We start from the raw sequence: 57,371 nt of genomic DNA on the forward strand, positions 1-57,371 counted from the left end.
GCGCAGGGCGCCCTCCATGCGCTGGGGGTTTTCCGTGGTGACGGCGGTGAGCTTGGTGGCCACCAGGCCTGGCGCCAGGCCATTGACCCGGATGCCTTCCCGGGCCCAGGCCTCGCCCAGGGTCTTGGTCAGGCTGACGGCTCCGGCTTTGGAAGCAGCATAGGCCGGATTGCCGCGGTTCGACTGAAAGCCCGAGACCGAACTGACAATGATGATCGAGCCCTGCGCCTGCGCCAGCCGGTCGTGGAAGGTGCGGGCGCAGTCCATCAGGCTGTCCAGATTAACCGCCATGACCCGGTCCCAGCCTTCGGGCTCGAACTCGCCCCGGCGATATACGACGGTCCCCTGGCAGAGGATCAGGACGTCCAGCCGGGGAATTTTCCCAGCGCATGCGGTGATCTGACCTCGATCGGCGACGTCTGCGCTGTCATAGATCAAACCCGAGAGGTCAGATCCCTCAAGACCCTCATAATCGCTGGCGAGCGGCCTTGTGCCCCAGACATGGACCTCTGCGCCCCGCTCCCGGAAGCTGTGGGCCACGCCATTGCCGATCCCGCTGGACCCGCCCACGACGAGAACCACCTTGCCGGTGAAATCCAGCACATCCATCGCGTTTTCTCCCCGATTTTCTTGTTTCGAGACCTTGGCAGCAGCCCCCCGCCGGGTTCAAGTCGGAACTTGGGGATCGGGCGGGGCTGCGCCGGATCATGGTCTGGGAGTGAGCTATGCGTCGATCCGTCCTGTGCCTGCTGGCCAGCGCCAGCCTTCTGGCCCCGTCGGCCGTCGCCATGGCCCAGGCCGCGCCGGAGACCCGGAAGGCCGAAGTCTCCGAGAAGACCGCCGGCAAGATTGCAGATGCCGATTTCGCCAGGGCGCCTGTGGCCGAGATCGCCAAGACCAGCCGCCATACGGTGAGCATAGATGGCCGGTCCATCGCCTACACCGCCACGGCCGGAACCCTGACCCTGAGGGATGATGAGGGCAAGCCGATCGCCAGCATGTTCTACACCGGCTATGTGGCCGACCGGGGCAAGGGCGAGGCCGAGCGGCCGGTCACCTTCATCTACAATGGCGGGCCAGGATCCTCGAGCTTCTGGCTGCACATGGGGTCATTCGGTCCGGTCCGGGTTCTCACCAATGCGCCCAACCCCGCCAGTCCGGCCCCCTTCAAGTGGATCAACAACAACGAGAGCCTGCTGGACAAGAGCGACCTGGTCTTCCTTGACGCCATAGGCGCGGGCTATTCGCGGCCCTTGGGCGATACGCCGGGCAAGACCTTCTGGGGCGTCGATCAGGACATTGACGCCTTCGCCAAGGCCATTGTCCGCTACATCACGGTCAATCACCGCTGGAACTCGCCCAAGTTCATCTTCGGGGAAAGCTATGGCACCACCCGGTCCGGCGGGCTGGCCTATGCCCTGCAGGATCAGGGTGTCGCCCTGAACGGGGTGCTCCTGCTCTCGTCGATCCTGAATTACGGGGTCCGCGACAGCGGCTTTGACCGCATCTACCAGACCTACATTCCCAGCTATGCCGCGACGGCCGCCTACCACAACAAGCTGGCCCAGAAGCCGGCCGACCTGGATGCCTTCCTGAAGGAAGCGCGGGCCTTCGCCAATGGTCCCTATGGCGCAGCCCTGGCCAAGGGCAGTGACATTCCTGAGGCCGAAAAGCAGGCCATTGCCCAGCAGATGGCGAAGTTCACGGGACTTTCCGTGGACTACATCCTTCGCGCCGACCTGCGGGTGGATCTGTCCCGGTTCCGCAAGGAGTTGCTGCGGGATCAGCGCCGGACGGTCGGCCGGTTTGACAGCCGCTTCACCGCCATCGACCTGGACGCGGCAGGGGAGGATCCGGAGTATGATGCGTCGGATGTCCAGGTCGGCGGGCCCTATACGGCCTCGATCCACGACTATCTTGAGCGTGACCTGGGGTTCACCTCGGACCTGACCTATTTCCGGTCAGGGCCCGGCATCAATCAGGCGTGGGACTGGCGGCACAAGGCGCCGGGATCGAACCGCGCGGCGCCAGTTGCGAACACCGCCCAGGATCTGGCTGCGGCCATGCGGCAGAATCCGAAGCTGAAGCTCTATTCACTGAACGGCATTTACGAAATGGCCACGCCGTTTTTCGGGACCGAGTATGATGTCTCACACATGCAGCTGGATCCCAGCCTGAAGGGCAATGTGCGGTTCGCCTATTATCCGGCCGGCCACATGGTCTATCTGAATGTCGACGCCCTCAAGCAGATGAAGGCTGATGTGGCGAAGTTCTACGACGACGCCAGATAGGCATCAGGTGCCAGGAGAATAGACCACATAGCCCCGCTCGATCATGCGGCGCAGGGCTTCGTAGGCGGCGGAAAGCTCGTCGAAGGTCGAGCGAAGTTCGCCAAGCTTTTCAGCCTGTTGCGGGGTGATGGTCCCGCCGCCTTCCGTCATGGTGATGGCGGCCTTCACCCAGATGCCGCGGGCGTGGGCGGCGGCGACGGCAAGATGCTGCATCTTGGAAAGTTCAGCCGGGCTGAGCAGGGACGCCAGGATCTCGCGATTTGAGGCATAGGCCGTGTAATCGATCTGCTCGAGGTGACCCCTCAGACGCCGCTGGGCGGTCGGGTCCAGATCATTTCCGGGCTCGAAGTGGTCGGAACTGTTTCGTGCGTAACCTGCGACACGGGTCATGGCGCTCTCCCGATCCGATGCGTTCATGCGCATCCGAAGAGCCGGATTTTAAGTTGCGGACGTTAAAGACCTATTTAGGCAGGCCTGCGCCACCAGGGGCCCGAGATCAGGGCCAAATTCCGGGAACAGATGGGGCTCGATGGCTTCCAGCTCCATGAGCAGGAGCTGACCGCGATGGGGCACCAGATCGACCCGGCAGGCCAGGGCCGGCGCGGGCAGGGCGTCGACGAACTTCTTCGCCGCTGCGATTTCGTCCGGTGTCGGGTGATGGACCTCGCTGCGGCCGCCATGGAGGACCTGGATCCGGTACTCGCCCTTGGCGGGGGACTTGCGAAGGGCGTGCGAGAAGGCGCCATCCACAAAGATCATCGAGATTTCGCCCGCGGTCACGATGTCGGGGATCAGGGGTTGGGCGAAGAGGGCGGCCGGCATCACGGCGCCCTCTGAAACATCTTCCCGCCGCAACTTTGATTGCCCGAAACCGCCGGCCCCCACCACGGGCTTGAGGACAAGTTCATCGGTTTCGAGGGTGTCAAAAATCCCGAGGACCGGCGTTGGCTTTTCGACGAAGACCGAAGGAATGACAGGCAGGCCCTTGCCGATCAGCTCCAGCAGGTACCGCTTGGACAGGTTCCAGGAGATGACATCCAGGGGGTTTTCGAGCGGTGTCACCGTCCGGGCCTTCTGCAGGAAGTCCAGGAATTCCGCCTGGTGCTTCACATAGTCCCAGGTGGTCCGCACCAGCAGGAGATCATAGGCCGCAGGATCGCAAAGGCGCCAGTCTACCTCGATCAGCTGTGCGCCCCTGTCTTCCAGTGCAGGGCGGAAGGCGGCGATCTCCTGGTCATGCTCGAAGGCGTCGGGGCGACGGTCGACCGCCCCCGGCAGGACTTCAGCGCAGGCGAGATAGGCGACGCGCAAACTCAGCTGGCCGGTTTGTCTGGCGACCACCGGCCCGAGGTGGCGGTCATCAGGTCAATCAGGTTCGCCGCCCGGCGGCTTTCGACTTCCAGCGTACTGCGTCGGGCGCGGTTGACCTCCTTGCGGGCATTGGCCACGTCAATCCGGGGGCCGCCGCCAAGACGGTATGCAGCCTCGGCGTCCTTCAGGTTTTCCTGGGCGACCAGTTCGAAAAGGTGGGCCGCTTCCAGGGACAGGTCGTCCTGCCCCAGGGCGCTCATGGAGTCCGCCACCTGGAGCAGGGCGCGCAGGACCGTACTCCGGTAGCGGGCCTCCGCCGCCCTGGCGTTGGCTACTGCAGCCGTCTTGGCGGCCTTGAGGCGGCCGCCATTGAGCACAGGCGCGGTCAGACCGGCGATCAGCTCCCAGCCCGTCGAGTCATAGCTGAAGAGGCTCTCCGGCTCGACAGACCCCTGGGTCAGCCTGGCGGTCAGCTTGATGTCGGGAAACAGGTCCGCCGTCGCCACGCCGATCTGGGCCGTCGCCGCATGCAGTTCAGCATCCGCCGCCAGTATGTCGGGTCTCTGACGCACAAGACTGGAGGGCAGGGCGACAGGCACGGCCTTGGGCAGGGTGAAGTCGCTGACCTTGAAGTCTGGCGGCGACCATTCCGCCGGTGACTTGCCGACCAGATAGGCCAGCTGATGCCGGGCGGCGTCGATTTCCCGGGTCAGGGCCGGTCTCATGCCCTGGTCCCGGGCCAGCAATCCATAGCCGCTGGCCGTAGCCGCCGAACCGGATCCGCCAGCCGCCTCTGATTTCTGAAGCATGTCGATCGTCTGGTGATCGTCCCGGATAACGGCGTCCAGAGCGTCGCGCTGGGCGTGGAGATAGGCGATCTTCAGGGCCTGTACGGCGATATTGCCCGTCAGGGCCAGGTAGGCGGCCTCTGCACGATAGGCTTCGGCCTCAGCCCTTGCCCTTGCCCCTTCAAGGGCCCTGCGACGGCCGCCAAACAGGTCAAGGTCGTAGGAGACCGTCCCGCCGATGGAGTAGAGATTGAGGGTCGGGCTGGGAAATCCCACAAAGCCAAAGGACTGGGTGTTGATCCGTTCGCGCTTGGGCGAAGCCTCCAGGCTGGCCTGGGGCGAAAGCGCGCCCTGTGCCGCCGCCGTCTGCGCCTGGGCCCTGGCAAGGACGGCGTTGGCCTCCTCGATCGTCGGGTTGTCCTTGAGGGCGAGGCGCATGACCTCGTCCAGGGCGGGAGAGCCCAGGGGTGTCCACCAGGCGCCTGCCTGGCGGGCGTTGGGCGAAAGGGTCAGGGATGTGGCCCTGGCGTCGCCCTGCATGGGGTAGGTGGTGGCCACAGGCGCCGCCGGCGGGGCATGGTCCGGCCCGACCGTCGCACAGCCTCCAAGGCTCAGGACAAGCGCTGTCGTCAGAAGGCGCGCACGCAGGACCATGGGCCTACCGGGCGTCCGCAGGGTCGCGCAGGTCGACCTTGACCTGGGCTGAAAGTCCGCCGCGACCAGCCATGGCGGGAGGCGGAGAGTCAAATTCGATCCGGACAGGCAGGCGCTGGATGACCTTGACCCAGTTGCCCGTCGCATTCTGGGCCGGGATGGGAGAGAAGGCCTGTCCCGTCGCCGGGCTGAAACTGGCCACGTGACCTTTCAGCTTTCCGCCGTCATAGGCGTCCACCTTGATTTCCACAGGCTGGCCGACCTTCATCTTCGCCAGCTGGCTTTCCTTGAAGTTGGCGTCGATCCAGGCCTGTCCTGACACCAGCCAGAAGACTGTCTGCGCCGGATTCACATAGGCGCCGGGCTGAAGCTGCTCGACCCGCGTGACGATGCCGGCGACTGGCGCAATCACCACATTATAGGACTGGATGAGCCGGGCGCGGTCCAGCTGGGCGCGCGCAGCCATGGCGGCGGGCTGGCTCTCGGCCGGCAGGTCAGGATTGCCGTTGAGATTGGCCCGGGCCGCAGCGGCCGCCTGCTCGGCAGCCTGTAATGTGTCCGCGGCGAGCCGCGCAGCATGGGCGGCCTCGGCAGCCTGGGCCTGGGAGGAAACGCCGGCGGCGGCCAGGTCTTTCTGACGAATGGCCTCCCGCGCGGTGAAGGCGACCGTCGATCTGGCGGCCTCGAGATTGGCGAGTTCCTTGCCGTAGGCGGCCTTCAGGTTCCGGACCTGCAGGACGGCCTGGGCATACTGGGCCTGGGCCTGGGCGGCGCCGACCTCGGAATCCCGGCTGTCCAGCTTGAACAGGGGCTGTCCGGCTTTGACGGTCTGGTTCTCGCGGACATAGACCTCGACCACCCGACCGGCGACGCTGGCCGCAACCGGCGCCTTGGCGATGTCCACATAGGCGTCGTCCGTCGTCTCGAACCTTCCCCCGGTCAGGAAGAGGTAGAGGCCGATCAGGACAATCACGATCGGACCGCCCAGGATGAGCGGCCATCTGTACCGGCGCGCCCATCCGTCTTCTGCCTCCAGACCCTTTGCTGGCTGGCCTGCCGTGTCGCTCAATGGAGCCGTCCTTCTCTAAAATCGCATTCGGCCACCCCTGATCCTGGACGGGATCCGGCCGGTCGCCGGGTCCAGTAAGGGGGAGCCTTCTGATGAGGGCAATCTACAAATTCAACGGGGCTAGCTGACCATTTCCTCCCGGATTGTCTTGCGCGCCTGCCAGAACAGGTAGGCGGCGACCAGGGTTCCGGTGGATGAAGCAATCAGCGCCCAGCGCACGCCATCGGCTGTCCCCATGTGCATGGGGCCCGCCAGGATGTCTGACAGGGCGCCAACCGCGACAGGGCCAAGTCCAAGTCCGATGATGTTGATGATGAAAATCAGGAGGGAGGCCGCCGTAGCGCGCATGTGCGGCGGGACCAGGCCCTGCGCCGAGGCATAGACCGGACCATACCAGAGTGAGCCCAGCAGCCCCGGAATGATCATGGTCGCCAGGGCGCCAATCGCCGTTGGGTTGAGGTAGACCCCCCAGGCGAAGATCGGCGAGATCACTGCGGCAATGGCCGGGACGGTCATATAGGCGCGCAGGTCACGCTTGGCGGCGCGGTCAGCCAGCCAGCCGCCGGCCCAGCTGGACGCGATCCCGGCAATGCCGCCGAGCAGGCCCAGGGCGAGGCCCAGAAAGCCTGCGGACTTCAGCCCGAAGTCAGCGGCAAGGCCGGCTACCTCAGCCCCATGGTTGCGGAAGTAGAAGGAGGCCACGAAGGGACCGTTTCCGTAGCCGATAAAGGCCTGGGTGGCCGCCGCGAAGGAAACGAACCAGAAGGTGCGCTTGGCCGAGAGGTATTTGAGCGTCGCGCCGAAATGCCCCTTGCCAGGCACGTGGCGGACAGCGTCCGCGGCGATCTGCTTGCGGGGTTCCTTGAGGGTTGCCAGCACGACAAGGGTCAGGATCAGACCCGGCAGGCCTGCCAGAAGGAAGGCTGTGCGCCATCCGAAGGTGTCGGACATGATGCCGCCCAGTGAGGTTCCCAGCAGACCCCCAAGCGGGGTGCCGATCGAGAAGAACGCCAGGGCCGAGGCGCGCTTGTCCTTGGGCACATAGTCGGTGATCAGGGAGTGGGATGTCGGCGTGCAGCCGGCCTCGCCGACGCCCACGCCGACCCGCGCCAGGATCAGCTGAAAGAAATTGGCGGCGCTGCCGCAGGCGATGGTGAAGCCGCTCCAGACCGTCAGGGAGGCGGCTATGATCCAGACCCGGTTGAAGGATTCTGCAAGCCGGGCGATGGGAAGCCCCAGGACCGTATAGAATACGGCGAAGGCAAAACCGGTCATCAAGCCGATCTGCCAGTCCAGAATGTGCAGATCGTTCTTGATCGGCTCAGCCAGGATGGTGACGACCTGGCGATCCAGGAAATTGACCGTATAGACAGCCAGAAGCACGACGAGGGCGTAGCTGCGATAGGCAGGGGAAACCAGGGGCACGACGGGGTTGTCGTCGGAATGCCCCGGATCGCCAGACGTGCTGGCGCCATTCAGGGCCGGGGCTGAAGCCTCGGACATTCGCGGTTTCCTCTCTGTGCTTATACTCTTGCGTCTAATAGACGGTGGTTTTGTCCCTGCGCCAATAGGCTCAAGTGATCAAGGATAATGAATCTATGAATGACGCGATTGAACTGGTGATTGGAACCAAGGCCTGGTCCACCTGGTCCCTGAGGCCCTGGCTGGTTCTGGCGCGAACCGGAGCCGCATTCACGGAAACCCTCATCCCCCTCCGGCAGGAAGACAACATGACCCGGCAGGCCATCCTGCCTCACTCACCGTCAGGTCTTGTGCCGGCGCTGAAGACCGACGGCCTGGTGATCGTCGACTCCCTGGCGATCTGCGAGTTCCTTCACGAGCGGTTTCCAGCGGCCGATCTCTGGCCCCGGGACCCTGCCTTGCGGGCATTGGGGCGTTCCGCCGCTGCTGAAATGCATTCCGGCTTTGGGGCGCTTCGGTCCGAGTGCCCGATGGACCTCTGCGCTGCGCCGCACGCGAAGGAACTGTCTGAAGCCTGCCAGACCAATGTCAGCCGGATCGTGGAAATCTGGCGCGAATTGCTGGACCGTAGTGGCGGGCCCTTCCTGCTGGGGCAATGGAGCATTGCCGACGCCTTCTTCACACCGGTCGCCACGCGATTTCGCACCTATCAGATTGACCTGACCGCCGCCGGAGACACTGACAGCAGGGCCGCCCGATATGTGCAGTCTGTCCTGCAGGTTCCGGAGTTCCTGGCCTGGGAGTCTGCAGCCCGGGCCTAGTCCGGCCTTCCGCAAGGGCATGATTCAGATCAAGGCGCCTGCGGGCCAATGCCCCAGTCTGGCCGGGTCACAGTGTGGTCCGGTCACTTGCAAAATCTGTCTGATACAGCGCATCAAAAAGATATCGTTGCCCAGCATCAAGCCATGCAGATGGCGGCCGACCTGTTCCTGCGTATGACCTCGGGGCTGCTGGATGTCTTTGGCGGCGACGTCCTCAACGGCGTGGTTTTCCTGGCCATAGCCAGGGCCAATGTGCATCACCTGCCGTCGTGGGCAAAGATGGACGGCACGTCGGACGACGGCGTGTTCCAGGACTCCGAACGGCGCCCGATCAGCGTCCTGCGGATCGCCGACTCCCTCGGGCTCTCCTACGAAACCGTGCGCCGCCGGGTGAACCAGCTGGTCGCAGATGGGTATTGTCATCGGGTCGGACGCAATGGCGTCGTTGTGTCGGCCGACATCGTCCGGCGATCAGAGTTCAAACCCCTGGCGGCTGAAAGCCGGACCGCCGTCCGCGCCCTTGTGCGCGACGCTCACAGGTCCTCCGTGCTGGATGACGCCGCCTAGAGCACTACCCGCTCAGGGTGGTTCATCCTGAGTGGACAAGGATGGCCCTTACTCCAGATCGACGACCCTGTTGATCCCTGTCGGCTTGATTCGAACCGATCGGGACAGGGGCTGGGGGCCTCAGCGGGTCAGCAGGACAGCCGCCAGAACAAAGGCGCAGATCCAGACCGTCTCGGCGACCATCATGGCGACCGGCCTCCAGCCGACTGCCGCGACATCCTTGAACGAGGTCTTCATCCCAAGGGCTGCGATAGCCGTGACGAGGCACCAGCTTGAGAAGTCCTTGGCGAAGGTCCCGACCGGCTTGGGGATGAAGCCCAGGCTGTTGACCACCACCAGGGCGGCGAACCCGATCAGGAAGAGGGGCGGCATGGGAATCTTGCCGCCGCCTGCGCCGCCGGCGGCCCGGGCCGCAACAATGGAGATCCCGAAGACCACCGGGGCCAGCATGGCCACCCGGAGCAGCTTCACATAGGTGGCCACATCGCCTGCAGCGGGGGAAAAGGACACACCCGCCCCGACCACCTGGGCGACGTCATGGATGGTGCCGCCCAGGAAGACCCCGGCCTGACTGTCGGTCAATCCCAGTCTGTGAGCCAGGAGCGGATAGACGATCATGGCGACGGTTGAGAGGGCCGTTACCGTCACGACTGTCAGAATGGTGTCGCGCTCGCTGTCCTTGGTGCGGGGCAGGACCGAGGCTATGGCCAGGGCTGCAGAGGCGCCGCAGATGGCGACAGCCCCGCCGGACAGGACGCCAAAGGACCTGGATCGCCCCAGGCGCGGCGCCAGGAGCAGGCCAAGGCCGACAGTCGAAATCACGCCGCCAATGACCATGAGGATCGGAGCCGGGCCCAGGCTGATGATCTGCTCAGCGGTAACCCGCGCCCCCAGCAGGGCCACCCCCAGCCGCAGTATGGCCTTGGAAGAGAACTCGATCCCGGCGACGCAGCGGCCTTCCTCGTGCAGGAAGTGGAAGGTCATGCCGATCAGCAGGGAAAACAGCATGACCGGCGCGCCATAGTGCTGGGAGAGCCAGGTCGCCGCCGTGCCAATGGTCAGGGCGACGACGCAGCCTGGATAGACCGCCTGGAACGTCTCCACGAGGGAACGCTTTCTTGCCGCAGGCGCCGCGACCTCCGGCACGCCCTCCATGCCGTCAAAGGACCGGAACATGGCGTGGGCCTGGGCGGCGTCGGTATCCAGGTCGCTTGCCATCGGTCAGGGAGCTCCGAATCTGAACAGATCGGAATTCCTATCAGAAAAAGTCCGGGCCTTGTCAGTTCAGCTATTCGCCCTTTAGCCCCGCATAGGCCGCCAGGGCCCGCTTGCGGGCAATGTCATGGTCGACGACGGGTCTGGGGTAGTTGAAGCCCAGCCGGACATTGGCCCGGGACAGGATCTCTGGCGGCGCCAGCCAGGGTGTATGGATCAGCTTGGGCGGCAGGAACCGCAGTTCCGGAACCCACTTCTGGACATAGCGACCGGCGGGGTCGAATTTGGCGCCCTGGGCCATGGGGCTGAAAATGCGGAAATAGGGGGCGGCGTCAGCGCCTGATCCTGCAACCCACTGCCAGTTACCCGGATTGGAGGCTGGATCGGCGTCCACCAGGGTGTCCCAGAACCACTGTTCCCCCCGCCGCCAGTCCACCATCAGGTGCTTGGTCAGGAACGAGGCTACGACCATGCGTACCCGATTGTGCATCCATCCGGTGGTCCACAGCTGGCGCATGCCGGCGTCGACAATGGGATAGCCGGTCTCGCCCCGGGTCCAGGCCTGGAAACCCGCCTCGTCATCCCGCCAGGGGAAGGGGTCAAAGGCCGGATTGAAGTTGCGGCTCGCCAGGTCTTCGTGGCGGTTGGCGATCTGGGTGTTGAATTCCCGCCAGCCCAGCTCGGCCATGAATTTCTCGGCCTGGGCTTCGGGCGCCGCGCCGCGATGGATCGCCCCCAGTGCCGCCCGCCAGCAGGCCTTTGGACTGATTTCGCCAAAGTGCAGGTGCGGGGAGAGCAGCGAGGTGCCCCTGACCGCCGGAATGTCCCGATCCTGGCCATAGGCGCCAAGGGCCTGATCGACAAAATCGGTCAGGCGGCGGGCGGCTGCGCCTTCGCCCGGCGACCAGTCGGAAAATCCGGCGGACCAGTCGGGCCTGGTCGGGTGCAGCCCCCAGCTTTCCAGCGCCTCCGACCTTGGCCAGTCCTGCGGCGCAGGCAGGGCGTCCGGAGCGGGAACATGCAGTCCGGCGTCGATCTGGCTGCGGGCGGCCCGCCAGTAGGGGGTGAAGACGCTGAAGGCGCCGCCAGCCTTGGTCAGGGCGCTGTCCGGCGCGAGGAGGTGGCTGCCATTGAAGCGCCTGGCTTCGCAGTCCAGGTCCTTCAGCCGGTCGGCCAGTTCGCGGTCGCGATGCTCGACTCTTGGATCAAAGACGGCGTTGAACAGGACTTCGGACGCGTCGGTTTCCCCGGCGAGGTCCAAAAGGATGTCGGCGGCGATCCCCCGGCGAAGAATCAGTCCTGAGCCCCTGGCGCGAAGGTCGGCGGCCAGGGATGTGAGGGATTTGTCCAGCCACCAAAGGGCTGCTGCGCCCATGGGCCTGATGCCGGGCGTTTCATCCAGGACATAGACAGGCAGGATCGGGCGCTGGGTCTTGAGGGCCGCCGCGATGGCGGGATTGTCAGAAAGCCGCAGGTCGCGGCGAAACCACAGGATGACAGGACGCATGTCTGATCCATGTGGGAAGGCGGGGGTTTAATCTAGCCCCATTCCTCGCGGGCGCCGGATCTGCGCACGGCTCCGGCGCTTGAAGCGCTGGGCTCCCAGATGGGCTCGGGCAGAGCCTTGGCGTAGACCCAGCCCTGACCCAGATTGACCCCCAGGGACTTGACCAGATCTGCGGTCTCCCGGGTTTCGATCATTTCGGCGATGGTGGACATGCCAAGCTCGGCGCACAGCTGGACCACATGCTTGACGATGACCGCGTCCCGGGACCCGGCCGCCATGGTCTGAATGTAGCGGCCATCGATCTTGACGAAATCGACCTCGAGCTTGCGCAGATAGTCCAGGGACGCCGCGCCGGCGCCGAAGTCATCCAGGCAGACCACGTGACCCAGGGCTCGCAACTGGGTGATCAGCTGGTTGGCCCGGTCCAGGTCATCGATCAGCCGGGTTTCGGTGATTTCCAGCAGCATGCGCGGTCGCATGCTGGGGGTCAGGGCGGTGACTCCCACCAGATCATCGAAGAAGCGCGGCAGCATCAGCGAATGGGCGCTGATATTGGCGGCGATCTTGGTGCCCTTGGGCGCCGTCATCAGAGCCTTCTGGACACCCTTGACCACGGCCATGTCGAATTCGGAGATCAGCTCCAGCTCTTCCGCCAGCCGGATGGTGTCGGCCGGGCTGGCGTTGGCCTCGAAGCGGGCCAGGGCTTCGAAGTGGTGCAGCTTGGTGTCGGACAGGGAGACCACAGGCTGGTAGGCCAGCTGGAAGGCGCTGTCGGCCAGAATGCTCTTGAACCGGGTGGTTTCGCGGACGGTCTGCTCGACAGCAGCGCCAAAGCCCTTGGCGGCGGCCTCGGGGCCGTCCTCGAGATAGCGGTCCAGGGCGTAGCGCATGGCCCGCATGTTCTGCGAGACCGAGCCAGCAGTCAGGGGCAGCTGGGCGGTCTGCGGCTTTACCGCTCCACCTGTGGCCTGACCCAGGCGCTCTTCGAGGCGCTGGTTGGATGAGGTGGCCGGGCGGACCAGGGCGAAGCGGTCCTGGGCGATTTCGGCGGCGCCCAGGCCGGCATAGGATTCGGCCCTGAGGGTCGCGGCCATGCGCTTGCGGGCCTGTTCGGCGGCCTCGGGCGAAAGGCTCGACAGGGAGTCGGCAAGGCCATTCATTTCCACCAGGTCCAGCCGCAGGGCCAGACCCGCGCGATCGGCCTCGGCCAGCATCTGTGTCGCGGCGGTGGTGAAATTCTCGGGCGCCATCAGGGCGCCGGTCTGGGGCGCCACCTGGTCCATGCCGCCAGGTGCGCCAAGGCTGAGGGCGCAGGACACCCGGTCACCCAGCTGGGGCAGGCGGAAGACCGACAGGGATCCATAACGGGTCAGGCGGCCGGCCTTGGGCGACTTCAGGGTCACCCGCAGGGGACCCTGGCGTTCGCCAGGCTGCAGTCCGGCGAGCAGGGCGCTCAGCAGATCGGCGTCATCATCGCCGACCAGGCTTTCCCAGCGCTTGCCGATCAGGGCAGTGTCACTGAGGCCGGTGAGGCGCTCGGCGGCGCCCAGGGCGAAGGTGATCTCGCCCTGGTTGGTCACTTCGAAAACCAGATCAGCACCCGCGAAAGCCAGGCCCAGAAGGCGGACTGTCGGGTTCGGATCATGGATGTCTTGCGCGGGCGGCATGAGCACACCCTAGGCGCCGAAGGTTAAGGTCCCACAACCAAGAATGACTTTTAACCGAGGTGATTGGCGCCAGGCGCTATCGACGGCGCAGCGGGGTTTGGGTAAGTCTCAGGCGCCCTGGGGACATGGCGGAACTGGTAGACGCAAGCGACTTAAAATCGCTCGGAGTAATCCGTCCGGGTTCGACCCCCGGTGTCCCTACGGGCGCCCGCCCGTGGCCGGCGCGGGTTTTGGCGGGGCCTTGAACAGCCGTCCCTTTTTCAGGGCCTCGACAATGTCGGACAGGGCCACAGGGATCAGGAACCAGGGCTCGATGCAGTAGCGCTCGAACAGGCGCTTCGGGTCATGAAACAGGCGGTAGAGCCATTCCAGGCCGGCCCGACCCATCCAGCGCGGCGCGGCCGACTGGACGCCCGCCTCATAGTCAAAGGCCGCTCCCACATTGAAAGTCACGCAGTTGGGCAGGTGTTCGGTATTGGCCAGGAGCCAGGCTTCCTGCCGCGGCATGCCCATGCCGACGAACAGGATCTGGGGGGCGAAGTCAGCAATGTCGGCGAGGATTGCGGCATTGTCCGCAGAGCCCGGCGTCGCATCAAAATAGCCGTCCCGGGTGCGCAGGGTCACCCTGGGATAGGCCTCCTTCAGGCGTTGGGCGGCCTGATCGGCCACGCCCGGGGCGCCGCCAAGATAATAGACCTTCCAGCCCTCCCTCTGGGCCAGGCTCCAGAAGTGCTCGCGCCAGTCCAGATAGGTGCAGCGGTGGAAGGGGCGGGCGTGCAGGCCCAGGATCCGGGTGAAAAGGATCATCGGGGTGGAGTCGACCTCGATCAGGTCGGCCATCTCGCAGAATTTGGCGAAGTCGGGATTCTTCCGGGCCAGATAGACCCCATGCAGATTGTAGTTGGCCACGCAGAAGGACTCGCCGGCCTCGATGGCCGACTGGACCTGAAGCATGACTTCCTCTGGCCGGACCAGATCCATGTCGACGCCCAGGGCGCGGACCCGCTCACGCAGGCGCCGGCTCTTGCGGAAAGGCGTACGCTCGGCCTTGCGACGACTGCGGTCGGCCCGACGCTGACTGGTCCTGCGGTCAATCACCGCCATCCAAGGAAATCCCATGCACCAAAAAGGTAAGATGATGCCTTGGTAGGGGCGGGGGCTTTAAATATTCACTAGCGTTACCGCTCACATCAATCCCAGGGCCTTGAAACTGGCCACCCCCTGCCGGCCGACCACCAGATGGTCGTGGACGGCGATGCGCAGGGCCTTGGCAGCGTCGAGAATCTCCCGCGTCATGCTGATGTCGGCGCCTGAGGGGGACGGATCGCCCGAGGGGTGATTGTGCACCAGGATGACGGCGCTGGCCGCCAGCTCCAGGGCCCGGCGCAGGATTTCCCGGGGATAGGCCGGGGCGTGGTCCACCGTGCCCTGATGCATGACCTCATCGGCGATCAGCTGGTTCTTCTTGTCCAGGAACAGGACCCGGAACTGCTCGCGGCTCTCGTGAGCCATGGCCAGGCGGACATAGGCGTGAAGCTGGGAGGATGAGGTAATGACCGTGCGCCGGGCCACTTCCTCGCGACCCATGCGGACGGCGGCCTCGTGGGCGAGCTTGAGGTCCAGGGCCACGGTCTGGCCGACCCCGGCCACCGATTTCAGCTCGGACAGGCTGGCGGCCATGACCCCGGTCATCGATCCGAACCTGGTCAGAAGGGCCTTGGCCAGGGGTTTGACGTCGCCGCGGGGCAGGCTGCGGAAGAGGTATAGCTCCAGCAGTTCATAGTCGGGAATGGCGGCGAAGCCTCCCTCGGCGGCGCGGTCCCGCAGCCGGTCGCGATGGCCCAGATAGTGAGGTTTCTCCGGCGCGACGAAACCCCAGGGGCCACCAAGATCTGCAAATTCAACGTCCATGCGCTTGCCTTGCGTAAGGTTGATCGCCTATGTGTTCACCATGTGTTCTTTCTTGGCAAGGGGGCGATTTTGATGGTGGCGCAGATTGCTCTGTTTCGCGCCCTGAATGTCGGCGCCGCCAACCGCATCGCCATGAAGGACCTGGCTGGTGTGTTTGAGGAGATTGGCCTTGGTCCTGCCAGGAGCCTGCAGGCGGCGGGCAGCTTTGTGTTCGCTGGCCACGGCGCAGCTGCCGAGATTGAGGTGGCTCTTGAGACCCAGTTGCTGGTCAGCTTTGGCATTCGGACCACAGCCTTTGTCAGAAGCCAAGCCGACTGGCTTTTGGGTTTAGCAGGCAATCCCTTCGCTGAAGCTGCGCAGGTCGCTCCTGACAGGCTGATGCTGCTGACCTTGAAATCTGGGCCAGCGACCGCAGCAAACGACGCCCTGTCTGCCGCCGCCCGTGACGGGGAACTCTGCCATGTGGGCGCCAGCTTCGCCTATGTTTTCTACCCTCTGGGGGCAGGCAGGTCTCGGCTGACGCCAAAAACCATCGACCGGTGTCTTGGGGCTCCATCAACGGCGCGCAACTGGAACTCAGCGCGGAAGCTCGCAGAGATGGCAGAGGTCAGCTAGCGCAGCAGGTCCACCTTCACGGCATTGTCGTCCGAATTGCGGTCGATGCGCTTGTTGTAGGGATCCAGGCCCGCGAACTTCGGCAGCTTGTCGACGATCACCGTAACGGTCTGGGCACCAGAGCGCAGGGGCCGACGGTGGAAGTAGAGGACGTCCTTGTCCACAAAGGCCTTGTCGCCGGGTTTTGCGTTGAAGGCGCCAATGTCGAAGACCTCATAGGTCAGGGGGGCCGGGGTCTCCTTGCCCTTGCCATCGGCATAGGCCTTCCTGGCGTCCACGGTCAGGGTCAGGTCATAGCGGCCGTCGGGGCGTTTGCGGGCGGTCGCCGACTTGGTCTTCAGGTCATAGAGGGTGATTTTCTCGAAGAGGTCGGTGATCAGTTCCTGGGCCTGGGCGTCTGACCCGGCCTCATGCCGCAGGGCGTCCACCAGGTCCTGGGACCGGGGATAGGGTGCGCCCTTGAAGGCATGGTCGGCCAGCAGTTTGCGAAGGGCTGCATTGACCGTGTTCTCGCCCAGCTGGTCGCGCAGCAGGTACATGACCAGGGATCCCTTGCGGTAGTGGATATAGCCCTGGTCCTCGACCCGGATGAGGGGCAGTTCCTCGACCACCTCGCCGCCGCGATTGCGCAGATAGCTGTCCAGCTCGCGTTTCAGAAACTTGCGTATGCCATTGGGACCATAGGTCTTTTCCATGACAATCAAGGCTGAATACTGGGCAAGGGTTTCCGACAGGACGGTCCCGCCTTGCATGTCGGCGCCGATGATCTGGTGGGCCCACCACTGGTGGCCCAGCTCGTGGGCGGTGATGTAGGTGTTATAGTCGATCTTGTCGGGCTTGGTCGGATCGGCCACGAAACCTATGCCCTCGGAATAGGGCATGGTGTTGGCGAAGGCCTGGGCGAACTGGGCATAATCCGGGAACTCGATGATCCGGGCCTGGTGGAACTGGTAGGGACTGAAATTGGCCTGGTAATAGTCCAGTCCCGTCTCCATGGCCTTGAGCATCCGGTCGACATTCCAGGGGTGCTGGGGGTCGTAATAGACCGCCAGCTCGACGCCCTTGTGCATGACCTTGCGCACCGCATAGCGGGCCGACTGGATGGAGAAGAAGTTCAGAACCGGCGCGTCGGTCTTGAAGACAGCGGTGCGGCGTCCGTCCTTTGTCACGTCGGAAACCAGATAGCCGGGGGCTATGGGGGTCTGGTCAGCGTCGGTGGTGATGGCGATCCGGGCGTTCACCCAGTCGGAATTGCCCACATAGTTCTTCGCCTGGGCGGCGCGGTCCTCAAGCTTTGGGGGGCGGAGTTCGGACGGCAGGCCATACTTGCGACGCTTGGCCCGGTCCTGCAGCAGCTGGCCCCGGCTCATGCCGATGATGGGCGCGAACTGGAAGTTGTTCACGAAGGTCCCGTTGTCGACCACCGTGGTGATGTTGCCCGAGTTCTTGAAGCCCCGCTGGGCGATTTCGGTCTCGAAGGTCAGGGTTGCTGCGGCTCCGGTCGCCAGGGGCCGGGCCAGGGTAAAGATGCGGTAGTTGTACCGGTCAAAGCTCTTGGAGACCTTGCCGCCGGTCAGGGCCAGTTGCAGGACCTTGACGTCCCGATCGACCCGAACGTGAACGTCCCTGAGCGGCGCGCCGGTGCGGTTGACCAGGGTATAGGCCCCGCTCGTGGTCATGCGCGGAGCGTGGGGGTAGAGGTCGACCCGCATGTCGACATCGGTGATCGACGGCTGGGGAACGGTCTGGAACTTCAGCAGGGCCTTCTCATAGTCGGCTAGGTATTCATCTTCGGAAATGGCAGTACGGTATTCGTTCCAGATGTTCGTATTGGTGTAGATGAAGCCGCCCAGACCCATGGCGCTGACCACGGCCAGACCGGCGATCAGGCCTGCGGGGCCCATGAGCTTGCCGGGCAGGCGCTTCAGGCGCGGGACGAAGCGGGTCTCTGTTCCGCGACGCCACAGGCCATAGCTGAGCACCAGCAGCAGGATGGCGATGGCCGACCAGTAGGCCCTGAACCAGGCTGCGAAGACGCCAAAGTCCCCCTGGCCGTTCATGTCCGACAGGGCGACGGGCGGTGAACTGCCGAAAATGTAGAGGTTATGGTCAAAGCCGATGCGGCCAAGGGTCAGGGTGGCGATCAGGTAGAGCACCATGGCGCCCCAGCCGATGAACTTGTGCGGGGATATGGCCTGCAGGAAGATGGCCAGGACGCCCACAAGGGCCCAGTCAATGGCGTTGGGGATGATGTACCAGACCAGGTACCGGTCCAGATGGATGTCGGTAAATCCCTGACCCAGCTGGACCAGAATGCCGGCCAGGGCGCTGACGACCAGGGTGGAAAACAGGACCAGGATCAGGGCCAGGGTCTTGGGCAGGAGAAAGGTCCAGTCGGGGGCCGCCGTGGCGTCGATGATCTCGTGGGTCTTGCGGTCGCGATCGCGCCAGACAAGCTCACCGGCATAGTAGATGGCGATGATCATCACCATGAAGGTGAAGGCGCCGTTCAGGGTGGTGATCACCCACTTGGTCACTGGGTAAAGGGCCGAACCACCGATCTCTGCGCCCAGGATCAGGCCGCCCAGGGCGTTGAACAGGCCCATGAACAGCAGGACGATGAAGGCCGGGCTCTTGAAGACCTGACCCATTTCGAACCGGGCCCGCCAGAAGAGCTGGGTCCAGCCGGCATGGGCGCCAAAGCTGGGGGCGGGCAGGCGTCCGGCCAGGGGGGCGGGGGGAAGGTCTGCGGCCCTGGGCGTCCTGCCCTTGTCGCGGATTCCTGACGCCTCGAAGCGGAATATGGACCAGGCCATGGCCAGCATGGCGAAGGCCACGCCCACCCAGATCAGGCGGTTGTAGAGCAGGGCGCCTTCAATGGCCGGCCGGATGGTGTTGGCGTCGGACGCCGTGAAATAGCGGACGGCAGATCCATAGGCGGCCAGGCCGAAGGGCTCGAGATAGGCTGCGACCTTGCGCAGTTCCGGATCACGGGTGACGGCGTTGAACACCACATAGAGCACCAGGAATCCGGCGACGCCCAGATAGGTGGTCATCATCGACCGGGTGAGGGTCGCAAGGGCGAAGAAGATGGCGCTGACCAGGAAGAGGCCAGGCAGGGCAAGCCAGAAATAGGCGAAGGCATAGTCAGCCAGCCGGTTGGGGCCCAGGGTCTCGGCGTCGACCCAGGGCATGAGCGAGCCGACAAATATGCCAAGAGGCACAGCCAGATAGGCCAGGGCCACGGCGATGAAGGCGCCGGTGAACCGGCCGAACAGATAGTCGAACTTGCGGACCCGGGTGGAATGGATGATCGGGCCGAACCCGGTCTCGTCATCGCGCACCACCACATTGGCCACAAAGGCCGTGGAGGCGAACATGAAGAACAGGGTCATGATCAGGCTGGTCTCGGCGATCGCCTGGGGCCCGTTCTTGTGGATGTTTCCCCCCGACCCGATGCTGATCTGGTCGACGGTCACTGATCCGAAGACCAGCAGGAAGAAGATCAGGGCGACGACGGCGAAGACCGGTTGGCGCAGCTGGTAGCGCAGCTCGAAGGCGGCGATTTTGGCGAACATGGGTCGGGCCTCAGGCTGCGCGGCGCGAGGCGGTGAGGGTGGAGAAGTAGACGTCTTCCAGCCCGCCCTCGATGGCCGTGAAGTCCTTGCCGGGCGAGGCGTCGCTCAGCACGTGGACCACGGTCTGGCCGGCGGCCAGGCGGCTGGAAATCACCTGATGCTCCTGGCGGCAGGCCTCGAGGTCAGCCTTGGCGATGGTCCGCTTCCAGACCTTGCCCTTCAGCTCTTCGATCAGGGCGGCTGGCGATCCCTGGCGCAGGATCTTGCCCCCGGCCAGCACGGCCATGCGCGGGCAGAGCTCGGACACGTCTTCCACAATGTGGGTCGACAGTATGACCACAACATTCTCGCCGATCTCGGCCAGCAGGTTGAGGAAACGGTTGCGCTCTTCGGGGTCGAGGCCGGCGGTGGGCTCGTCGACAATGATCAGTTGCGGGCGGCCGATCAGGGCCTGGGCGATGCCGAACCTCTGGCGCATGCCGCCGGAATAGCCGGCCACGGCCTTCTTGCGGACCTCCCACAGATTGACCTGAACCAGCAGGGATTCGACCGTTGTCTTGCGGTCGGCGGCCGAGGCAATGCCCTTCAGCACCGCCATATGGTCCAGCATGTCATAGGCCGAGACCCGCGGATAAACCCCGAAGTCCTGGGGCAGATAGCCCAGGGTCTGGCGAAGCTTTTCCGGCTCGGCGATGACATCCAGGTCGCCAAAGGTGATGGAGCCCGAGGTCGGCGTCTGCAGGGTGGCGATGGACCGCATCAGGGTCGATTTGCCGGCCCCATTTGGCCCCAGCAGACCGAACATGCCCTTCTCGACCTCAAGGTCGACGCCATCCAGGGCGCGCACGCCATTGGGATAAATGTGGGTCAGGTTCTTGATCGACAGCATGGAAGGCCCCTTTGGAGGCGACCATGCTGACCCGGCGGCAAGGGTCGGCGCAAGTTAGGGTTCTGTAACCTACCCGCGGGAGGGCGCGATCGCCTAAGCGCTGATCACCGGCGGCTTGAACAGGTCCTGGCCCGAGACCGTGAAGATCTCATAGCCGGTCTCGGTGACGCCCACCGAATGCTCGCACTGGGCCGAGAGGGACTTGTCCCGGGTCACCGCCGTCCAGCCGTCGGCCAGCAGCTTCACCTGGTGTTTGCCCAGATTGACCATGGGTTCGATGGTGAAGAACATGCCGGGCTTGAGCAGCTCGCCCGTACCCTTCTGGCCGAAGTGCAGGATGTTGGGGGCGTCGTGGAACACCCTGCCCAGGCCATGGCCGCAGAAGTCGCGGACCACCGAGCAGCGCTGGGCCTCAACATAGGTCTGGATGGCCGCGCCGATGTCGCCGGTCCGGGCGCCGGGCTTCACCGCCGCCAGGCCGCGCGCCATGGCTTCATAGGTCACATCGATCAGACGCTTGGCCCGGGGGGCTATGGGCCCCACGCCATACATGCGGCTGTGGTCGCCGTGCCAGCCGTCGACAATCAGGGTGACGTCGATATTGGCGATGTCGCCTTCCCGCAGGGCCCGTTCTGACGGAATGCCATGGCAGACCACGTGATTGACCGAAATGCAGACCGTCCGGGTATAGCCGCGATAGCCCAGGCAGGCGGGCAGGGCGCCGTGATCCAGGATGAATTCCCGGGCCAGCCGGTCCAGCTCATCGGTTACCACGCCCGGCTGGACGTAGGGGGTCAGCATGTCCAGGCACTCGGCCGCCAGCTTGCCGGCCACCCGCATGCCCTCAAAGCCCTCGGGGCCGTGAACCTTGACCCGGCCGGTGCGGTGCTCGGCTTCGAGAACGTCGGTCATGGACATGGTAAGGTCTCCGATAGCCTAGGGTCGATCCCGCCAGGGCAGGGGGCGGACGACCGTGATCGCCTGCGGGGTTATTTCACAATCATAGCACAAAACCTCAACACCGGAATTGGCGGCGCGGGTTAGGGCGTCGGCGAACACCGGATCCAGCTCCGCACACGCCGCAAACTCAGTGCAATCCATTCTCTGCACTACAAACAGCGCCACAGCCCGATCCCCGGCGGCGACCATGGCCTCCAGTTCCTTCAGGTGCTTTGACGAGCGCGCCGCCACGCAGTCGGGGAATTCGGCCAGGCCCGGGGTGCGCATGAGGTGGCAGTTCTTGATTTCCAGCCAGCAGGGTGGGCGACCCTCGGCTTCCAGCAGGAAGTCCACCCGGCTGTTGGTCCCGTACTTCACCTCGCGGCGGTGGGAGGTGTAGCCGGTCAGTTCGGGGATGGCGTCCTGGGCCAGGGCCTCGGCCACCAGTCGGTTGGGATGCATGGTGTTGATCCCCACCAGGCCGCCATCCACATCGACCAGTTCCAGGGTCCAGGCCAGCTTACGCTTGGGGTCGGGGGATTTTGACAGCCAGACCGTCAGGCCCGGCATGTTCAGGCCCAGCATGGCGCCGGGATTGGGGCAGTGAACAGTCAGCTCGGTCCCGTCATCCAGCACGACGTCGGCCAGGAAACGCTTGTAGCGCTTGATCAGGCGGCCCCGGACGAGGGGGATTGGGAAGTCCATCCCGCCCCTAAACCTTCGCCCCCCGCAGGGACTCCTCGAAATAGGCGATGGTTTTCGCCAGGCCCTCGCGGAGCTCGATGGTCGGGCGCCAGCCCAGGATGTCCTGCGCCTTTGTGATGTCCGGCTGGCGCTGGGTGGGGTCGTCGGAGGGGAGGGGCTGGAAGGTCAGTTTGGACTTAGCCCCGGTCAGATCGATCACCAGTTCGGCCAGTTGGCGGATGGTGAATTCGCTGGGGTTGCCGATATTGATCGGGCCGGGGACTTCGGGGCCCGTGGCCATCATGCGGATCAGGGCCTCGACCAGATCATCCACATAGCAGAAGGACCGCGTCTGCTGGCCTTCGCCATAGATGGTGATGTCCTGACCGGCCAGGGCCTGGACGATGAAGTTGCTGACCACCCGGCCGTCGTCGGGGCGCATGCGCGGGCCATAGGTGTTGAAGATCCGCACCACCTTGCCGTCCAGTTTGTGCTGGCGGACATAGTCGAAGACCAGGGTCTCGGCGCAGCGCTTACCCTCGTCATAGCAGGAGCGCAGGCCGATGGGGTTCACATTGCCCCAGTACTCTTCCACCTGGGGATGGACGGTAGGGTCGCCATAGACCTCGGAGGTCGAGGCCTGGAGCATCTTGATCTTCAGGCGCTTGGCCAGGCCCAGCATGTTGATGGCGCCGATGACGCTGGTCTTGGTGGTGGCCACCGGGTCGTGCTGGTAGTGGATGGGCGAGGCCGGGCAGGCCAGATTGTAGATCTCGTCGACCTCCACGTAGAGCGGGAAGGTCACGTCGTGACGCATGAGCTCGAAGGACCTGTGCCCCAGCAGATGGGCGATGTTCCGCCGCGACCCGGTGAAGAAGTTGTCGACGCAGAGAACCTCATGGCCCGCCGCCAGCAGGCGGTCGCACAGGTGCGACCCCAGAAAGCCGCCGCCGCCGGTGACGAGAATGCGTTTGGGGCCGTCCATGTTGCGAGTCACCTTGGTGAGGGTTGGCAGGAGGGGACAGCGTCCAGCCGGGATAGGCAAGACTCAAGCCACAGGATAGATCACAGGCTTTCGTGGCGATGGAGCAGGATGATGAGCGGGACCGGCGGAATTACTGTGGTCACGGCGGCCGTCCTGATCATCGGCGATGAGATCCTGTCGGGGCGCACACAGGACACCAATATGCGCGACATCGCCAGGTATCTGGGGGTGCACGGGGTGGACCTTTGCGAAGCGCGCACCGTCCCCGACATCATGGAAGAAATCATCGCGGCCCTGAACGCCCTGCGTGAGCGCTATGACTATGTGATCACCACGGGGGGCATTGGCCCGACCCATGACGACATCACCGCCGACGCTGTGGCCGCGGCCTTTGGCGTCGAGCTGGAAGAGCATCCCGATATCCTGGCCATGATGACTGCGCGCTGGGCCCCTGAACTGAACATCGCCCGCCGCCGCATGGCCCGGGTTCCGGTGGGGGGAGATCTGGTGAAGAACCCTGTCCAGGGCCCGCCCGGCTTCACCATCGGCAATGTATTCGTCCTGGCTGGCGTGCCGGTGATCATGCGCGGCATGCTGGAAGATGTCGGCCCCCGCATGCGGACCGGCGCGGTGGTGCTGTCGCGGACCGTCCGGGTCGAGGGCTCGGGCGAGGGCGCCATAGCCGCGCCGCTGGAAGCGGTCGCCAAGGCGCATCCGGACATGAGCCTGGGCAGCTATCCTTTCTTTACAGAGGGACTTTATGGCTCGAACCTGGTTCTCCGGGGCCGGGACGCCGATGAACTCGAGGCGACGGTTGCGGAACTGATAGGCGCACTGACGGAGGCCGGAATCCCCGGTGCGAAGGAAGTCGTGGCGGCTTGAAGTCGCGATCTACAGGAAGCGAACGGCGGTTTTGACAGTCTATCCAGTCATCATGTGCGGCGGGGCAGGGGTTCGGCTCTGGCCGACCTCGCGCGCTGACCGACCCAAGCCCTTCGCAAGACTGGTCGGCGAGGTCTCCAGCTTCCAGGACACGGTGGCCCGGGTTGCGCCCCTTGGCCCCGTCCTTGTGGTGGGCGGAATCGCCCATGCCGCATTGATCGAAGGCCAGATGGCGGGCCTGGGGGTCGAGGGTCACGTGATCCTTGAACCAGCGCCGCGGGATTCCGCGGCGGCCATGGCGGCGGCAGCGCTGGCGGTTCTGCGGGATGACCCGGCGGGCATCATGGTGGTGGTCTCGGCCGACCATTATGTGCCTGACGCCGAGGCCTTCCGGGTTGCTGTGACCGAAGCCGTCGAAGCCGCAAAGATCGGCCGGATCGTCACCCTTGGCGTCAGGCCCACCGGACCCTCGACGGCCTTTGGCTATATCCAGACAGCGCCGGGCCCGGGGGTTCACGCCGTCCAGGCCTTTGTGGAGAAGCCTGACGAGGTGCGCGCCGCCGAATACGTGAAGGCCGGCTATCTCTGGAACAGCGGCAATTTCGTCGTTCCGGCCCGGACCCTGGTGGACGAACTGGAGCGTTTCGCCCCCGACGTGCTGGCGGGTGTGAAGGCGGCGGTGGATGCGGGCGAGATGGTGGGCTCGGCCTATGTGCTGGGCGCGCCCTTCCTGCAGACCCCCAGGATTTCCATCGACTATGCGGTCATGGAGCGCACGGCCCGGGCCATGGTCCTGCCGGTGGACTTCACCTGGGCGGATGTGGGCGCCTGGGACGCGGTCCTGGGCCTGTCGCCCCGGGACGATGACGGCAACAGCCTGCAGGGCGATGTGGTGGCCATGGACACGGCCGGGAGCCTGATCCGCGCTGCGCCGGGGGTTCAGGTCATGGCCCTGGGCCTGACCGACCTGGCCATCATCGCCGAGGATGGCAAGGTTCTGGTCTGCGACCTGGGCTCGGCCCAGTCGGTGAAGGCTGGTCATGACATACTGAACAGCCGGCCCGCGCCCGGATTTGAAACCCTGGCCCAGGCCAGCGCCTGGTATGACCAGTGGCTGCGCACCGCCGCCCTGCCGCTCTGGTGGACCATGGGCGCTGACCACGAGATCGGCGGCTTTCTGGACGCACTGACCACCAATGGTCGGCCATTGAAGGCTAACCGGCGCGGCCGGGTCCAGGGACGGATGATCTTCTGCTACGCCCTGGCCGGTCTTCTGGGCTGGGAAGGCCCCTGGCGACAGGCGGCGCGGCATGGCCTGGACTTCACCCTCGAAAAATTCACCCGACCTGACGGTCTGCTGCGGGCCCTGGTCTCGGAAGAAGGGGTGGCCCTCGACTCCAATCCGGCCATCTATGATCAGGCCTTCGCCCTGCTGGGCATGGCCACCCTCCAGCTTGTTGACCCCGACTGGACCGATCTGCCCAAGCTGGCGGCGAAAATCCGGCAGGGTCTGGAAAAGATGCGCCATCCGGTGGGCGGCTTCCGGGAAAACGGCGACCACCCCTTCCAGGCCAATTGCCACATGCACTTGCTGGAGGCGGCCCTGGCCTGGGAAGAGGCCGGCGACGCAAGCTGGGCGCCCCTGTCCGACGAGATTGCTCAGCTTGCCCTGGGAGCCTTCATCGACCACCGCGGCGTCCTGACCGAGTTCTTCGACGAGAACTGGGATCGCGCTCCGGGCGATGATGGCCGGCTGGTGGAGCCGGGCCATCAATTCGAGTGGGCTGGCCTGCTGGATCGGTGGGGGCGTCGCCGTGGCCGTTCGGACGGCCAGATCGCCGCCCGGGCTCTCTATGAGGCCGGTCGGGCTGGCGTGGACGCGAATCGCGGCTGCGCCATCAATGCCTTGTGGGATGACCTCAGCGTCCGCGACGCCAATGCCCGTCTCTGGCCGCAGACCGAGCACCTGAAGGCCGCCCTGATGTTCGGTGAGCCAGAAGAAGCCCTTGCCGCCGCCAATTGTCTCAAAACCTACCTCGAAACCCCCGCCCTGGGGGCATGGAGAGACAAGATGCGCGTCGATGGCGGCTTCATCGACGAGCCGGCTCCCGCTACGTCACTTTACCACGTCATGGCTGTGTGCCGGGTTTTGTTCGAAATATCCCCACCTCCGACGAATTAGGTGGTCGGAATCCGGCGTGGGGATTGCTATGGCAGACCCAAGTTTTTGCGATTTGCGTCATTAAGAAACACGGGGCCCCCGGAGCTTTTCATCCAGGGCCCTGCTGGGAGCTTTTAGCATCTATGCCGACGACAACGATTCCGGGCCTCAATCCTGCCCCGACCAAACACGCCAAACTCATCGCCTGGGTCGCAGAGGTCGCTGCTCTGACCCAGCCAGCCAGGGTGCATTGGTGTGACGGATCGCAGGAGGAATGGGAGACCCTGACCTCGGAACTGGTCAAGGGCGGCACGCTGAAGCAGCTCAATCCCGAGAAGCGCCCCAACTCGTTCTGGGCGGCTTCGGATCCCAAGGACGTGGCCCGGGTCGAGAGCCGCACCTTCATCTGCTCCAAGGACCCGGCCGACGCCGGTCCGACCAACAACTGGCTCGACCCCGTTGAAATGCGCGCCGACCTGCAGGGCCTGTTCAAGGGCTGCATGGCTGGCCGGACCATGTATGTCTGCCCGTTCAGCATGGGCCCCCTGGGCTCGAAGATCAGCCAGCTGGGCGTCGAAATCACCGACAGCGCCTATGTGGCCATTTCCATGCGGGTCATGACCCGCATGGGCAAGGGCGCCTTGGAAGAGCTGGGCGAGGACGGCTTCTTCGTCCCGGCCCTGCACTCGGTCGGCATGCCGCTGGCCGCCGGTCAGGCCGATGTGGCCTGGCCCTGCAATGAGATCAAATACATCGTCCACTTCCCGGAAAGCCGGGAAATCTGGTCCTATGGCTCAGGCTATGGCGGCAACGCACTGCTGGGCAAGAAGTGCTTCGCCCTGCGCATCGCCTCGGTCATGGCCCGCGATGAGGGCTGGTTCGCCGAGCACATGCTGATCCTCAAGCTGACCTCGCCTGAGGGCCAGTCGCGCTATGTGGCCGCCGCCTTCCCCAGCGCCTGCGGCAAGACCAATATGGCCATGCTCCAGCCGACCCTGAAGGGCTGGAAGGCCGAGACCATCGGCGACGACATCTGCTGGATGCGGTTCGGCGATGACGGCCAGCTTTACGCCATCAATCCTGAGGCCGGCTTCTTCGGCGTGGCCCCTGGCACCGGCGTGGAAACCAACAAGAACGCCGTCGACGCCCTATACGCCAACAGCGTCTTCACCAATGTGGCCCTGACCCCGGACGGCGACGTCTGGTGGGAAGGCCTGACCAAGACGCCTCCTGCCAATCTCACCGACTGGAAGGGCCGTCCCTGGACCCCGGAAAGCGGCGAGCCGGCGGCCCACCCCAATGCCCGCTTCACCGTGCCGGCCTCGCAGTGCCCGGTCATTGCGCCGGAATGGGAAGATCCCAAGGGCGTGCCGATCTCGGCCATACTGTTCGGCGGTCGACGCGCCAGCGCCGTGCCTCTGGTCACCGAAGCCTTTGACTGGGCCCACGGCGTCTTCCTGGCCTCCAACGTGGCCTCGGAAGGCACGGCGGCGGCCGAGAACAAGATCGGTGAACTGCGTCGCGACCCCTTCGCCATGCTGCCCTTCTGCGGCTACAATATGGGCGACTATTTCAGCCACTGGCTGGCCATGGGCGCCAAGGCTGACTCCGCCAAACTGCCCCGCATCTATTTCGTGAACTGGTTCCGCAAGGGCGCCGACGGCAAGTTCGTCTGGCCGGGCTATGGGGAAAACGCCCGGGTCCTGAAGTGGATCTTCGAACGGCTCAGCGGCAAGGCCGCCGCCAAGGACACGCCCATCGGCCGGGTCCCGACGGCCGAGAGCCTGGACACGTCTGGCCTGACCCTGACCGCCGACCAGATGAGCCTGCTGCTCACCGTCGATCCGGCGGTCTGGAAGGAAGAAGCCGCCCTGATCCCCGCCGCCTATGAGGTCTTTGGCGACCGCATGCCCAAGGCCCTGTGGGATCAGTATGACGGTCTGGTCAGCCGCCTTGAGGCGGCCAGACCCGTCGCAGCCGAATAGCCCCAATGGATCTCGCGCCGCGCAAACCGAGACTGGTTCTGTTCGGCGCGGGTCCCATCGGCCGGGCCTTCGCGGCCCAGTTCGCCCTGCTGCCATTCCAGGTCGAGGCCTATGACGCCCGGCCCGAGCTCTGCGACCACGCGGTGATCCTCGATGATGCCGAAATGGTCGAGGCCGCCGCCTGTCTGGAAGAGGGCGATTACGCCCTGATCGCGACCCACAGCCATGACGTGGATTATGAAGTCGCCGCCGCCATACTGAAGGTGGGCAGGGCCAAATTCCTCGGCATGGTCGGCTCGCGCGGAAAACGCGACGGCATGATCGCCCGCCTGCAGGCGGAAGGCTTTTCCGAAGAGGTCATCGCCCGCCTGAACTGTCCGGTGGGCATGCCTGGCCTCAAGGGCAAGGCGCCGGAAATGATCGCCGTGTCGGCGGCGGCTCAGATTCTGGGGACGCTGGATTGACTCTGGCTCATCGAAAGACGGGATTGGCGATGCGGTTTGCGTCAATTGCGGCCCTGGCTCTTATCGTCGGTGGTTGCTTTCCCTGGGACGAAAACGCGGGGCATTGGGCAAACAGGCGGCAAGTTTCAGACGCGGCCGCTCGATGTGGAGTTGTGGATTTCAAGCCAACCCGGGCTGGCGACCAATGGGCCGCATATGTTGATGGCGAAGATCCAGACCATGGCCCCAAGGGTGACTGTATATATGCGGACCTGGAACGACAGGGGTTGAAGGCAACGCGATAGTTCCTGGGCAGTTTTCGCGTCTGCTTCTGTCGCTCGGCGTTGGCTGGACAGGCCGCCATGGGTTGGGTCTAATCCCTGAAGTTTCAGGGGCAGAGATCATGCAGACCAATCAATTCGACCGCCGCGCCTTGCTGGCGTCCGCCGCCGCTACGGGAGCCAGCCTGCTGCTGCCGGGGGCGGCTGCCGCCGCCACGCCCAAGGCTGACGCCGCAGCCATCCGCAAGGCCCTGGAGGCCGGCAAGGCCGACACCATTTCCAGCCTTCAGGAGTGGATCCGCCACCCCGGCATCGCCGCCGAGAAGTGGCGCATTGATGAGAGCTGCGACTTCACCATGGGCCTGCTGCGCGACGCCGGGTTCCAGATGGTCAAGAAGATGCCCACCGACGGCAGCCCGGGGATCTTCGCCACCCTCGACTCAGGCGCCAAGCGCAGTGTCGGCATCTACTTCATGTATGACGTAAAGCAGGTGAACCCGGCCGAGTGGGCTCATCCCCCCTTCGAAGCGGCGATCATCGACAAGCCGGGCTTCGGCAAGGTCGTCACGGGACGGGGCGCGGTGAACCAGAAGGGGCCGGAGGCGACCTTCCTGGCGGCCGTCAAAGCCTTCAAGGCTTCGGGCAGGAAGCTGCCGGTCAATCTGGTGCTGGTGGCCGAGGGGGAAGAAGAGATCGCTTCACCTCACTTCCATCAGGTGGTCCATGCCCCCGAAGTGGTCGCGGCCCTCAAGAAGTGCGACGGCATCTTCATTCCCAGCGCCGATCAGGGCGAGAACGGCTCGATCCAGATCGAACTGGGCGCCAAGGGGCCCATGGAGTTCCAGCTGATCTCCAGCGGCGAGCACTGGGGCCGCGGTCCCAAGGGCGATGTCCACTCATCCCTGCACGCCATGGTCGACAGCCCTGTCTGGCGGCTGGTCCAGGCCCTGAACACCCTGGTCGGCCCCGATGGCCATACCCCGATCATTGACGGCTGGTTCGACAATGTCCGGCCCCTGACCGAGCGCGAAAAGGCGCTGATCATCGAGGCCAGCGGCAAGCAGAGCGAAGCCGACATGAAGAAGGGCTACGGCATCAAGACCTGGATCAATGACGAACCCTGGCCCCAGGCCCTGCAGCGCCTGGCCTCCCAGCCGACGGTCAATATCCAGGGTCTGGTGGCAGGCTATACCGGTCCCGGCGGCAAGACCGTCCTGCCAGGTCGCGCCGAGGCCAAGCTGGAAGCCCGTCTGGTGCCCAACCAGACCTTCAGGGAGGCCGAAGCCAAGCTGCGCGCCCACCTGATCAAGCGGGGCTTTGGCGACATCGAGGTCATTGTCAGCGGCGGCTATGATCCCACCGAGACCCCCGAGGACAGCCGTCTGGTCCGCGCCCAGAAGGCGGTCTATGCCCGCAACGGCGCCGAAGTGGCCATTTCGCCAAGGTCGGCGGGGTCATGGCCTGGCTCGGTCTTCACCCAGCCGCCGGTGTCCGTGCCGGCCGGGTCCTTTGGTCTGGGCTATGGCTCGGGCGCCCACGCCCCGAACGAGTTCTTCGTCATCGACTCCACCAATCCCAAGGTGCTGGGCATGATCGACAGCGCCATGGGCTATGTGGACATGCTCTACGAGCTGGCGCGGATCAGTTAGGGCCTAACCCCACATCCCAAACGTCCCGTGGTCGAGGGCCTGAAGGCACCCGCCGCGGGTCATTTTGAGGAAGAGGGCGTCGCCGCGGTCGGTGCGTTCCACGGCCATGGCGGAGAAGACGCCCATGAGCACGCCGTGGACAGCGAAGCGCTGGTAGTCACGCCAGGCGGCGTCCAGCGGATAGTCGCGCACGCCCCGTTGCATAAGTTCGGCGTGGTACATGCTGACCAGATCACGCTCATGCTCCCGGCGCGTCTCTGGAGAGAGGCCGGCGCTCAGGAAGTAGGATACGTCGGTGAGGGCGGGGCCAAGGGTAATGGTCTGCCAGTCCAGGGTGCCCATGCGCCGGGCGCCGTCTTTTACGTCGAACAGTATGTTGTCCAGGCGGAAGTCGGCGTGCTGCAGGGTGACGGGAAAGTCCGTCACGCCCTGCATGGCGACCACGGCGGCGGGCAGGCGGTCGACAAGGGCCAGGCACTCGGGCTCAAGCTGACCCTGATAGCGGTCCTTGAAAGCGGCTACGACCATGGGCAGGGCTGCAGCGATCTGGCCGGTCATTTCGCTGTTTTCGGGATTGAGCCAGTCAATCCGGGCCAGACCTGGATCGCCCCACCGGGGGGCGTGCAGGGCAGCGGCTTCCTTCAGCGCCGTGGCGGCGTCTTCCACCGAGCAGCCTTCCAGCTGATCGCCGGCCCTGGCTGGCCCCAGGTCTTCGAGGATCAGGGTGAAGTCGTGGGTCTGCGGATCAATGTCGGCATAGATCGGGCGAGGGGTGGAGATGTCGACGGTTCTCGCCACGTCACGGTAGAAGGAGACCTCACGCAGATAGAGACGGAGGCCTGCGCCGGAGGCGCGGCTGGCGGCGTCTTCAGCCGGAAACTTGCCGACAACACTGGATGGCGCGCCTTCAGGGGCCCCGTCGTATCTCAGTTCGAACCGGAAGCTGTCTCCCACCAGACCGTTTCCGACGGGTCGGGAGTGGACGTCGGTCACCTGTCCATGAGGCAGGTCGCCCGAGGCGCGCAGGGCCCTGGTCATCCAGTCCGGATCGATGAGATAGGGACCGGCGGCGATAGGCGGGCTCTGCATAGGACCTTAGACCTCCAGCTGGCCCGTTCGGCGTCTGGCGCGCAGATCCGGGCAATCCCTGATCGAAGCAGGCAATGCTCCGCAGACCAACAGTCTAGACTCATCCGGGACATTTGGGACCAGACAGAAAATAGTCTAACCAAGGGGCTTGAGACGCGGCGCCAGAGGCTGGCCCAGGAGTGACATGCCTGATCTGCAAAATCCCTTCGCGCTATCGGCGGCCAAGGTCTGCGTCATCGGCCTTGGCTATGTGGGCCTGCCCCTGGCTGTGGCCCTGGCGGCCCACAATGACGTCGTCGGCTTTGACCTGGACGCCGGGCGTGTCGAAGAGCTGAAGTCTGGCCATGACCGCACTCTGGAAGTCGATGCGCCGGACCTGACCGGCGCCCGCCGGCTGACCTTCACAATAGACGAGGCGGCGTTGAAGGCATGCAATGTCTTCATCATCACCGTACCGACCCCCATTGACCGGCAGAAGCGTCCGGATCTGACAGCCCTGCTGGCGGCCAGCCGTACGGTCGGCCGCGCCATCTCCCGCGGTGGGGTCGTGATCTATGAGTCGACCGTCTATCCCGGGGCCACGGAAGAAGACTGCGTGCCCGTAGTGGCCCAGGTCTCAGGGCTGGAATTCAACCGGGACTTCTTTGCCGGCTACAGCCCAGAGCGGGCCAATCCCGGCGACCGGACCCACAGGCTGTCCTCCATCATCAAGGTGACGGCCGGGTCGACCCCGGAGGCGGCTGCCTTTGTGGATCAGCTCTATGGGCAGGTCGTGACAGCAGGAACCCATCTGGCCAGTTCGATTCGGGTGGCCGAGGCCGCAAAGGTCATTGAGAATACCCAGCGGGACCTGAACATCGCCCTGGTCAATGAGTTCGCCATGATCTTCCACCGCCTGGGTATCGACACCCATGAGGTGTTGGCGGCGGCGGGAACCAAATGGAACTTCCTGAAGTTCCAGCCCGGTCTGGTCGGTGGCCACTGCATAGGGGTCGACCCCTATTATCTGACCCACAAGGCTGAGGATTCAGGTCACCACCCGCAGGTGATTCTGGCCGGGCGGCGGATCAATGACGGCATGGGCGGCTATATCGCCCAGGAACTGATCAAGGCCATGATCCAGCGGGACCTGCAGATCCGGGGCGTCCGGGTTCTGGTCCTGGGCCTGGCCTTCAAGGAGAATTGCCCGGATCTGCGCAATACCCGGGTGATCGACATTGTCGCCGAGCTGGCGGACTACGGACTTGCGGTGGACGTCCATGATCCCTGGGTGAATGCCCGGGATGCGGTGGCCGAGTACGGGGTCAATATGGTCGAGTCGCCGGTCGCCGGCGCCTATGACGCCATTATTCTGGCTGTGGCTCATCAGCAGTTCAGGGATATGGGGGCTGAGTCGATCAAGACCCTGGGCAAGCCGGGCGGAGTCTTCTTTGATGTGAAGGCGGTTTTCCCGAAGGATCAGTCCGACTTCCGGCTCTAGAGCGTATTCGGGCGGTAATAGTCCAGGTACCAGTCCACGAACTTGCCGATGCCAAGCTCGACATTGGTTGTTGGCGCATAGCCCAGGGCCTGAATGTCTGAAATGTCGGCGGAGGTGCGGACCACATCGCCCGGCTGCATGGGCATCATGTTGAGAATCGCCTTGCGGCCAAGGCGGGCCTCCAGCACCGAAATATAGGTCATCAACTCGACGGGCTGGCTGGCGCCAATGTTCAGGATCCGCCATGGGGCCACGCCGCTGGTGGCGGGATCCGGTTGCATCGGGTCCCAGGCCGGATCGATGGAGGGCGGATTGTCGAGGGCCGCCATGATCCCTGAGACGATGTCGTCAACATAGGTGAAGTCCCGCTGCATGCGACCCTCGCCATAGACGTCAATGGGCTCGCCCTTGAGAATCGCTGCGGTGAACTTGAACAGAGCCATGTCCGGCCGGCCCCAGGGGCCATAGACCGTGAAGAATCGCAGACCCGTGGCAGGAACCCCGAAGAGATGAGCATAGGCGTGGGCCATGGATTCATTGGCCAGCTTTGTCGCCGCATAGAGCGTCAGGGGGTGGTTGGCTGATTCGTGCGGCGAGAAGGGCATTTTGCCATTGGCGCCATAGGCCGAACTTGTGGACGCAAAGACCAGGTGGCGGGGTTTGATCGCCCGGCAGGCCTCCAGGATGTTCAGGAAGCCTACGACATTTGAGTCCACATAGGTTTCGGGGCTCTCGAGGCTGTAACGAACGCCAGCCTGGGCGGCCAGATTGACCACCAGATCCGGTGCAGCAGACGCGAAAATCCCGGAGATCCGGTCTCGATCCGTCAGGTCCACCCTGTGGGAGCTGAAGCCTTCCCGGGCTTCCAGCCGGGCCAGCCTGGCCAGCTTCAGGGTGGGATCATAATAGGAGTTGAGGTTATCGATCCCGATGACCTCGTCACCGCGGTCAAGCAGGTGGTGCGCAAGTGTAGAGCCGATAAAGCCGGCAGAGCCTGTGACAATGACCTTGGCCATGGCGTGTTCAGACCGGCCTCTGGCTCAGAGGTCTAGCCGTTGGCCACAACGCGCAGGGCAGGGGCGCCGCCGGGCTTTTCGCCACGGATCTGGGCGACCAGGTCAAACAGGGCCCGCCGGACATCATTCACGTCGCCACGGTCAGCCAGGACTTCCAGGTCGTGCAGGTGGTTGGCCGTCACGCGCAGGGCCGACGAAGACACTACTTCCATGACCTTGGGCGCGCAGGGAACGGACCTTTCGGTGTCATCCAGCAGGGCTTCGGACAGCTTTTCGCCCGGACGCAGGCCGGTGATCTCGATCTCGATATCCTTGCCAGGCGTACGTCCTGACAGGGCGATCATCTGGCGGGCCAGATCCATGATCCGCACAGGCTCACCCATTTCCAGCAGGAAAAGGCGGGCGTCTGCGCCCTCGGTGTCACCGGCGCAGGTGGCGGTCGCGTGCAGCACCAGCTGGGCGGCTTCCGGTATGGTCATGAAGAACCGGGCCATGTCTTCATGGGTCACGGTCACAGGACCACCCCGGTCGATCTGGGACTTGAAGATCGGCACCACGGAACCGGCGGAGCCCAGGACATTGCCAAACCGGACGGCGGCGAAGCGGGTGCCCGCGCCATTCTGCTGGGCCTGGATCACGGATTCAGCCAGACGCTTGGTGGCGCCCATGACATTGGATGGGTCCACAGCCTTGTCAGTGGAGATCAGCACCATCTGGGCCGCACCTGACGCACGGGCGGCCTTGGCCACATTCAAGGTGCCGATGACATTGGTCAGCACGCCTTCACACGGATGGCATTCCACCATGGAGACGTGCTTGAGGGCTGCGGCATGGAAGACCAGATCGGGCTTCTCGGCTTCGAAACAGGCGGCGACCCGGGCGGCGTTGCGAACGTCCACCATGGCGGCCTTGCGCGACAGGCCCGGGCAGGTTTCGCCGAGCTCGCGATCGATTTCGAACAGCGAGGTTTCCGAGAAATCCAGGAGGGTGAGGTGAGCGGCCTGGAAGGTGGCCACCTGACGGCAGAGCTCGGCGCCAATGGAGCCGCCGGCGCCGGTCACCAGGACGCGACGGCCCTGGACCAGGGCGCGGACCGCAGCCCGATCGAGATTGATGGGCTCCCGGGCCAGCAGTTCTTCCACGCTGATTTCGCGCATGGGCAGCAGGGCCATGCCGTCGTGCTGAGACAGCTCGACGATGGAAGGAAGGCGCAGGAGGCGGATGCCGTCATTCTTGAGCTGACCCAGCTGGTCCGCAGTCAGGCCCTTGAGTCGACCTGGCTCATCCAGGAAGAGAATGGCGCGGGGATAGCGGTTCCAGCGGCGCAGGTCCGCCAGGGCAGCGTCCAGCTTTTCAATGCACTCGATTATGCAGACGCCACGGACCTGCTGGCCCACATCGCGGGCGTCGGGCCCGATAATGCCGACCGGGGTCCAGTCATGGTCGTGACGACGGGCGACATCCCGAAGATAGGTGTCAGCCAGGGCCGTCGGGCCGATGAGGAGCAGGGACGGGGCCTGAGGGGTCCGGTCCTGGATGGATTTCAAGGGCGCGAAGCTGTCCAGGGCATGCTCATGCAGGGCGCGGCGAAGGGTGCGCGCGCCCATGCTGCCGGCCAGCTGGAGGATTGGCGCCAGGGCCAGGACCGACCGGGCGACGCCCATGGCCCGGTCAATAACGAAAACCGTGACCAGGAAAACGCCAACGGTCATGACCGCCGTACGGGCCAGCACAAGGGCGTCGGGGATGGAGACGTAACGCCAGGGCGAGAGTTCACGCCGGAAGATCGAAGAGAAGATCCCGGCCAGAATGGCGTAGATCGCGACGAGTTGGGGAAGGTTCAGGGTCGAATGACCGCTTGAATCAAGTCCCAGTGCCTGGGTAGCGGAAAGGAGATAGGCGAGAAGGAAAGCCAGACCGGCGATCACTGTATCAGCGACAATGGTCTGGGCCCTGTTGGCCATCTGCTCCATGAATCGCACTCCGCTCGCGTCGCTCAACGCCGCACCTTAAACCGGAGAGCGCTACCGTCCAGCGAAACTCAGGCAATCGAATGGGTCTAATTCACCAGCGGTGGCGAACAACCCATGAAGCCAAAGCCCCAATGGTGAATTCATCCTAAATGACAGGTTGCCGTAAGGAAACAGAAAAGCCGCCTCCGGATACCGAAGGCGGCTGATTTTGTTCCCGAATTGGGTTGTGACTAGAAGGAGGCCTTCAGGGACAACGCAACGCGGCTGTTATAGATCTGGCCGAAACCATGCTCGTTGGTGTCCCAATAGCGCAGATCGACACCGAACTTCGAGGTCAGGGCATAGCCCACGCCCAGGTTCCAGGTGGTGTAGTCGGCCGGGCCGACAACCGACTGGTGACCGATCGCGCCCGACACCGAGACCTTTTCAGTCAGGGGGGCCGAAGCATTCACCTCGTAATAGGTGGCTTCACCGGTCTCGCCGAAGAATTCCGGCGAATAGAAGACGGCGGCGCCAACAGTGCCCTTGCCGACTGGAACCGAGCCGGCGACCTTGGCTTCGAAGAAGGCTTCATCGCCACCGGGGGGCTTGTTGGTGTAGCCGTAATAGACGAGGCCGAGGTCAAGGGCGACCGGACCTGCCTGCGGCTTGAAGCCGGCATACAGGTCGTATTCCATGTTGGTGCCGTTGTTGAAGTCGACGTTCGACAGCCAGGCGCCGGTGTAGAAGGAGCCCATGGCGACATCAGCGCCGCCAAACACCTGGCCCGCGCCGTCCGTCTGGCTCACGCCGCGGAACACATAGTCGCTGGCTGCGCCAAGGTTGAACGAGATGGTCGGGCCGTCCTCAGCGAGCGCAGCGCTGCCAAGACCGAGGCTGGCGACGCCAGCAATGAGAAGAACTTTGAGAGTTTGCATATTTTTTATCCCCGTTTTCGTCAGGCGCTGCCCGATAGACAGGCATTCTGGTTTTCTGACGGCGAGTCGCCAGTCATGAAAAGTTGCGCCGCCCTGTGCGCCGTCAACTTGCGGAAAATATGTGCGCCCACCCTTAACCTTGCGTGAAAATTGGGCGACTTTCTGCTCAGCGCATGCTCAGGGAGGCCATGCCCAGGTGAGAGCCGGCGTCTACAAGCAGGGTTTCGCCAGTGACATGCCGTGAAGCCGGAGAGGCTAGGAAGACGGCGGCGCCGGCGACGTCTTCAGCCGTCGATGCTGCCTTCAGCGGTGTCGCGGCAGCTGATCCTTCCCGCATTTTCGCCACGCGGTCCTCGGCCAACCCCTTGCCGAACCATGGGGTGTCAATGAAGCCCGGGCAGATGGCGTTGACCCTGATCCTGGGCGCCAGACCCCTGGCAAGGGACAGGGTCATGGTGGTCAGGGCGCCCTTGGAGGCGGCATAGGGCACTGACGAGCCAATGCCCGTTACGCCAGCTATGGATGAGGTGTTGACGACAGCGCCCGGCGCCGGAGCGGCTTCAAGCAGGGCGCGGGCGGCCCTGACCATCTGGAAGGCGCCAATGACGTTGACGGCGTAGAGGTTCTGGAAGTCCTCGGCGTTCACGGCGTCGAGGTCGCCATGGTTGGGGGCGAATTTTGTGGTCCCGGCATTGTTGAACAGGGCGTCGATCCGGCCGAAGGGCGCCGCCGCTTCGGCGATCCTGCGGCAATCAGCGTCAATGGCGACATCCCCCTGGACGAGGATCGCCTGTGCGCCCTTGGCTTCGACCTGTCGCGCTGTTTCCTTCGCCTCGTCGACACTTCGGGCATAGTTGATGATCACGGCCCTGGCGCCGCGATCAGCCGTCTCGATGGCGATGGCGCGGCCAAGGCCGGTCGAGGCGCCCGTGACGACAACGATGTAGTCCTTGAAGTCCTGGCCGCTCATTTTCCGCTCCCGCTGGGTAGACTGTTGTTTAGGCCATTAGCGCCGACGCCGCCGGATGGAGTCAATTCGCCAGCCGGGCCGGGACAGGAAATCTGGGATCGCGACCAGAAGAATTTTCCATCCATGACGCACTCCGCCCGCGCGTCAGGCAAGCTGGCGCCCTATATCGTCTGGCGTCCCCGGTCGGTTGCCGACCATCAGCGGAGGGTTACGCGCATGACGGACGATCGGCAGGGGACAACCTTGACCCATCTCCAGCGGCTGGAAGCTGAGTCCATCCACATCATGCGTGAAGTGGTGGCCGAAGCCGAGCGACCGGTCATGCTCTACTCTGTGGGCAAGGATTCAGCGGTCATGCTGCATCTCGCAGCCAAGGCGTTCTATCCGGCAAAGCCGCCTTTCCCCCTGCTGCACGTGGACACCACCTGGAAGTTCCGCGCCATGTATGAGATGCGCGAGCGCATGGCCCGGGAACTGGGCTTTGACCTGATCGTCCATCAGAATCCTGACGCCATCGCCCGCAAGATCAATCCCTTTGATCACGGTTCGGCTGTCCACACAGACACCTGGAAGACGGAGGGCCTGAAACAGGCTCTGGATAAATACGGCTTCGACGCAGCCTTTGGCGGCGCCCGGCGCGATGAAGAAAAGAGCCGGGCCAAGGAACGGATTTTTTCCTTCCGGTCAGCCCAGCACAGGTGGGATCCCAAGAACCAGAGGCCGGAGCTCTGGCGGCTCTACAACGCCCGCAAGAACAAGGGGGAGAGCATGCGCGTCTTCCCGATCTCCAACTGGACCGAGCTGGATATCTGGCAATACATCCATCTGGAAAACATACCGATCGTCCCGCTCTATTACTCAGCGGTCCGACCCGTCGTAGAGCGCGATGGCGGCCTCATCATGGTGGATGACGACCGCTTCCGCCTGGCGCCGGGCGAGGTTCCGATGATGAAGTCTATGCGATTCCGCACCCTTGGCTGCTATCCGCTGACCGGTGCGGTGGAGTCCACGGCGGCGACCCTGCCGGAAATCATCCAGGAAATGCTGCTCACCACCACTTCGGAACGCCAGGGACGGGTCATCGACCACGACCAGGCTGCATCCATGGAGAAGAAGAAGCAGGAGGGCTATTTCTGATGGCCCATCAGTCTGACCTCATCGCCACCGACATCGAAGCCTATCTGCTTGAGCATCAGCACAAGAGCTTGCTGCGGTTCATCACCTGCGGCTCGGTGGATGACGGCAAGTCGACCCTGATCGGCCGTCTGCTCTACGACTCGAAGATGATCTTCGAGGATCAGCTGGCGGCTCTGGAGGAAGACTCCCGGCGGGTTGGCACCCAGGGCGGCGAAATCGACTTCGCCCTCCTGGTGGATGGGCTGGCGGCAGAGCGGGAGCAAGGCATCACCATTGATGTCGCCTACCGCTTCTTTTCCACCGAGAAGCGCAAATTCATCGTCGCCGATACTCCGGGCCACGAACAGTACACCCGCAACATGGTCACCGGGGCTTCGACCGCCCAGGCTGCGGTCATCCTCATCGACGCACGGCGGGGCGTTCTGACCCAGACCCGGCGCCACTCCTATCTGGTCAAGCTGCTGGGCATCCGGCACGTGGTGCTGGCGGTCAACAAGATGGACCTGGTGGGCTGGAGTCAGGACCGCTTCAACGAGATCATCACGGACTACCGCGCCTTTGCTGACCAGATCGGCCTGACCGACTTCACCGCCATTCCGATGTCCGCCCTGAAGGGCGAGAACGTCGCCGGACCTGGTGAGGGAGACCCCTGGTACACAGGTCCACACCTGATGAAGGTGCTAGAAGACCTGCCTGTGGATGACGACCTGCGGGCCCGGGCCTTCCGCATGCCAGTCCAGTGGGTCAATCGTCCCAATCTCGACTTTCGGGGCTTTGCAGGCATGGTGGCGGCAGGCCAGATCCGTCCGGGTGACGCTGTGCGGGTCCTGCCCTCAGGGCGCACCAGCACGGTGGCGCGGATTGTTGCTTCGCCGCAGGACCTTGATGTCGCTGTCGCGGGCCAGTCCATAACCCTGACCCTGGCTGATGAGATCGATGTAAGCCGCGGTGATGTCCTGGCTGCGGCTCAGGATCCGCCGGAGGTTGCTGATCAGTTCGAAGCCACCCTGGTCTGGATGGATGATGAGGCCCTGCTGCCAGGGCGATCCTATCTGCTCAAGCAGGGAACGCGGACTGTCGGCGCAGCGATTTCCGAGCCCAAGCACAAGATCAACGTCAATACCCTGGAAAAGCTCGCCGCAAAGCGGCTGGAACTGAATGAAATTGGCGTCTGCAATGTCACCCTAGATGGGGCCATTGCCTTCGATCCCTATGTGGACAGCCGTGACCTGGGTGGCTTCATCCTTGTGGACCGGCTCACCAACCGGACCGTAGCTGCCGGCATGCTGCACTTTGCCCTGCGGCGGTCGCAGAATGTCCACTGGCAGGCCGTCGACGTAGACAAGGCGGCCCGCGGCGCGCTCAAGGGTCAGAGGGGCAGGGTGGTCTGGCTCACCGGCCTTTCGGGTTCGGGCAAGTCCACCATCGCCAACCTGGTCGAGAAGAAGCTCCATGCCGAGGGACGCCATACCTATCTGCTGGATGGCGACAATGTGCGGCACGGACTGAACCGCGACCTTGGCTTCACCGACGCTGACCGGGTGGAAAACATCCGCAGGGTGGCCGAGGTCGCCAAGCTGATGGTTGATGCAGGCCTGATTGTCCTGGTGTCGTTCATTTCCCCCTTCCGCGCCGAACGGGACATGGCGCGGGGGCTGATGGCCCGGGATGACTTCGTCGAGGTGTATGTGGATACACCGCTGGCTGTGGCGGAATCCCGGGATGTGAAGGGCCTCTACAAAAAGGCCCGGGCCGGAGAGTTGAAGAACTTCACGGGCATAGACAGTCCCTATGAGCCCCCGGAGAATCCGGAAATCCGCATCGACACGACCACAGAATCCGCACCGGAGGCTGCAGAGCGGATCACCGCCTGGCTCAATGGCGAACTGGACTACACCATCTAGGGTCTGATTGCGGCGGGCTGGAATGACGGGTATGGCGTCCCCATGACCGACACCCATTTGACCCAGCTTGGGCAGGAGATCCGCGGCTTCGCCAGTCCGGAAGAGGCTGTTCTGGAGCGGGTTCCCAACCCGCAGAAGGATGCGCTGTATCTGGCACGGTTTACCGCGCCGGAGTTCACCTCGCTCTGCCCGGTAACCGGCCAGCCCGACTTCGCAACCCTGATGATCGACTATGCACCGGGGGACTGGCTGATCGAGTCAAAGTCCCTGAAGCTCTATCTGGGCAGCTTCCGCAATCACGGGGCTTTCCACGAGGACTGCACGGTGGCCATCGGTCGCAGGATTGTGGAGGTCGCCCAGCCCAAATGGTTGCGGATTGGCGGATACTGGTACCCCCGTGGGGGCATTCCCATCGACGTCTTCTGGCAAACGGGGCCTGCCCCTGAGGGACTATGGCTGCCCGACCAGGGCGTTCCGCCCTATCGCGGCCGGGGCTAGGGTCTTTCCCAGCGGGTCACCAGACCCTTGAGATCCGGCCGTTCCCGCTCCTGGGCGGATGAGGTCGGGGTTCCGATGAAGATATAGCCTGCGACCTTTTCGCCGGGGCTCAGGCCAAGAATGGCCAGGGCTTCCGGATCATAGGCGTACCAGTCGGTGATCCAGTTGGCGCCAAAACCCATGGCCAGAGCGCCATAGAGCAGGTTGGTGCAGACAGCCCCGGCGGACATCAGCTGTTCCCATTCCTGAATGTCCGAAGCCCTGGGACTGGAAACCACCGCGATCGCCAGGGGCGGAGCCTTCAGCTTGGCCAGCTTTGCGGCGGCCCGGGCATCTTCACGCTTGAGAGCAAGGCCTTCAAGCTCAGCGGTGAAAGCTTCCTTTGCCGAGGTGTCGAGGATGATGAACCGCCAGGGCGCAAGCTTGCCATGGTCGGGGACCCTGGCGGCCAGTTGCAGCAGTGTCAGCACCTGATCTTCAGAAGGGGCAGGAGAGGCAAGCGTCAGGGCGGAGTTTGACCGCCGACGTGCGAGAAATTCCAGCACACCTTGCGCAGGCGCCAGGGGCAGTTCTTCACCGAATTCCGGCAGGACTGGGTGAGATGTGGCAGTCATGTCTGAAACCCCGAACTGGCCGCAAAGGCCAACCCTGTTTAAGGGTTCAGCCTCAGTACGGGCAAGGCGAGTTTAGGCGTGAGCGATAAACCCGAATGGATGCGAAGCCACGGAAAGCCGTGGATCCGGGGGCCGGGTCGGCTGGTCTATGACAATCCCTGGATATCCGTCACAGAGTTCAAGGCTACGGCGCCCACAGGCAATCCGGCGCAATACGGGCTGGTTGGATACAAGAACCGAGCACTTGCGATCCTACCCCTGTTCGAGGACGGGTCCGTACTGATGGTCGGTCAGAACCGACTGCCATTCGCCGAATACAGCTGGGAGATTCCGGAAGGTGGTGGGCCGCTGGACGAGGATCCCCTGGATGGCGCCAAGCGGGAGTTGCTGGAGGAAACCGGCCTGGTCGCCGCTGACTGGCGCGAAGTGCTGCGACTGCAGCTTTCCAACTCTGTCAGTGACGAGCTGGCGATCTGTTACCTGGCCACGGGTATCTCTGAAGGGGACCTCGCGGTCCATGGCGATGACACCGAGGACATTGCTCGGGTCCGGGCGCCATTTCGTGAAGTGCTCGAAGCGGCCATGGCAGGCTATATTTCCGACAGCCTGACAGTGGCGATGCTGCTGCGGGTCCACCATATGGCCTACAAGGGGTTACTGCCTGATGGCCTGGCGCGATTTGTGCTAGGATGATCGGGTAAACATTGGGCGGGAGAAAACGATGAGCCAGCGCCTGGAAATTCTAGATCCGTCCCAACCGCCTCCGGTCTGGGCCTCCCTGCGCAATGAGGCCGAGCGCGCCTCAAAGAGCGAGCCTGCCCTTGCCTCGCTGCTGAACGCGGTGGTGATCAGCCATGAAAACCTGGGCGACGCCCTGTCCTACCAGCTGGCCCGAAAGCTGGGAGACCAGGAACTGCGCGCCATGAGCCTGCGCGAGCTTGCTACCCAGGCCTATCGTAGTGATCCCAATCTTGTGGCCATTGCCGAGGCCGATCTGCGCGCTGTCTATGAGCGCGATCCGGCGTGCAAGGGCTATGTCCAGCCCTTCCTGTTCTTCAAGGGCTTCCAGGCTCTGCAGACCCAGCGGGTCGCGCACTGGCTGTGGAATCAGGGCCGTGAGACCATCGCCTTCTACCTCCAGAGCCGGGTCAGCGAAGTCTTCCAGGTGGATATCCACCCCGCCACCCAGATTGGCTCCGGGGTCTTTGTCGACCACGGAACCGGCATTGTGATCGGTGAAACCGCCGTGATCGGAAATGATGTTTCCCTGCTGCAGGGTGTCACACTCGGCGGGACGGGCGCCGAGCGCGGTGATCGTCACCCCAAGATCGGCAATGGCGTCCTTCTGGGCGCTGGCGCCAAGGTGCTGGGCAACATCAAGATCGGCGACTTCGCCAAGGTGGCATCCGGATCGGTGGTGCTGAAGGACGTTCCTGCCCACTGCACCGCCGCAGGCGTTCCCGCCAGATTGATCAATTGTCCGACCTGCGACGAGCCCGCGCGGAAAATGGATCACACCCTGGCAGAAGCTTTCAATGAAGACAGCATCTGAGGTTTCCTCTTGGGGCCTCGCAGTCTAGGTTCCGCCCAGATTTGAATCGAGCAGGAGCCGAGTGATGGACGAAAGAGCAATGCGCAAGATCGAGGGGCATCTGCGCGGCACCTTCGCCAATGCGCGGATCAGCCTGGTTCCCAGGCCCAAGCAGAAGGACTCCGCCGAGGTCTATATCGGTGAAGAGTTCATCGGCGTCGTCTTCGAAGACGAGGATGGCGACGGATCCTTCATGTTCGAAATGGCGATTCTGGCTGAAGACCTGCCCTGATCAGGTCATTCCCCAACCATGGTTGAAATCCGGCCCCGACCTTCAGGTCGGGGCCGTTTTCGTTTCCAATCAGAGGACGCCCAGCATTTCGGCCACCAGGGGGTGGCGGACAATGTCCCTGTCCTGAAGTCTGACAACAGCGATATTGCTGACAGCTTCCAGCTTCTCGGCCACCGGCCCCAGACCTGAGATGCCAGGCAGGAGGTCCGACTGGTTGGGGTCGCCCGTAACAACCATGGTTGAGTTCCAGCCCAGCCGGGTCAGCAGCATTTTCAGCTGCATGTAGGTGCAGTTCTGGGCCTCATCGATGACGACGAAGGCGTTGTTCAGGGTGCGTCCGCGCATGAAGCCGACGGGGGCGATTTCGATGGCGCCTTCCGCCATCAGGCAACGGACCCGCTTCATGCTGAGTCGATCAGACAGGGCGTCATAGAGCGGTCGGAGATAGGGGGCGAGCTTGTCTTCCATCTCGCCGGGCAGGAAGCCAATGGATTCCCCGGCCTCGACGGCGGGACGCGAGAGGACGATCCGACCGACTTTTCCGGCTTCGAGGGCTTCAACCGCCTTGGCGATGGCCAGATAGGTCTTGCCGGTCCCTGCCGGGCCCAGGGCCATGACCAGATTCTTCTCGTTGATCGCGGAGATCAGGGATTCCTGGCCAGGGGATTTGGCCTTGATGGTCTTCAGATAACCCTGTTCCCGGTCATCATTGTGGTGCGCCAGGGGCGACCAGGATCGTTCAAGCGGCAATCGGCGTATTTTTGAATCTTCCTCGAACTGGCTCGCATCGAATGCGCCTTCGCGCAGTTGTCGCTTCAGGATCCGCTTGGTCATCAAGGCCTCCTAGAGGGCAAGAAAAAAGGGCGAATCCGCAATGGACCGCCCTCCGAGATCGAAAAATTTGAACAGGGCGACTCGCCGCCGCGCAGAGCCCGGGGGCTCTCCTTCCTCACGTCGATTTGGGGGCGAGGACCGCCCGGACCACAAACGCGACACGAACCACTCCGTCCTACGGGACTGCACCGGGCGGAAGACCCGCCCGAGAGGATTTGAAGGGAAACACCCCTTCGAATCGCCCGTATAAGATGATGCTAACGTGGTTTATGACCGGTTAAGCAAGTGCAAAGACCAAAGAAACGGGGCGTACGGATGAGTGTCTATAACTTGGGCGATGTGTCTCCGGAGTTGCCTGGAGAAGGCGAATACTGGATAGCGTCAAATGCAGCGGTAGTTGGGCGCGTCATTCTGAAGAAAAACGCATCAGTCTGGTGGGGCGCTACCTTGCGAGGCGACAATGACCCCATTGAAATCGGTGAGAACTCAAACGTTCAGGACGGCTCAGTACTTCACACTGATACAGGGTTTCCGCTCACCATCGGCGCCAACGTAACTGTTGGCCACATGGTGATGCTGCATGGATGCACGATCGGCGACAACTCCCTGATTGGAATCGGATCAATCGTCCTCAACGGCGCGAAGATCGGCCGAAACTGCCTGATTGGCGCCAATTGCCTGATCACGGAAGGCAAGGAAATTCCCGACAATTCCCTTGTCATGGGCGCCCCAGGCAAGGTCGTCCGCGAGATATCGGACGCCCAGGCTCAGATGATTGTCGGCGGATCCCTGCACTATGTAGAAAACTGGCGGCGTTATCAGCGTGATCTGAAACTGCGCTGACTGAAGATTGCCGGCCGCGATTCAACGGTAAAGGTTTGTTTCCAATACCGCTTAAAATCAGATTCACACCCTTGTGCCTAAATAGCCTCGAAGAAATCCCTCTGTACGCAGGTTTTGCGGTGGAGAGATTGAATGAGGGGCGAGACTCAATTGCGGCAGACAACTGGAAAGCGCTTCCTGGCCAGAGTCCGGGTGATCGGTCAGAGGTCTGAGGGCTCGACGGCTATCGAGTACGCCATGGTGGCCAGCCTGATGGGTGTGGCGCTCATTGCAGCCATGTCGACGCTCGGCCAAAGCGTCGCCGCAACCTATGGCAAGGTCGGCGCAGCCCTTGAGGGCTCACCTGACATGCCCGGCCCGACCACAGCAGCCGCCAGCATGTCGGCGCCGAAATCGACAGCCAGCCCGGCTCCATGATCTGGGCCTCGGGCCAGTCGGAGAATCTATCCCGCACCCGGCTTTCCAGGCGGGCGATCATGGCCGCAGCCATGGTCGCTGTGCTTCTGTGGGCTTTCCGGGGCGGTAATGTGGTGGACCGTATCTGGTCCGATCTGCTTACAGCGTCGCAGAAGCTGCCGGTTTCTTCTGAATACGTCGTCGTGAACATCAGGTCTCAGGACATGGTGGCCCTCTGGGATGTGTCTTCCCTCAGGCACGCATTCGCTGAACGGGTGCTGGCGCTCAAGGCGGCCGGCGCTAAGCGGATCCTGCTCGACATGTTCCTGAGCGGGACGACAATGACCACAGGCGATAGGGATCTCTCTCTTGCTCTGAGGGATTTTGGCAAGGACAGATCAGCCTTTGGTCGAACGACAGACCCGGGATTTGCCGCACCTACTGCTCTCTATCAGGCAGCCACCATTCTGGAGCTGGGCATCCTTTCTGATCCCGATGGGCATTTTCGGTCCGTTCGGCTTCCATCGACAAGCCTGACCGGCAATCCGGCTATCTGGCTTGCCTCAGGCCAGGTCGACATACGCCATTCGCCGGTCGACCTGCGACTGGATCCCGATTCCGTAACCGTCTATTCGCTGGATGAGACCAAGCGACCCGAAGTCCTTGCGAAGATGAAGGACAAGGTCGTCATCTTCTCCCTTGATCGGTCAGCTTCCAGATCCCGCGCCAGTTTGCCTGTATATGGCATGGTGGATCGGGGCCGGTTTCTGGCGATTGCGGCCGATTCCTACAAAAGTGGGACAGATGCAAGGCTCAGGATAGCTGGCCTGTTCGGGATGGTCCTGGCAGTTGTCACCCTATGTGCGGGCCTGTTCATCGGAGCACGGACGCGATCAATACGTGCAAGTCTGACCATTTTCCCCGTACTTTGCATCGGGGTGATCGCCTGTTGCCTTTACGTGAATCTGGGGCTCGGCGCGCCTTCCAACCCGGTAACGACCATTTCGATCGGGGCCATGGCCATGACAGTGGCCATCGGTTTCCGCCTCGGCATTCCTGAGCTGATTGCGGGACTGTTTGCGGGTGACCTGAGCCCGGAGGAAGCGTGGCTCTGGCGCAGTCAGGCCGATCAGGACCGGCCGGTCCTGTTGTTCGGCGCGGACGGTTCGGTCAGGCGCTCCAATCCCATTGGCCTTGGCGCTTTTGACCTGAATGAGGAAAAGCATTCCGAACGCGCCCTGCAGCTGGCGCGGCTGTGCATGCCCGGCATCGGTGAGCGTGCTGAAATCCTGACGACTGGGGAGCGGTCCAAGACGCGGTGGCGGGTGGAATGGCCACACAATTCAGTTCCCCTGGCCGTATTCTTCGACGTCACAGATCAGGTGTCCAAGGTGGAAGACCTGAGGCGAAAGCTCGTCACCGATCCCCTTACGGGTCTGCAAAACCGGTCAGGGTTTGACGCCGCCCTTGCAGGCATCAACATGGAGAGCGGCGCGCAGTTCGTTCTCTTCTATATGGACATGAACGGCTTCAAGCAGGTGAACGACACCCTCGGGCATGATGCCGGGGATGAATTGCTGGCTGTCGTGGCGCGGCGCTTCTCATCCATTGTCCGTGAGCGGGACGTGCTGGCGCGCCTAGGCGGAGACGAGTTCGGCCTGTGCGTGCATGGCGAAATGTCCCAGGCCGGGGCGCGCCGCCTGGCCGAAAAGCTACAGGAGACCCTCAATTCGCCAATTCGCCTCAAAAAGGGCGAGGTGCGGGTTGGCGTCGCTGTTGGATTCAGCATTCGCGCCGCCAATGACACCTCTACCGCTGAGGTCATCCGGCGCGCAGACGAGGATATGTATCGCCAGAAGAAGGCGCAGAAAGAGCAGGACCGGCGCGGCGCGCTGCGAAATCTTTCCGCCTGAAGTGACTCTCCGCCCTTGACGGACCCTGCGTCGCTCCGGCGAACTCTGCAAAACGCAAAGGGAGACGGGCGCAATGACCTATCAATTCATCAAAGTAGAGCGTGAAGACCACGTCACCATCTTCACCCTCAACCGACCTGAGGTGATGAACGCCCTGCATTCTCCCGCGCACTTTGAACTGCACGAGGCCTTTGATGCCTTTGCCGCTGATCCAGAGCAATGGGTCGGGATCGTCACCGGGGCAGGGGACCGCGCTTTTTCCGCCGGCAACGATCTGAAACACCAGGCGACGGGTGGCGAAATGCGCAGTCCTCCCAGTGGGTTTGCTGGCCTCACCTCACGCTTTGATCTGAACAAGCCGTTGATCGCCGCCGTCAATGGCATAGCCATGGGGGGTGGGTTCGAGATCGCCCTGGCCTGCGACATCATTGTTGCTGCTGAAGGCGCGGTATTCGCGCTTCCCGAGCCCCGGGTAGGCCTTGCGGCCCTCGCAGGCGGACTGCATCGTCTGCCGCGCGCCATCGGCGTTAAGCGCGCCATGGGAATGATCCTGACCGGGCGTCGGGTTTCGGCGGCCGAAGGCGAGAGCCTGGGCTTTGTCAATGAAGTGACGAGTTCGGCTGAACTCATGGCGGCCGCCCGCCGATGGGCCGCCCAGATTTCGGAACTCTCCCCCATGTCGATCCGCGCCTCCAAGGAGGCAGTCTTCCGCGGACTTGACGAGGTGACCCTGCAGGACGCGATCATCGGGCAAAACAAGTACCCGGCCATCGGCGCTCTTTTCCGCTCTGAGGACTTCGTCGAAGGTCCCATGGCCTTCGCCCAGAAGCGCCCGCCGAACTGGAAGGGCCGTTGATCGGTCAATTCGTGACGCGGTCGTCAAGTTTATAGGATTCGAGGCGGCTGGACGCTTGTCAGGGCGAACGCAGCGAGGCAGGGAAGGGGGATCAAACCCTTTCCTGAGGAATTGCCTTGGACCGTTTCGACTACATCATCATCGGCGCCGGTTCGGCTGGATGCGTGCTGGCCAACCGCCTGAGCGCAGACCCCAAGAACCGCGTCCTGCTCCTGGAAGCCGGGGTCAAGGACAACTCCATCATGGTCCAGATGCCGGCGGGCGTTGGCGGCCTGATTGGCGACAAGGGCACCTATAACTGGGGTTTCTGGACCGAAGCCGAACCCCACCTCAATGACCGCAAGATGTGGTGGCCACGGGGCAAGGGCTGGGGCGGTTCGTCGTCCATCAATGGAATGATCTATATTCGTGGCCATGCCCGGGACTATGATCAGTGGCGGCAGATGGGTCTGGAGGGTTGGGCCTACAAGGACGTTCTGCCCTATTTCAAACGCTCGGAATCCCTGGAGGGCGGCGGCGACGCCTGGCATGGCGGCGAGGGCCCGCTGAAGGTCTCCAAGGCGCCGACACCCAATCCGATCTACAAGGCCACCATCGAGGCGGGGCGTCAGGCGGGATACAAGATCACGAGTGACTTCAATGGCTTCCAGCAGGAAGGTTGGGGCCCCTATCAGCTGACCATCCACAAGGGTGAACGCTGGAGTGCGGCCAAGGGTTATCTGCATCCAGTGCTGACCCGGTCGAACCTGACCTGCCTGACGGGGGTGCGGACGACGCGCATCCTGATCGAAAACGGCGTAGCGGTTGGCGTCGAGTACGCCGACGAAACGACCAAGGCGCGGACTGTCGTACATGCGGATCGGGAGGTCCTGGTCTGCGCCGGGGCGGTTCAATCACCGCAGATCCTCCAGCTTTCCGGGATCGGGGATCCGGAGGAACTGGGCAAGCACGGCATTGCCGTAGTCCATCCCCTGAAGGGCGTCGGGGCCAACCTGCAGGACCATCTGGACGTTACCTTGTCCTGGGAGTGCCCAAAGCCGATCACCATCTATTCCCAGCGCAAGGGTCTGGTGAAGACCATGCTGGTCGGTCTGAACTGGCTGTTGTTCCGCAAGGGCGTCGGCGCCACCCAGGCCCTGGAGAGCGGCGCCTTCCTCAAATCACGCCCCGATCTGGACCGGCCGGACCTGCAGGTTCATTGCGTCCTGGCGGTGATGCAGAACCACGGCAAGACCCAGGTGGAAAAGGACGGATTCACCTTCCACGTCTGCCAGCTTCGTCCGGAAAGCCGGGGGCGGGTGGGACTGAAGTCTGCTGATCCCTTTGACGATCCGGCGATCTTCGCCAACTACCTTTCGGCTGAGGAAGATCGTCGCGCCCTTCGCGAAGGCGCCAAGATGATGCGTCAGGTGGCTGCCCAGGCCGCTCTGGACGAATTCCGCACCGAGGAACTGTTCCCCGGCAAGGACGTGCAGACCGATGAGGAGCTTGATACGTGGATCCGGGCCAATTCCGAGACCATCTATCACCCGGTCGGTACTTGCCGCATGGGCCCTGTGGGCGATCCCATGGCGGTGGTGGATCCTGAACTGCGTGTCCAGGGCCTCAAGGGGCTGCGGGTCATAGATGCCTCGGTCATGCCCAGCCTGATCGGTGGCAATACCAATGCGCCGACCATCATGATTGCGGAAAAGGCCTCAGACCTGATTCTTGGTCTTGCGGCCCTGCCGGCGGATGATGCCCCCGTCTATGACGAGACCGCAGCGGCCTAGGCTATGCGTCGCCCATCCAGGGCGGCCAGGCGAAGGCGCGGGGACTCCTGATTGGCGGGGCCCATGTTGATGACGTTCTCGACAGCAATTTCCAGGGCCGGGAGGCCCTGGAGGCGCGCCACCATGCCCAAGGGCTGGTAGAGCCCAAGAAAGCGCTCTGGTGAGCCCGGACCCGGCGCCAGGGGCAGGAACAGAATCTCCAGCGGCAGGCTGGGGCCCGCGGTCCTGACCTCAGCCTTGACCAGAACAGGCTCCGGTCGGCGCCGTCCGGCTTCGAGGGCGCCTTTGAGATCCAGCCGATCCTTGTGACGGAAGAGATCCAGGACATTCCGGCTTCGCAGATCCTGAGCATGCAGCTCAGCGACAAAGCCGCCCACAAGACGGAGCGGGTAGACCCCGGATTCCTGCCGACCGGCGACGAAGACCTGGCTGAGAAGTTTGGGGAAGTGCGTCGGATCAATGGCTCGACGGTCGGGCATCTGACCTTCGCCGCCCCGGCTTCGCCAATAATCTATCAATCGTTTTGTATTTAAATGAAACACAGACATCGAACGGCAGCGCTGCAGCGCGATCGGAAGCGACCGCACGCAGCTTGCAGGAAGATTTGGGCCAAGGCTCCAATGTTCCAATTCGGGACGTGTCTGACGGAATTTTTCAAGGATAGCGCCGCTTCGGCGCGCTTCTTGCATGCTTAACGGCAGGAATCTGGAGTGGCGAAGCCATGAAGACGCGTTCAACCTTGCTGGGGCTGATGTTCGGCCTTGGAATCTTGTTGCTGACGACGGCTGCGCCGGGCTCGGCGAAGGCCCAGGCCTGCTGCGCACCACCGCCGCCGCCCTGTAACTGTGTCGCGCCGACCCCGCCGACACCCCCTTGCTGTACAGCGCCTCCGCCAACACCGCCTGCAGTCTGCTGCGACACGAACAACAAGACGAATGTTCATGTGAACGTTTCCAATGTGAATGTTGCCGTAGCCAATGCGCGCTCAAGCACCGTTTATGGCGGCAACAGCCTGCTCAATACCGGCGTCGGTGACGGCGTCTTCTACGGCGGCGGCGGCGGCGGTGGCGGCGGCGGCGGCGGTTACTCGCCGCCCGTCGTCTCTGGTATCATCCAGGGCCTGAACGTTGACGCCGCCCAGTCGGGTGGTCGCCAGGCCTATCAGTCTTCACGCACGACAATCCGCAAGGTCGCCATCCAGGCATTCTGTATGGATGACCGGACCATCCCGCATGCGGCCTCCCAGGTTTCGCCAGATCGGGCCATTGATGAACGTTATGAAGGCGAGCTCTACCGCTGCATTGCGGGCACCTGGCTGCAGGCGACCGTCGCCAGCTATGAAGGCAAGGTCGATTTCTCGGGCGGCCAGACCCTGACCTGCAAGAAGGGCGACGCTCTCTATCACGCTCAGGGCGGTCGGGTGGAATGTCGTCCCCAGCGTCCGGCGCGTGATTGCAACGAGCGGTCCCTGCTTCGCCGGTTCGGCGCAGGCATCAAGATCCTGGCCATGGTCACGACCGAATCCTTCACCTCCTATCGCGAGAGCTCATCGCGGACTGAATCTTCGTCCTCGTCTTCGGCCTCGTTCGCCAGTGGCCTCAGCCTCGATGGCGGTGTTGGCGGAATTGTCTTCTGATCCATCGAACATCCGAGGATCAGAAAGGGCTCGTCACATGGCGAGCCCTTTTTCGTTTCAGGTTACTTTCGCTGGAGCCTGGCGTCCTCCGGAACAATGGTCAGGGTCCATGCCGACCCTTCGTTCAGGATATCCCTGGCGGCCTGCTGAACATCGGCCACCGAGACTTTTTCCGTCGCAGCGATCACGCCTCGCAGGATATCCAGCCGCCTAATGTCTGTCTGAGCCCCGCTGAGCTCGGAAACCCAGTAGCCGTTGGTTTCCCGCGCCTTTGCAAAGTCATCCAGCCGGGGGTTCTTGGCCCGGGCAAGTTCGTCCTCTGAGGGTGGAGACTGCGCCAGATCGGCGGCAATTTTCCTCATGGCGGCGAGACTTGACCCCAGTTTTGCAACAGGGACTTCGACCCTGGCCGCGAGGTAACCCCAATCTGGCCAGGTCAGACTGGTCTGCAGGGAGGTATTTGGGGCGTAGGTTGCACCCTGGGTTTCACGCAATTCAGCCCGGAGCCTGAGTTTCATAATCTCTGAGAGGATATCAGCGGCCCGATTTCCTCTGGAGTCCTTGAAGTAGGTCCGGACAGGCCAGGCCATGAGGGCGATGCTCTGGTCTTCCCGCCCCTTGTGAGTGAGCTGGACAGGCGGCGAAACGGGTACTGGAAAACGGATCGCTTCAGATGGACCAGCCGAAGGCCCGGACTTGCGATTCGGCAGGCTTCCGAATGTCCGTGAGACCAGGTCGACGGCTTTCTCGACCGTAATGTCGCCAACGATGACAACTTCCAGGGGCTCCTCGGCGAGGACCGGCGCCAGCATCGCCCTGAAGTCCGCAAAGTCAGCGCCTTCGATCTCGCCGATCTGGGGAAACTTCCAGCGAGGGTCCCCGCCATGCAACAGGCCGGCGAGATCGCGTGAGAGAACGCCCGAATCTGTCGCCTCGAACTGGTTGGTCATAGGTCTTGCGGCTGTCTTGAGCTGGCCGAAGGTTTCCGACCGCCAGCCCGGATTAGAGACGTAAGCCGCCAGAAGCTGGAGTTGAACTTCCAGGTCCGAGGGGGTCGTTTCGCCCGCCAAGGCGAAGGCGTCGTCGGAGATGCCGAATCTTGCTCCGAAAACACGACTTGCGAGGACCTTTTCCAGATCAGTGGCCGTTAATTTCCCCAGACCACCGCCCGTGAACGCCCCAGCCGCCCAGCCGAGGGAAGGCCTGTCGCTGGGAAGACCTGACCGGCCTTCACCCATGTTGATTCGTACGAGGATCTGGTCGTCCTGGAATTTGGTCGGCTTGACTGTGAGGCGAACCCCGTTCGCAAACCTCAAGAACGTGACATCAAGGTCTGACAGGTCACGGGTCTCGACGACATCTGTCGGGTTGCCGAAGGATGTATAGGGCCAGGTCTGTTCAGCGATCGCTTTGGGTGGCTCGACCTTTTCCTTTTCCGCCGCCTTGAAGGCCTCGATTATGGCGGATTCACCTCCTGCTATGGGCTTGGGTGAGCCGACATAGATCAGTGGGCCTTCCCCTTTGAACTGGCCGCGGAGGGTATCTGAAACAGTGTCGGCCTTCAGGCCCTTAACCTGCGCCTCAAACTCGGCAAGGTCCTGGGCTGGAGAGGTAATCACGCTGTCATCACCGATGGAGGCTACGAATGCGTCTGCCAGATCAGAAGGCAGTATCGTCGCAGCCCCCGCTGCATTGGCCTTCAACGCCGTACGGAGTTCAACAATCTCGCGATCCAGCTCGTCCTGCCTGACACCAAACTGGAGAATTCGGCGGCGCTCGAGTTCAGCGCGGGTCAGAGCCGCCTTCCACTGTCCGAAATCGGCATTCACGACGAGATTGGTAATGGTCGCAGCCTTGTACTCCGTCGTGGCAAAGGCTCCGGAACTGAGGAAGGGCGAGCCAGGGCTGCGCGCAATCGCCTGAAGACGTCTGTTCAGGACTGTGAACCCCAGCTGCTTGAGAAGCTCCTCCCGACGGGTTGCGATGGTATCAGGACGAAGATCCGGGGACCTGACCCAGGCGACGCCTATGGAGGTCGCCAGGCCTGGATCCACCATGAGCCTGGCCTCGAGCTTCCGCGACTTTACCTTGCCCAGGCCTGGTTCCTTCCCGGCAGGTCCAGGAGGCGCCCAGTTGCTGAACCGATCCCGGATCTTGGCTTCCATTGCGGCCGGATCGAAATCGCCCACAGCGATGAGCACGGTTCGCTCAGGCCGGTAGTATTTCCGGTAGTAGTCAACGATCTGCGAGACTGGCGCAGTCCTCAGAACATCGACTTTGCCGATTGGAAATCGCTCACCAGGCCTCTGATCCTTCAGTTGGAAGCGCAGGCGGCTGCCGAAGAGGCGGAAATAGGGGGTGTCCCGCGTGCGTTCTTCAGAAAGGACCACCCCGCGCTCGCTGTCCATTGCAGCCTGGTCAAGGGTCAGTTCCCCTGCGGCTTCCCTCAGGAGGGCCAGGGTTGTGTCTACGGTATCGTCATCAGTTCTGGGCAGATCGAGCTTGTAAACCGTCTGGTCGAAGTCTGTGGAAGCATTTGTATCTGCGCCAAACGCCAGACCATGACGTTCGAGGATCCTGACCATGTCCCCGTCGGGGTAGGCTTTGGAGCCCTTGAAGGCCATATGCTCAAGAAAGTGGGCCAGACCTTGCTGTGCGTCTGACTCCATAAGCGAGCCAGCTTCGATTCGGAGCCTGAGCGCCGCCTGACCCGGCCGGGCCGACTGGCGCCGGATCACATATCGCATGCCGTTGGGCAGGGACCCGAAACGCACCTCTGGATCGGGATTCAGGCCTGATTTCAGCTGTGGCCATGCTGGAGGCTTGGCACGATAGGCAGTTTCAGCAACAGCGGCGGGCGTCAGGCCTGAGGCGACGACCGAATCCGGCTGTGCGCCTGCTGGAGACGAAGACAGCGCGAACCAGAGTGCGGCGACCAGGGCGGAGGCCGCGGGGGAGGGGGATGGCATTCAGGATTCCGAGCAGTTCGTCTGGGAATCCCACCTTGCCGCGCCCCATGGGGCTGACGCAAGGCGCGAACCGGGCGATCATGTGTCCACAATCGTCCGGGTCGTGACCGGAGCCTAGTTCGCGCCCGGCTTGCGTACGTAGTAGGTGGCCGAGTTGCCGACGGCGTTGGATACGCCGGTCACCGACCTCGCAGAGCCTGTGATGGTGGCGGTGTTTGACGCCCCTACATCGGCGGCATTGGTCTGATTGTTGGTGATGGTCATTCGACCATTACACTCGGCGCAGGCATAGCCGAGGACGGCATTTCCAGAGGCGCTCGCGCTGCCATAGGCGTCATAGCCATCTCCGCCTGTAACGTTGGAGATAACGTCCACACCGCCGCCATCATTGATCTGGGTCGAATCCAGGATCACTTCGCCGCCCAGATCGCCGACAACAATATTGTTTCCTGTGCCGCGGGCATCGGCGGAAACCGATCCGAATGCAGCGGCTGAAGACTCTGCCTGGCTGCGGACATAGGTGTGATTGCCCTGGGTGATTGCCGCGTCCATCAGGAAGCCCTGATTCACAGCATCGACGGAGTTTCCGACGGCGCTGGTGATGGTCTTGCCTTCCTGGACCTGACCATAGGCCGTGAACTGGGCTGCCAGGGTCTGGGCAGAGTTGTTCTGCTGATTGGAAATCATCCGCGTGCCGGAAAAATTGGTTCCGACATAGGTGATGTCATTTGCCGAGGTCACAGCCTGGAACTGGGCCTGACCGGAAACATAACCGTAGACGCCGCCTCCATCGGATGTGACGTCTGCAGCATTGGTCTGATTGACCCTTACGCCTGCGGTGCCGTTGCTGACCGTGACCACATGGCTGTTGCCCTGGGATTGAATGTAATTGTCGACATCGCCGGTCTGGCCGGTGGGCGCCTCGATCTGGCTGCGGCCGAGGATCGTTCCCGGCCCGGTTTCCTGGGTCAGCACAGCGGTCATGACAGCGCCTGAAACGCCAGCCTCGCCCGCATTGCCTACGGCTGTCGTTGTCAGTGAGGTTACTGCGCCGGAATTTGCCGCAACATTGAGGCGTGTATCAGCTGTGACATTACCGATCGTGGTCTGGTTGCTGACCACATCGACATCCTGCTCTTCGGCGGTTGCCTGATAGGCGGTTCCTGAACCGTGGCTTTCAGCCACGGTCTGGTCTGTCACAGTCTGGACGTCCAGAACCTGTGTCGCGAAGACGTCGCCCAGCTGAACCTGGTTGTTGAGAACCGGGCTCGGCGCGGTCTGACTAGTAGCGACCCCGCACGGAGCGGTCCCGACGATCATTCCAGCGAGAAGGATCAGCCCGCGTTTTGGCATTGTTGGTGTCCAGGTTGTTGTAGGCGGGAACATATCCGCCGGTGACGCCCACAGAGCCGTCGCCAAGCGGGTCGGAGGAGAGGCAGGCCTGAGGCCCCGGCATGCCGTAGAGGTTGGCCGTCATTTCAACCACGGCGCGCTCGACCAGTGAGCGGACCGCCAGCTGCATCGGTTCTAGGGCCCCGGCGCCGGCGGAGATGTCGAAGACATTGCCGCCCATGAAGTCGAACAGGCCCGCTCCGACTTCACGGCCGACCACCTGCTTCTGGTAGGAAATGATATCGACGACTTCGAGGGTGCGGGTGTTGATCAGCCGCATGTCCAGCCCGATGTTCATGACCATTGAGCGGCCACGAATGGCGCCTTTGGCGTCAGTCGCATCGACGCCGCCGCCTGAAATGTCCATGCCGGTCGACCGGATATTGAAATTCAGCTCAGTAATGCCGCCGGCGACGTAAAAGTCGGAGCCCGGGACCTGACCGGCAAGGATCCGGCGATACTCCGCAGCCCTGTCGGGAGCAGGGTTGGGCGCGTCGGAGATGAGCTTGTTGTTGGCGTACTTCAGTTCGAGTTCGGACACCGAAGTGTCAAAGCGCTCGACCAGCGGCATGCCCGCCTTCGCGAAGGCCGACATGGCCATGAGCGATGCGCCCTGGGTGATCTTTCGTCCGGAACCATCGGCTTCGGCCTTTCCGGTGTAGTCGGCAATGCGGCCGATCGCGATTCTCGGCGCAACCAGGCGCGCATTTCGCGCATATCCGGCCATGCAGACCAGGGCAGCTGAGTAGGGAGTGGGATTTGCAGTCACCGGGGCTGATCCCATTGGCTTGGCGTAATTCCCGCCTGAGCCCAGTTTAGGCGTTGAACAGCCCGCGAGCCCCAGGGAAGCCGCAGCAAGGAGTGCGACCACGCGGCCTGCAGGTGCGATCCAGCGATCAGTCATTGCCAACGCCTCCATTGGTAACCGTAGCGCCGGCCGAGACCGCGCCAGTATTTGTCTGTTTTGAATTGACTATGACGGTGTTGTAGCTGCCCTGGGTCACCACAACGAGGCTGTTCCCGAT

Annotated in this window: 51 protein-coding genes and 1 tRNA gene (2 of these 52 cut by a window edge); 24 read left to right on the forward strand and 28 right to left on the reverse strand. The window is 63.3% G+C overall.

Annotated elements, in window-relative coordinates; translation table 11 throughout:
• Positions 1-609, reverse strand: the 5' portion of a protein-coding gene (locus CFE28_07340; protein ID OYU69835.1) for a 3-oxoacyl-ACP reductase. It extends 129 nt beyond the left edge of the window; the window shows 609 of its 738 coding nt (coding positions 1-609); its start codon is at positions 607-609; its stop codon lies off the left edge, out of view.
• A 116-nt stretch (positions 610-725) separates the two neighbouring features.
• Here CFE28_07340 and CFE28_07345 point away from each other — a divergent pair, with 116 nt between their 5' ends.
• Positions 726-2,291, forward strand: coding sequence for a peptidase S10 (locus tag CFE28_07345; protein OYU69836.1), 1,566 nt, complete (start codon positions 726-728; stop codon positions 2,289-2,291).
• 3 nt (positions 2,292-2,294) lie between these two features.
• Here CFE28_07345 and CFE28_07350 read toward each other — a convergent pair whose 3' ends face one another.
• From CFE28_07350 to CFE28_07370, 5 genes are all read right to left on the reverse strand, one after another.
• A complete protein-coding gene (locus CFE28_07350) occupies positions 2,295-2,681 on the reverse strand; it encodes a hypothetical protein (GenBank protein ID OYU71601.1) in 387 nt (128 codons plus the stop codon).
• A 48-nt stretch (positions 2,682-2,729) separates the two neighbouring features.
• Positions 2,730-3,602: a hypothetical protein gene (locus CFE28_07355; GenBank protein ID OYU69837.1), complete on the reverse strand. Its 873-nt coding sequence runs from the start codon at positions 3,600-3,602 to the stop codon at positions 2,730-2,732.
• A 2-nt stretch (positions 3,603-3,604) separates the two neighbouring features.
• The gene (locus tag CFE28_07360) at positions 3,605-5,191 is read right to left on the reverse strand and encodes an RND transporter (protein OYU69838.1); all 1,587 of its coding nucleotides are present in this window, start codon (positions 5,189-5,191) and stop codon (positions 3,605-3,607) included.
• The gene (locus CFE28_07365; GenBank protein OYU69839.1) at positions 5,049-6,113 is read right to left on the reverse strand and encodes a secretion protein HlyD; all 1,065 of its coding nucleotides are present in this window, start codon (positions 6,111-6,113) and stop codon (positions 5,049-5,051) included. The genes CFE28_07360 and CFE28_07365 overlap by 143 nt, the downstream gene beginning before the upstream one ends.
• 120 nt (positions 6,114-6,233) lie before the next feature.
• A complete protein-coding gene (locus CFE28_07370; GenBank protein ID OYU69840.1) occupies positions 6,234-7,616 on the reverse strand; it encodes an MFS transporter in 1,383 nt (460 codons plus the stop codon).
• A 107-nt stretch (positions 7,617-7,723) separates the two neighbouring features.
• Between CFE28_07370 and CFE28_07375 the strand changes: the two genes are divergently transcribed.
• Together CFE28_07375 and CFE28_07380 are read left to right on the forward strand one after the other, a co-directional pair.
• Positions 7,724-8,356 (forward strand): glutathione S-transferase, encoded by a 633-nt coding sequence (locus CFE28_07375; GenBank protein OYU71602.1) that lies wholly within the window; start codon positions 7,724-7,726, stop codon positions 8,354-8,356.
• Between the two features lie 144 nt (positions 8,357-8,500).
• On the forward strand, positions 8,501-8,923 hold the full coding sequence (locus CFE28_07380) for a hypothetical protein (GenBank protein ID OYU69841.1): 423 nt from the start codon (positions 8,501-8,503) through the stop codon (positions 8,921-8,923).
• Positions 8,924-9,043: 120 nt separating this feature from the next.
• Here CFE28_07380 and CFE28_07385 read toward each other — a convergent pair whose 3' ends face one another.
• From CFE28_07385 to CFE28_07395, 3 genes are all read right to left on the reverse strand, one after another.
• The gene (locus CFE28_07385; protein OYU69842.1) at positions 9,044-10,141 is read right to left on the reverse strand and encodes a hypothetical protein; all 1,098 of its coding nucleotides are present in this window, start codon (positions 10,139-10,141) and stop codon (positions 9,044-9,046) included.
• 70 nt (positions 10,142-10,211) lie between these two features.
• Entirely contained in the window at positions 10,212-11,645 is a 1,434-nt protein-coding gene (locus CFE28_07390) for a deoxyribodipyrimidine photolyase (GenBank protein ID OYU69843.1), read from the reverse strand.
• A gap of 32 nt (positions 11,646-11,677) precedes the next feature.
• Positions 11,678-13,312: a histidine kinase gene (locus tag CFE28_07395; GenBank protein ID OYU69844.1), complete on the reverse strand. Its 1,635-nt coding sequence runs from the start codon at positions 13,310-13,312 to the stop codon at positions 11,678-11,680.
• A 119-nt stretch (positions 13,313-13,431) separates the two neighbouring features.
• Between CFE28_07395 and CFE28_07400 the strand changes: the two genes are divergently transcribed.
• Positions 13,432-13,513 (forward strand) — tRNA-Leu (locus CFE28_07400).
• Here CFE28_07400 and CFE28_07405 read toward each other — a convergent pair.
• On the reverse strand, positions 13,511-14,416 hold the full coding sequence (locus CFE28_07405) for a glycosyltransferase (protein OYU69845.1): 906 nt from the start codon (positions 14,414-14,416) through the stop codon (positions 13,511-13,513). The genes CFE28_07400 and CFE28_07405 overlap by 3 nt on opposite strands.
• 81 nt (positions 14,417-14,497) lie before the next feature.
• Positions 14,498-15,223, reverse strand: coding sequence for a hypothetical protein (locus tag CFE28_07410; GenBank protein ID OYU69846.1), 726 nt, complete (start codon positions 15,221-15,223; stop codon positions 14,498-14,500).
• Here CFE28_07410 and CFE28_07415 point away from each other — a divergent pair.
• The gene (locus CFE28_07415; GenBank protein ID OYU71603.1) at positions 15,149-15,838 is read left to right on the forward strand and encodes a hypothetical protein; all 690 of its coding nucleotides are present in this window, start codon (positions 15,149-15,151) and stop codon (positions 15,836-15,838) included. The genes CFE28_07410 and CFE28_07415 overlap by 75 nt on opposite strands.
• Here the strand turns inward: CFE28_07415 and CFE28_07420 are convergent.
• The 5 genes from CFE28_07420 to CFE28_07440 all read right to left on the reverse strand — a co-directional run bounded on the left by CFE28_07420 (position 15,835) and on the right by CFE28_07440 (position 22,913).
• The gene (locus CFE28_07420) at positions 15,835-19,416 is read right to left on the reverse strand and encodes an aminopeptidase (GenBank protein OYU69847.1); all 3,582 of its coding nucleotides are present in this window, start codon (positions 19,414-19,416) and stop codon (positions 15,835-15,837) included. The two genes, CFE28_07415 and CFE28_07420, sit on opposite strands and share 4 nt — an antisense overlap.
• Positions 19,417-19,426: 10 nt before the next feature.
• Entirely contained in the window at positions 19,427-20,305 is an 879-nt protein-coding gene (locus CFE28_07425; GenBank protein OYU69848.1) for a multidrug ABC transporter ATP-binding protein, read from the reverse strand.
• Positions 20,306-20,398: 93 nt separating this feature from the next.
• Complete coding sequence (gene map / locus CFE28_07430; GenBank protein OYU69849.1) at positions 20,399-21,223, reverse strand: type I methionyl aminopeptidase; 825 nt, start codon at positions 21,221-21,223, stop codon at positions 20,399-20,401.
• A gap of 18 nt (positions 21,224-21,241) precedes the next feature.
• The gene (locus CFE28_07435) at positions 21,242-21,949 is read right to left on the reverse strand and encodes a DNA/RNA nuclease SfsA (GenBank protein OYU69850.1); all 708 of its coding nucleotides are present in this window, start codon (positions 21,947-21,949) and stop codon (positions 21,242-21,244) included.
• Between the two features lie 7 nt (positions 21,950-21,956).
• A complete protein-coding gene (locus tag CFE28_07440) occupies positions 21,957-22,913 on the reverse strand; it encodes an NAD-dependent dehydratase (GenBank protein ID OYU69851.1) in 957 nt (318 codons plus the stop codon).
• A 111-nt stretch (positions 22,914-23,024) separates the two neighbouring features.
• Between CFE28_07440 and CFE28_07445 the strand changes: the two genes are divergently transcribed.
• The 6 genes from CFE28_07445 to CFE28_07470 all read left to right on the forward strand — a co-directional run bounded on the left by CFE28_07445 (position 23,025) and on the right by CFE28_07470 (position 30,314).
• On the forward strand, positions 23,025-23,795 hold the full coding sequence (locus tag CFE28_07445) for a competence/damage-inducible protein A (GenBank protein OYU69852.1): 771 nt from the start codon (positions 23,025-23,027) through the stop codon (positions 23,793-23,795).
• A 31-nt stretch (positions 23,796-23,826) separates the two neighbouring features.
• The gene (locus CFE28_07450; GenBank protein OYU69853.1) at positions 23,827-25,977 is read left to right on the forward strand and encodes a mannose-1-phosphate guanylyltransferase; all 2,151 of its coding nucleotides are present in this window, start codon (positions 23,827-23,829) and stop codon (positions 25,975-25,977) included.
• Positions 25,978-26,099: 122 nt separating this feature from the next.
• On the forward strand, positions 26,100-27,941 hold the full coding sequence (locus tag CFE28_07455) for a phosphoenolpyruvate carboxykinase (GTP) (GenBank protein OYU69854.1): 1,842 nt from the start codon (positions 26,100-26,102) through the stop codon (positions 27,939-27,941).
• Positions 27,942-27,946: 5 nt separating this feature from the next.
• Complete coding sequence (locus tag CFE28_07460) at positions 27,947-28,405, forward strand: hypothetical protein (GenBank protein ID OYU69855.1); 459 nt, start codon at positions 27,947-27,949, stop codon at positions 28,403-28,405.
• Positions 28,406-28,450: 45 nt separating this feature from the next.
• Entirely contained in the window at positions 28,451-28,675 is a 225-nt protein-coding gene (locus tag CFE28_07465) for a hypothetical protein (GenBank protein ID OYU69856.1), read from the forward strand.
• 112 nt (positions 28,676-28,787) lie between these two features.
• Entirely contained in the window at positions 28,788-30,314 is a 1,527-nt protein-coding gene (locus CFE28_07470; protein OYU69857.1) for a twin-arginine translocation pathway signal protein, read from the forward strand.
• Between the two features lie 3 nt (positions 30,315-30,317).
• Here CFE28_07470 and CFE28_07475 read toward each other — a convergent pair whose 3' ends face one another.
• Complete coding sequence (locus tag CFE28_07475) at positions 30,318-31,403, reverse strand: hypothetical protein (GenBank protein OYU69858.1); 1,086 nt, start codon at positions 31,401-31,403, stop codon at positions 30,318-30,320.
• 184 nt (positions 31,404-31,587) lie between these two features.
• On the opposite strand from CFE28_07475, the gene CFE28_07480 reads away from it, so the two are divergent.
• Positions 31,588-32,883 (forward strand): Vi polysaccharide biosynthesis protein VipA/TviB, encoded by a 1,296-nt coding sequence (locus CFE28_07480; GenBank protein OYU69859.1) that lies wholly within the window; start codon positions 31,588-31,590, stop codon positions 32,881-32,883.
• On the opposite strand, the gene CFE28_07485 is transcribed toward CFE28_07480, so the two are convergent.
• From CFE28_07485 to CFE28_07500, 4 genes are all read right to left on the reverse strand, one after another.
• Positions 32,880-33,899 (reverse strand): capsular biosynthesis protein CpsI, encoded by a 1,020-nt coding sequence (locus CFE28_07485; GenBank protein OYU69860.1) that lies wholly within the window; start codon positions 33,897-33,899, stop codon positions 32,880-32,882. The genes CFE28_07480 and CFE28_07485 overlap by 4 nt on opposite strands.
• A gap of 32 nt (positions 33,900-33,931) precedes the next feature.
• Positions 33,932-35,863: a capsule biosynthesis protein CapD gene (locus CFE28_07490; protein ID OYU71604.1), complete on the reverse strand. Its 1,932-nt coding sequence runs from the start codon at positions 35,861-35,863 to the stop codon at positions 33,932-33,934.
• Between the two features lie 239 nt (positions 35,864-36,102).
• The gene (locus CFE28_07495) at positions 36,103-36,789 is read right to left on the reverse strand and encodes a hypothetical protein (protein ID OYU69861.1); all 687 of its coding nucleotides are present in this window, start codon (positions 36,787-36,789) and stop codon (positions 36,103-36,105) included.
• A gap of 166 nt (positions 36,790-36,955) precedes the next feature.
• Positions 36,956-37,759: an oxidoreductase gene (locus CFE28_07500; protein ID OYU69862.1), complete on the reverse strand. Its 804-nt coding sequence runs from the start codon at positions 37,757-37,759 to the stop codon at positions 36,956-36,958.
• Positions 37,760-37,975: 216 nt separating this feature from the next.
• Here CFE28_07500 and CFE28_07505 point away from each other — a divergent pair, with 216 nt between their 5' ends.
• From CFE28_07505 to CFE28_07515, 3 genes are read left to right on the forward strand one after another with little or no spacing between them, the layout of a single operon-like run.
• A complete protein-coding gene (locus CFE28_07505) occupies positions 37,976-38,896 on the forward strand; it encodes a sulfate adenylyltransferase small subunit (protein ID OYU71605.1) in 921 nt (306 codons plus the stop codon).
• Positions 38,896-40,800 (forward strand): adenylyl-sulfate kinase, encoded by a 1,905-nt coding sequence (locus CFE28_07510; GenBank protein ID OYU69863.1) that lies wholly within the window; start codon positions 38,896-38,898, stop codon positions 40,798-40,800. Before CFE28_07505 ends, CFE28_07510 begins: the two co-directional genes overlap by 1 nt.
• A gap of 42 nt (positions 40,801-40,842) precedes the next feature.
• Positions 40,843-41,298, forward strand: coding sequence for an NADPH-dependent 7-cyano-7-deazaguanine reductase QueF (locus CFE28_07515; GenBank protein OYU69864.1), 456 nt, complete (start codon positions 40,843-40,845; stop codon positions 41,296-41,298).
• Here CFE28_07515 and CFE28_07520 read toward each other — a convergent pair.
• Positions 41,295-41,912 carry a nitroreductase gene (locus tag CFE28_07520; GenBank protein OYU69865.1) on the reverse strand — a complete coding sequence of 206 codons (618 nt, stop codon included), beginning with the start codon at positions 41,910-41,912 and terminating at the stop codon, positions 41,295-41,297. The genes CFE28_07515 and CFE28_07520 overlap by 4 nt on opposite strands.
• A gap of 99 nt (positions 41,913-42,011) precedes the next feature.
• Here CFE28_07520 and CFE28_07525 point away from each other — a divergent pair, with 99 nt between their 5' ends.
• From CFE28_07525 to CFE28_07535, 3 genes are all read left to right on the forward strand, one after another.
• Positions 42,012-42,605: a DNA mismatch repair protein MutT gene (locus CFE28_07525; protein OYU69866.1), complete on the forward strand. Its 594-nt coding sequence runs from the start codon at positions 42,012-42,014 to the stop codon at positions 42,603-42,605.
• Between the two features lie 28 nt (positions 42,606-42,633).
• A complete protein-coding gene (gene cysE / locus CFE28_07530) occupies positions 42,634-43,464 on the forward strand; it encodes a serine O-acetyltransferase (GenBank protein ID OYU69867.1) in 831 nt (276 codons plus the stop codon).
• 64 nt (positions 43,465-43,528) lie between these two features.
• Positions 43,529-43,735 carry a hypothetical protein gene (locus CFE28_07535; protein ID OYU69868.1) on the forward strand — a complete coding sequence of 69 codons (207 nt, stop codon included), beginning with the start codon at positions 43,529-43,531 and terminating at the stop codon, positions 43,733-43,735.
• A gap of 69 nt (positions 43,736-43,804) precedes the next feature.
• On the opposite strand, the gene CFE28_07540 is transcribed toward CFE28_07535, so the two are convergent.
• Positions 43,805-44,569 (reverse strand): phosphate starvation-inducible protein PhoH, encoded by a 765-nt coding sequence (locus CFE28_07540; protein OYU69869.1) that lies wholly within the window; start codon positions 44,567-44,569, stop codon positions 43,805-43,807.
• Between the two features lie 315 nt (positions 44,570-44,884).
• Here CFE28_07540 and CFE28_07545 point away from each other — a divergent pair, with 315 nt between their 5' ends.
• From CFE28_07545 to CFE28_07565, 5 genes are all read left to right on the forward strand, one after another.
• Entirely contained in the window at positions 44,885-45,412 is a 528-nt protein-coding gene (locus CFE28_07545; protein ID OYU69870.1) for a gamma carbonic anhydrase family protein, read from the forward strand.
• Positions 45,413-45,544: 132 nt separating this feature from the next.
• Positions 45,545-45,829, forward strand: a complete 285-nt coding sequence (locus CFE28_07550; GenBank protein ID OYU69871.1) for a hypothetical protein — start codon at positions 45,545-45,547, stop codon at positions 45,827-45,829.
• Positions 45,826-47,721, forward strand: coding sequence for a hypothetical protein (locus CFE28_07555; GenBank protein OYU69872.1), 1,896 nt, complete (start codon positions 45,826-45,828; stop codon positions 47,719-47,721). The genes CFE28_07550 and CFE28_07555 overlap by 4 nt, the downstream gene beginning before the upstream one ends.
• A gap of 73 nt (positions 47,722-47,794) precedes the next feature.
• Positions 47,795-48,577, forward strand: a complete 783-nt coding sequence (locus CFE28_07560) for an enoyl-CoA hydratase (protein ID OYU69873.1) — start codon at positions 47,795-47,797, stop codon at positions 48,575-48,577.
• Positions 48,578-48,687: 110 nt separating this feature from the next.
• Positions 48,688-50,349, forward strand: a complete 1,662-nt coding sequence (locus CFE28_07565; protein ID OYU69874.1) for a choline dehydrogenase — start codon at positions 48,688-48,690, stop codon at positions 50,347-50,349.
• Here the strand turns inward: CFE28_07565 and CFE28_07570 are convergent.
• Positions 50,346-50,891 (reverse strand): PAS domain-containing protein, encoded by a 546-nt coding sequence (locus tag CFE28_07570; protein ID OYU71606.1) that lies wholly within the window; start codon positions 50,889-50,891, stop codon positions 50,346-50,348. The genes CFE28_07565 and CFE28_07570 overlap by 4 nt on opposite strands.
• Before the next feature lie 179 nt (positions 50,892-51,070).
• Here CFE28_07570 and CFE28_07575 point away from each other — a divergent pair, with 179 nt between their 5' ends.
• The gene (locus CFE28_07575; protein OYU69875.1) at positions 51,071-51,985 is read left to right on the forward strand and encodes a hypothetical protein; all 915 of its coding nucleotides are present in this window, start codon (positions 51,071-51,073) and stop codon (positions 51,983-51,985) included.
• Between the two features lie 62 nt (positions 51,986-52,047).
• Here the strand turns inward: CFE28_07575 and CFE28_07580 are convergent, their stop codons facing one another.
• From CFE28_07580 to CFE28_07595, 4 genes are all read right to left on the reverse strand, one after another.
• Entirely contained in the window at positions 52,048-54,954 is a 2,907-nt protein-coding gene (locus CFE28_07580) for a peptidase M16 (protein OYU69876.1), read from the reverse strand.
• Positions 54,955-55,068: 114 nt separating this feature from the next.
• On the reverse strand, positions 55,069-56,274 hold the full coding sequence (locus CFE28_07585; protein ID OYU69877.1) for a holin: 1,206 nt from the start codon (positions 56,272-56,274) through the stop codon (positions 55,069-55,071).
• Positions 56,237-57,250 carry a transcriptional regulator gene (locus CFE28_07590; protein ID OYU69878.1) on the reverse strand — a complete coding sequence of 338 codons (1,014 nt, stop codon included), beginning with the start codon at positions 57,248-57,250 and terminating at the stop codon, positions 56,237-56,239. Before CFE28_07590 ends, CFE28_07585 begins: the two co-directional genes overlap by 38 nt.
• Positions 57,243-57,371, reverse strand: the end of a protein-coding gene (locus tag CFE28_07595) for an endonuclease (GenBank protein OYU71607.1). 216 nt of this gene lie beyond the right edge of the window; the window shows 129 of its 345 coding nt (coding positions 217-345); its start codon lies off the right edge, out of view; it ends in the stop codon at positions 57,243-57,245. The genes CFE28_07590 and CFE28_07595 overlap by 8 nt, the downstream gene beginning before the upstream one ends.

This window comes from Alphaproteobacteria bacterium PA2 (assembly GCA_002256425.1).
GTDB lineage: Bacteria > Pseudomonadota > Alphaproteobacteria > Caulobacterales > Caulobacteraceae > Phenylobacterium.

Excerpts from the sequence above, each read along its gene's own strand:
- CFE28_07345 (OYU69836.1), top strand. The coding sequence starts at position 726 with ATGCGTCGATCCGTCCTGTGCCTGCTGGCCAGCGCCAGCCTTCTGGCC.
- CFE28_07350 (OYU71601.1), bottom strand. The coding sequence starts at position 2,681 with ATGACCCGTGTCGCAGGTTACGCACGAAACAGTTCCGACCACTTCGAG.
- CFE28_07360 (OYU69838.1), bottom strand. The coding sequence starts at position 5,191 with ATGCGACGGGCAACTGGGTCAAGGTCATCCAGCGCCTGCCTGTCCGGA.
- CFE28_07370 (OYU69840.1), bottom strand. The coding sequence starts at position 7,616 with ATGTCCGAGGCTTCAGCCCCGGCCCTGAATGGCGCCAGCACGTCTGGC.
- CFE28_07380 (OYU69841.1), top strand. The coding sequence starts at position 8,501 with ATGCAGATGGCGGCCGACCTGTTCCTGCGTATGACCTCGGGGCTGCTG.
- CFE28_07385 (OYU69842.1), bottom strand. The coding sequence starts at position 10,141 with ATGGCAAGCGACCTGGATACCGACGCCGCCCAGGCCCACGCCATGTTC.
- CFE28_07390 (OYU69843.1), bottom strand. The coding sequence starts at position 11,645 with ATGCGTCCTGTCATCCTGTGGTTTCGCCGCGACCTGCGGCTTTCTGAC.
- CFE28_07395 (OYU69844.1), bottom strand. The coding sequence starts at position 13,312 with ATGCCGCCCGCGCAAGACATCCATGATCCGAACCCGACAGTCCGCCTT.
- CFE28_07405 (OYU69845.1), bottom strand. The coding sequence starts at position 14,416 with ATGGCGGTGATTGACCGCAGGACCAGTCAGCGTCGGGCCGACCGCAGT.
- CFE28_07415 (OYU71603.1), top strand. The coding sequence starts at position 15,149 with ATGGCCCAGATAGTGAGGTTTCTCCGGCGCGACGAAACCCCAGGGGCC.
- CFE28_07410 (OYU69846.1), bottom strand. The coding sequence starts at position 15,223 with ATGGACGTTGAATTTGCAGATCTTGGTGGCCCCTGGGGTTTCGTCGCG.
- CFE28_07420 (OYU69847.1), bottom strand. The coding sequence starts at position 19,416 with ATGTTCGCCAAAATCGCCGCCTTCGAGCTGCGCTACCAGCTGCGCCAA.
- CFE28_07425 (OYU69848.1), bottom strand. The coding sequence starts at position 20,305 with ATGCTGTCGATCAAGAACCTGACCCACATTTATCCCAATGGCGTGCGC.
- map (OYU69849.1), bottom strand. The coding sequence starts at position 21,223 with ATGTCCATGACCGACGTTCTCGAAGCCGAGCACCGCACCGGCCGGGTC.
- CFE28_07435 (OYU69850.1), bottom strand. The coding sequence starts at position 21,949 with ATGGACTTCCCAATCCCCCTCGTCCGGGGCCGCCTGATCAAGCGCTAC.
- CFE28_07440 (OYU69851.1), bottom strand. The coding sequence starts at position 22,913 with ATGGACGGCCCCAAACGCATTCTCGTCACCGGCGGCGGCGGCTTTCTG.
- CFE28_07445 (OYU69852.1), top strand. The coding sequence starts at position 23,025 with ATGAGCGGGACCGGCGGAATTACTGTGGTCACGGCGGCCGTCCTGATC.
- CFE28_07455 (OYU69854.1), top strand. The coding sequence starts at position 26,100 with ATGCCGACGACAACGATTCCGGGCCTCAATCCTGCCCCGACCAAACAC.
- CFE28_07460 (OYU69855.1), top strand. The coding sequence starts at position 27,947 with ATGGATCTCGCGCCGCGCAAACCGAGACTGGTTCTGTTCGGCGCGGGT.
- CFE28_07470 (OYU69857.1), top strand. The coding sequence starts at position 28,788 with ATGCAGACCAATCAATTCGACCGCCGCGCCTTGCTGGCGTCCGCCGCC.
- CFE28_07475 (OYU69858.1), bottom strand. The coding sequence starts at position 31,403 with ATGCAGAGCCCGCCTATCGCCGCCGGTCCCTATCTCATCGATCCGGAC.
- CFE28_07480 (OYU69859.1), top strand. The coding sequence starts at position 31,588 with ATGCCTGATCTGCAAAATCCCTTCGCGCTATCGGCGGCCAAGGTCTGC.
- CFE28_07485 (OYU69860.1), bottom strand. The coding sequence starts at position 33,899 with ATGGCCAAGGTCATTGTCACAGGCTCTGCCGGCTTTATCGGCTCTACA.
- CFE28_07490 (OYU71604.1), bottom strand. The coding sequence starts at position 35,863 with ATGGCCAACAGGGCCCAGACCATTGTCGCTGATACAGTGATCGCCGGT.
- CFE28_07495 (OYU69861.1), bottom strand. The coding sequence starts at position 36,789 with ATGCAAACTCTCAAAGTTCTTCTCATTGCTGGCGTCGCCAGCCTCGGT.
- CFE28_07500 (OYU69862.1), bottom strand. The coding sequence starts at position 37,759 with ATGAGCGGCCAGGACTTCAAGGACTACATCGTTGTCGTCACGGGCGCC.
- CFE28_07505 (OYU71605.1), top strand. The coding sequence starts at position 37,976 with ATGACGGACGATCGGCAGGGGACAACCTTGACCCATCTCCAGCGGCTG.
- CFE28_07510 (OYU69863.1), top strand. The coding sequence starts at position 38,896 with ATGGCCCATCAGTCTGACCTCATCGCCACCGACATCGAAGCCTATCTG.
- CFE28_07515 (OYU69864.1), top strand. The coding sequence starts at position 40,843 with ATGACCGACACCCATTTGACCCAGCTTGGGCAGGAGATCCGCGGCTTC.
- CFE28_07520 (OYU69865.1), bottom strand. The coding sequence starts at position 41,912 with ATGACTGCCACATCTCACCCAGTCCTGCCGGAATTCGGTGAAGAACTG.
- CFE28_07525 (OYU69866.1), top strand. The coding sequence starts at position 42,012 with ATGCGAAGCCACGGAAAGCCGTGGATCCGGGGGCCGGGTCGGCTGGTC.
- cysE (OYU69867.1), top strand. The coding sequence starts at position 42,634 with ATGAGCCAGCGCCTGGAAATTCTAGATCCGTCCCAACCGCCTCCGGTC.
- CFE28_07535 (OYU69868.1), top strand. The coding sequence starts at position 43,529 with ATGGACGAAAGAGCAATGCGCAAGATCGAGGGGCATCTGCGCGGCACC.
- CFE28_07540 (OYU69869.1), bottom strand. The coding sequence starts at position 44,569 with ATGACCAAGCGGATCCTGAAGCGACAACTGCGCGAAGGCGCATTCGAT.
- CFE28_07545 (OYU69870.1), top strand. The coding sequence starts at position 44,885 with ATGAGTGTCTATAACTTGGGCGATGTGTCTCCGGAGTTGCCTGGAGAA.
- CFE28_07550 (OYU69871.1), top strand. The coding sequence starts at position 45,545 with ATGAGGGGCGAGACTCAATTGCGGCAGACAACTGGAAAGCGCTTCCTG.
- CFE28_07555 (OYU69872.1), top strand. The coding sequence starts at position 45,826 with ATGATCTGGGCCTCGGGCCAGTCGGAGAATCTATCCCGCACCCGGCTT.
- CFE28_07560 (OYU69873.1), top strand. The coding sequence starts at position 47,795 with ATGACCTATCAATTCATCAAAGTAGAGCGTGAAGACCACGTCACCATC.
- CFE28_07575 (OYU69875.1), top strand. The coding sequence starts at position 51,071 with ATGAAGACGCGTTCAACCTTGCTGGGGCTGATGTTCGGCCTTGGAATC.
- CFE28_07580 (OYU69876.1), bottom strand. The coding sequence starts at position 54,954 with ATGCCATCCCCCTCCCCCGCGGCCTCCGCCCTGGTCGCCGCACTCTGG.
- CFE28_07585 (OYU69877.1), bottom strand. The coding sequence starts at position 56,274 with ATGATCGTCGGGACCGCTCCGTGCGGGGTCGCTACTAGTCAGACCGCG.
- CFE28_07590 (OYU69878.1), bottom strand. The coding sequence starts at position 57,250 with ATGACTGATCGCTGGATCGCACCTGCAGGCCGCGTGGTCGCACTCCTT.